The organism is Dysgonomonas termitidis, assembly GCF_042654545.1.
Taxonomy (GTDB): Bacteria; Bacteroidota; Bacteroidia; order Bacteroidales; family Dysgonomonadaceae; genus Dysgonomonas; species Dysgonomonas termitidis.
In genome coordinates this window covers 57672-115342 of the sequence record NZ_JBHSGN010000054.1, presented here as the reverse complement: position 1 = coordinate 115342, position 57671 = coordinate 57672, and the positions used below count along the sequence as shown (strand labels likewise).

At 42.5% G+C, this 57671-nt stretch carries 39 protein-coding genes (2 of these 39 cut by a window edge); 12 read left to right on the top strand and 27 right to left on the bottom strand.

Translation table 11 applies throughout. From position 1 onward, the window contains the following. The 16 genes from ACFO6W_RS06845 to ACFO6W_RS06770 form a co-directional block, all read right to left on the bottom strand. A protein-coding gene (locus ACFO6W_RS06845; protein WP_379994655.1) for an FtsW/RodA/SpoVE family cell cycle protein crosses the window boundary here: on the bottom strand, window positions 1–482 show its 5' end (the start). Its footprint begins 769 nt before the window's first position; only the first 482 of its 1251 coding nucleotides appear in the window; its start codon is at window positions 480–482; its stop codon lies beyond the left edge, outside the window. Window positions 483–531: 49 nt separating this feature from the next. Continuing rightward, window positions 532–1866 (bottom strand): UDP-N-acetylmuramoyl-L-alanine--D-glutamate ligase, encoded by a 1335-nt coding sequence (murD, locus tag ACFO6W_RS06840; RefSeq protein WP_379994654.1) that lies wholly within the window; start codon window positions 1864–1866, stop codon window positions 532–534. Window positions 1867–1964: 98 nt separating this feature from the next. Beyond that, window positions 1965–3227: a phospho-N-acetylmuramoyl-pentapeptide-transferase gene (mraY, locus tag ACFO6W_RS06835; protein ID WP_006799047.1), complete on the bottom strand. Its 1263-nt coding sequence runs from the start codon at window positions 3225–3227 to the stop codon at window positions 1965–1967. An 18-nt stretch (window positions 3228–3245) separates the two neighbouring features. Then, entirely contained in the window at window positions 3246–4697 is a 1452-nt protein-coding gene (locus ACFO6W_RS06830) for a UDP-N-acetylmuramoyl-L-alanyl-D-glutamate--2,6-diaminopimelate ligase (protein ID WP_379994653.1), read from the bottom strand. A gap of 15 nt (window positions 4698–4712) precedes the next feature. After that, window positions 4713–6920 (bottom strand): penicillin-binding protein, encoded by a 2208-nt coding sequence (locus ACFO6W_RS06825; protein WP_379994652.1) that lies wholly within the window; start codon window positions 6918–6920, stop codon window positions 4713–4715. Between the two features lie 24 nt (window positions 6921–6944). Continuing rightward, the gene (locus tag ACFO6W_RS06820; RefSeq protein WP_006799050.1) at window positions 6945–7271 is read right to left on the bottom strand and encodes an FtsL-like putative cell division protein; all 327 of its coding nucleotides are present in this window, start codon (window positions 7269–7271) and stop codon (window positions 6945–6947) included. Window positions 7272–7305: 34 nt separating this feature from the next. Beyond that, entirely contained in the window at window positions 7306–8217 is a 912-nt protein-coding gene (gene rsmH, locus ACFO6W_RS06815; RefSeq protein WP_379994650.1) for a 16S rRNA (cytosine(1402)-N(4))-methyltransferase RsmH, read from the bottom strand. A 2-nt stretch (window positions 8218–8219) separates the two neighbouring features. Continuing rightward, complete coding sequence (locus ACFO6W_RS06810) at window positions 8220–8681, bottom strand: division/cell wall cluster transcriptional repressor MraZ (protein WP_379994649.1); 462 nt, start codon at window positions 8679–8681, stop codon at window positions 8220–8222. Between the two features lie 571 nt (window positions 8682–9252). Then, on the bottom strand, window positions 9253–10761 hold the full coding sequence (gene hutH / locus ACFO6W_RS06805) for a histidine ammonia-lyase (protein WP_379994648.1): 1509 nt from the start codon (window positions 10759–10761) through the stop codon (window positions 9253–9255). Between the two features lie 3 nt (window positions 10762–10764). Then, the gene (locus tag ACFO6W_RS06800; RefSeq protein ID WP_379994647.1) at window positions 10765–11388 is read right to left on the bottom strand and encodes a cyclodeaminase/cyclohydrolase family protein; all 624 of its coding nucleotides are present in this window, start codon (window positions 11386–11388) and stop codon (window positions 10765–10767) included. Window positions 11389–11464: 76 nt separating this feature from the next. Beyond that, window positions 11465–11860 carry a four helix bundle protein gene (locus ACFO6W_RS06795; protein WP_379994646.1) on the bottom strand — a complete coding sequence of 132 codons (396 nt, stop codon included), beginning with the start codon at window positions 11858–11860 and terminating at the stop codon, window positions 11465–11467. 10 nt (window positions 11861–11870) lie between these two features. Continuing rightward, window positions 11871–13145, bottom strand: coding sequence for an imidazolonepropionase (gene hutI, locus ACFO6W_RS06790; RefSeq protein ID WP_379994645.1), 1275 nt, complete (start codon window positions 13143–13145; stop codon window positions 11871–11873). Window positions 13146–13189: 44 nt separating this feature from the next. Then, the gene (gene ftcD, locus ACFO6W_RS06785; RefSeq protein WP_379994644.1) at window positions 13190–14092 is read right to left on the bottom strand and encodes a glutamate formimidoyltransferase; all 903 of its coding nucleotides are present in this window, start codon (window positions 14090–14092) and stop codon (window positions 13190–13192) included. A gap of 12 nt (window positions 14093–14104) precedes the next feature. Next, a complete protein-coding gene (locus ACFO6W_RS06780; RefSeq protein WP_379994643.1) occupies window positions 14105–14926 on the bottom strand; it encodes a hypothetical protein in 822 nt (273 codons plus the stop codon). After that, window positions 14926–16908, bottom strand: coding sequence for a urocanate hydratase (locus tag ACFO6W_RS06775; protein ID WP_379994642.1), 1983 nt, complete (start codon window positions 16906–16908; stop codon window positions 14926–14928). The genes ACFO6W_RS06780 and ACFO6W_RS06775 overlap by 1 nt, the downstream gene beginning before the upstream one ends. Window positions 16909–17198: 290 nt before the next feature. After that, window positions 17199–20033 (bottom strand): helix-turn-helix and ligand-binding sensor domain-containing protein, encoded by a 2835-nt coding sequence (locus ACFO6W_RS06770; protein WP_379994641.1) that lies wholly within the window; start codon window positions 20031–20033, stop codon window positions 17199–17201. A gap of 580 nt (window positions 20034–20613) precedes the next feature. Between ACFO6W_RS06770 and ACFO6W_RS06765 the strand changes: the two genes are divergently transcribed. From ACFO6W_RS06765 to ACFO6W_RS06735, 7 genes are all read left to right on the top strand, one after another. Continuing rightward, a complete protein-coding gene (locus ACFO6W_RS06765) occupies window positions 20614–23781 on the top strand; it encodes a SusC/RagA family TonB-linked outer membrane protein (protein WP_379994640.1) in 3168 nt (1055 codons plus the stop codon). 27 nt (window positions 23782–23808) lie between these two features. Further along, the gene (locus ACFO6W_RS06760) at window positions 23809–25413 is read left to right on the top strand and encodes a RagB/SusD family nutrient uptake outer membrane protein (RefSeq protein ID WP_379994639.1); all 1605 of its coding nucleotides are present in this window, start codon (window positions 23809–23811) and stop codon (window positions 25411–25413) included. A 21-nt stretch (window positions 25414–25434) separates the two neighbouring features. Further along, complete coding sequence (locus ACFO6W_RS06755) at window positions 25435–27297, top strand: hypothetical protein (RefSeq protein ID WP_379994637.1); 1863 nt, start codon at window positions 25435–25437, stop codon at window positions 27295–27297. Between the two features lie 67 nt (window positions 27298–27364). After that, window positions 27365–28216, top strand: coding sequence for a glycoside hydrolase family 16 protein (locus ACFO6W_RS06750; RefSeq protein WP_379994636.1), 852 nt, complete (start codon window positions 27365–27367; stop codon window positions 28214–28216). Between the two features lie 14 nt (window positions 28217–28230). Further along, complete coding sequence (locus tag ACFO6W_RS06745; protein ID WP_379994635.1) at window positions 28231–29655, top strand: glycoside hydrolase family 30 protein; 1425 nt, start codon at window positions 28231–28233, stop codon at window positions 29653–29655. A gap of 52 nt (window positions 29656–29707) precedes the next feature. Further along, window positions 29708–32098 (top strand): beta-glucosidase BglX, encoded by a 2391-nt coding sequence (gene bglX / locus ACFO6W_RS06740; protein ID WP_379994634.1) that lies wholly within the window; start codon window positions 29708–29710, stop codon window positions 32096–32098. A gap of 285 nt (window positions 32099–32383) precedes the next feature. Continuing rightward, the gene (locus ACFO6W_RS06735) at window positions 32384–33631 is read left to right on the top strand and encodes a glycoside hydrolase family 5 protein (protein ID WP_379994633.1); all 1248 of its coding nucleotides are present in this window, start codon (window positions 32384–32386) and stop codon (window positions 33629–33631) included. A gap of 436 nt (window positions 33632–34067) precedes the next feature. Here the strand turns inward: ACFO6W_RS06735 and ACFO6W_RS06730 are convergent, their stop codons facing one another. Next, a complete protein-coding gene (locus ACFO6W_RS06730; RefSeq protein WP_379994632.1) occupies window positions 34068–34427 on the bottom strand; it encodes a hypothetical protein in 360 nt (119 codons plus the stop codon). 8 nt (window positions 34428–34435) lie between these two features. Beyond that, a complete protein-coding gene (locus ACFO6W_RS06725; RefSeq protein ID WP_379994631.1) occupies window positions 34436–34738 on the bottom strand; it encodes an FtsB family cell division protein in 303 nt (100 codons plus the stop codon). An 82-nt stretch (window positions 34739–34820) separates the two neighbouring features. On the opposite strand from ACFO6W_RS06725, the gene xerD reads away from it, so the two are divergent. Next, the gene (xerD, locus tag ACFO6W_RS06720) at window positions 34821–35720 is read left to right on the top strand and encodes a site-specific tyrosine recombinase XerD (RefSeq protein WP_379994630.1); all 900 of its coding nucleotides are present in this window, start codon (window positions 34821–34823) and stop codon (window positions 35718–35720) included. Between the two features lie 71 nt (window positions 35721–35791). Then, window positions 35792–36337, top strand: coding sequence for a DUF3332 domain-containing protein (locus ACFO6W_RS06715; protein ID WP_379994629.1), 546 nt, complete (start codon window positions 35792–35794; stop codon window positions 36335–36337). 84 nt (window positions 36338–36421) lie between these two features. Here the strand turns inward: ACFO6W_RS06715 and ACFO6W_RS06710 are convergent, their stop codons facing one another. Then, a complete protein-coding gene (locus ACFO6W_RS06710; RefSeq protein ID WP_379994628.1) occupies window positions 36422–38362 on the bottom strand; it encodes a sialate O-acetylesterase in 1941 nt (646 codons plus the stop codon). A 297-nt stretch (window positions 38363–38659) separates the two neighbouring features. Here ACFO6W_RS06710 and ACFO6W_RS06705 point away from each other — a divergent pair, with 297 nt between their 5' ends. Continuing rightward, the gene (locus tag ACFO6W_RS06705; RefSeq protein ID WP_379994627.1) at window positions 38660–40666 is read left to right on the top strand and encodes an Ig-like domain-containing protein; all 2007 of its coding nucleotides are present in this window, start codon (window positions 38660–38662) and stop codon (window positions 40664–40666) included. 27 nt (window positions 40667–40693) lie between these two features. After that, window positions 40694–41512: a DUF3108 domain-containing protein gene (locus ACFO6W_RS06700; RefSeq protein WP_379994626.1), complete on the top strand. Its 819-nt coding sequence runs from the start codon at window positions 40694–40696 to the stop codon at window positions 41510–41512. A gap of 65 nt (window positions 41513–41577) precedes the next feature. On the opposite strand, the gene ACFO6W_RS06695 is transcribed toward ACFO6W_RS06700, so the two are convergent. The 3 genes from ACFO6W_RS06695 to ACFO6W_RS06685 all read right to left on the bottom strand — a co-directional run bounded on the left by ACFO6W_RS06695 (window position 41578) and on the right by ACFO6W_RS06685 (window position 44481). Further along, the gene (locus ACFO6W_RS06695) at window positions 41578–42903 is read right to left on the bottom strand and encodes a KamA family radical SAM protein (RefSeq protein ID WP_379994625.1); all 1326 of its coding nucleotides are present in this window, start codon (window positions 42901–42903) and stop codon (window positions 41578–41580) included. 208 nt (window positions 42904–43111) lie between these two features. Next, window positions 43112–43867, bottom strand: coding sequence for an NYN domain-containing protein (locus ACFO6W_RS06690; RefSeq protein ID WP_379994624.1), 756 nt, complete (start codon window positions 43865–43867; stop codon window positions 43112–43114). Between the two features lie 119 nt (window positions 43868–43986). Next, entirely contained in the window at window positions 43987–44481 is a 495-nt protein-coding gene (locus ACFO6W_RS06685; protein WP_379994623.1) for a 3'-5' exonuclease, read from the bottom strand. 484 nt (window positions 44482–44965) lie between these two features. On the opposite strand from ACFO6W_RS06685, the gene ACFO6W_RS06680 reads away from it, so the two are divergent. Continuing rightward, window positions 44966–48556, top strand: coding sequence for a glycoside hydrolase family 2 TIM barrel-domain containing protein (locus ACFO6W_RS06680; RefSeq protein WP_379994622.1), 3591 nt, complete (start codon window positions 44966–44968; stop codon window positions 48554–48556). 58 nt (window positions 48557–48614) lie between these two features. Here the strand turns inward: ACFO6W_RS06680 and ACFO6W_RS06675 are convergent, their stop codons facing one another. From ACFO6W_RS06675 to ACFO6W_RS06655, 5 genes are all read right to left on the bottom strand, one after another. Further along, entirely contained in the window at window positions 48615–50834 is a 2220-nt protein-coding gene (locus tag ACFO6W_RS06675; RefSeq protein ID WP_379994621.1) for a S9 family peptidase, read from the bottom strand. Between the two features lie 586 nt (window positions 50835–51420). Next, window positions 51421–53856 (bottom strand): glycoside hydrolase family 127 protein, encoded by a 2436-nt coding sequence (locus ACFO6W_RS06670; RefSeq protein WP_379994620.1) that lies wholly within the window; start codon window positions 53854–53856, stop codon window positions 51421–51423. Between the two features lie 191 nt (window positions 53857–54047). Next, complete coding sequence (locus ACFO6W_RS06665; protein ID WP_379994619.1) at window positions 54048–54875, bottom strand: M90 metallopeptidase family protein; 828 nt, start codon at window positions 54873–54875, stop codon at window positions 54048–54050. An 11-nt stretch (window positions 54876–54886) separates the two neighbouring features. After that, window positions 54887–57355 carry a glycoside hydrolase family 127 protein gene (locus ACFO6W_RS06660; RefSeq protein ID WP_379994618.1) on the bottom strand — a complete coding sequence of 823 codons (2469 nt, stop codon included), beginning with the start codon at window positions 57353–57355 and terminating at the stop codon, window positions 54887–54889. A gap of 90 nt (window positions 57356–57445) precedes the next feature. After that, window positions 57446–57671: the final stretch of a RagB/SusD family nutrient uptake outer membrane protein gene (locus ACFO6W_RS06655; RefSeq protein WP_379994617.1), read on the bottom strand. The gene runs 1232 nt beyond the window's last position; only the last 226 of its 1458 coding nucleotides appear in the window; the start codon falls outside the window, past its right edge; it ends in the stop codon at window positions 57446–57448.

Genomic DNA, 57671 nt, shown 5'->3' with positions numbered 1-57671 from the left:
AGATTTTCAGGCGCAATGAGGGCGCAAATAATAATTATAGCGATTATTAGTGTCTTGAATACCCAACTTTCGTTTTCAGGCTTCATCTTACTCAGAAAAAAGGCGATAAAACCAATAGCCGATATCTTTGCAAATTCAGAAGGTTGTATTGTAAATGCTCCTACTCCCAGCCAGCGTTGCGCACCATTTACATCCTGCCCCATAAACATAGTGAAAATGAGTAGTATGGCCGAAATGGGCAGTCCCAGTAATAAGATGGAGAAGAAGCGGGTAGGTACCCTTTGCAGGAACATAACCACAGCAAACCCGATCAGCAAGAATGCTGCATGACGGAGTATAGGCGCCCAGTGACTCTGCTGACGGTAGGCAATTGTACTTGTAGCACTAAATACTTCAAGCAAAGAGATAATACACAATGCAATGAATATGCACCATATAACTTTATCTCCTTTAAACGCCCTTCCTAAAAAATTGAATTCCATAACATCATTATTTCAGATTTCAAAAATCGGCGTAAGCCAAATTTTGAAATTATAATCTTCTTACATATTCTTTAAATTGATCACCCCTGTCTTCATAATTTTTAAAGAGGTCGAAACTGGCACAGCATGGCGATAACAATACCGTATCTCCCTCCTCTGCCAATGCGTAAGCCTTTTCTACAGCATCTTTCATCGATGATGTATCTTCTATCTTTTCTATTTTATCGTCGAAGAACTTATGGAGTTTGCTATTATCCACACCAAGAAATACAAGAGCGCGGACTTTGTCCTTTACCAGCTGTTCTATCTCGGTATAATCATTTCCTTTGTCTGTACCCCCAAGTATCAGGATTACTTTTGTCTTCATGCTTTGCAAAGCATACCAGCATGAATTCACATTGGTAGCCTTGGAATCATTTATAAACTGGACACCCTTCACCTTAGCTACCTTTTCGAGACGATGCTCTACCCCCTGAAAGTCGCTGAGCGAATGACGAAGGTTCTCATCGGTTATATCCAGTAATTTAGCCGCAATACCCGATGCTAATGAGTTATACAGGTTGTGCGTACCTTCCAGAGCTAATAAATCCTGTTCCATAACAAATGCGGAATTAGGAGTGTTAATATCTATTTCATGGTTATTAAGGTAAGCGATTGCATTGCCGACCTTATGTTCGGCGAATGTATATTGTTTACCTTTAGATACCAGTTTCTTAATTTCTTTACTGACAATAGGATCTTCCTCCCAGAATATGAATGCATCGGCTTCAGTCTGGTTCTGTACGATACGCATCTTAGCGTCTATGTATTTCTGTATATCGTGGTCATACCTGTCCAGATGGTCCGGCGTGATATTCAGCAGGATGGCAATATCAGCTTTGAAAGAATACATATTTTCGAGTTGGAAGCTACTCAGTTCCAATACATAATAATCGTAGTTTTCTTCCGCGACCTGACGGGCGAAACTTCTTCCGATATTTCCTCCCAATCCTACATTCAGCCCCGCCGATTTCAGTATATGATATATCAGGCTGGTCGTGGTCGTTTTACCATTACTGCCTGTAATACAAATCATTTTAGCAGTCGTATAACGTTTGGCGAATTCCATTTCGGAAAGAACGGGAATACCTTTTTCTATGGCTTTGTGAACAAGAGGAGCATAATTAGGAATACCCGGACTTTTTATGATTTCGGTTGCGGCGAGTACCAGCTCTTCGGTGTGACCTTTTTCTTCGTAAGGAATACCGTATTGCTCCAGTTCTGCTTTATACTTGTCCTGCAAAGGGCCGTTATCCGACAAAAAAACATCGAATCCTTTCGCTTGCGCAAGTATGGCCGAACCAACTCCGCTTTCGCCCCCTCCCAATATGATAATTTTATTCATATGTTTTTTAATTTCAGGATTTCAAGATTTCAAGTTTCAAGATTTTTATTCAAGACTTAATCTTGAAATTTTGAAACCTGAAATTTTGAAATTGCATATTATCGCATTTTCAATGTTGCTAATGTAAGTACTGCAAGAATAATTCCTATAATCCAGAAACGTACCACAATTTTTGATTCCGGCACAGCTCCTATCGGTTTTTGGAATAAAGCCTGTATGCCTGAATTTCCGGCCTTCTGGAAGTGATGATGCAGGGGTGTCATTTTAAATACGCGGCGTCCTTCACCGTATTTCTTCTTGGTCAGTTTAAAATAAAACACCTGTATCATTACCGAAAGGCTCTCCACCATAAAGATACCGCATAATATAGGCAGCAATAATTCTTTATGGATAACCACAGCGAAAACCCCGATTATGCCCCCCAGCGTTAAGCTGCCCGTATCTCCCATAAATACTTGTGCGGGAAATGCATTGTACCATAAGAAACCAACTGTTGCACCGATAAATGCCGAAGCAAATATTACGAGCTCCTGACTGCCGGGAATAAACATGATATTCAGATAGGAGGCAAACTCAATGTGCCCGGATACATATGCAAGTATCCCCAATGTAACTCCTATAATAGCCGAACTGCCGGCCGCAAGCCCGTCCAGCCCGTCGGTCAGGTTAGCCCCGTTCGATACAGCCGTTACAATGAATATAACAATTGTAACAAACAGTATCCAGGCTGCCGGTTCCGCATAATCTCCCATGAAAGAGACAAGATCTTCATAGTCGAGGTTATTATTCTTCATGAAAGGGATAGTAGTCTGTGTCGACTTCGCTCCTTCGGCTGTATAGCTCACCCGTTCTATGACATTATCCTGGTTACGGAATTCTATATTTTCACGGATAATAACGTCAGGGCTCAGATAGAGTGTCATGCCGACAATCAGTCCCAAACCTATTTGGGCTATTATCTTAAACTTACCATGCAGTCCTTCTTTATCCTTTTTGAACACTTTGATATAGTCGTCCAGAAAGCCGAGCACTCCCAACCAGACGGTTGTAATAAGCATCAGGATAATATATATATTATCTAAACGGGCCAAAAGCAAAACAGGAACAAGTATGGAGATAATGATAATAATGCCACCCATTGTTGGCGTTCCTTTTTTACTCAATTGCCCTTCCAGTCCGAGATTGCGGACTATCTCCCCGATTTGCAGTTTTTGCAGCTTGTCGATGATACGGCGCCCTATGATAGTAGATATCAGCAGTGATAATACCAGTGCCATAGCTGCACGGAATGAGACATACCTGAACATACCCGCACCCGGGAAATCTAGCTGGTCTAAATAGTCGAATAGATAATATAACATTTGCTCCTTCTGATTTTATTATTCTCCAAAAATATTTCTTACTACTTCTCTGTCATCGAAGTGATGTTTCACTCCTTTCACATCCTGATAATCTTCATGGCCTTTTCCGGCAATGAGGATTACATCGCCCTCTTTGGCCAGTGTACAAGCTGTTTTAATCGCTTGTTCACGCTCGACGATCAATAGCGTTTTCTTCAGCTGCTGGTTGTTCAGCCCGTCAGCCATATCGTTGATAATGGCCTGTGGTTCTTCGAACCGCGGATTGTCAGATGTAAGTATCACCTGGTCGCTCAGGCGTACAGCTTCACGCGCCATAATCGGCCGTTTGGTCTTATCCCTGTTACCTCCGCAGCCTACTACAGTAATTACACGCCCGTTGCCTTCCAGTACTTCATGGATGGCTTCCAACACATTCGTTAAAGCATCCGGTGTATGAGCATAATCAACAATCGCTGTATAGCCCTCAGGAGAGCGTAATGTTTCAAAACGTCCCGATACAGGTTTTAATGTACTCAGTACGAGTAAGGCTTCATCCGGGTCCTGCCCCAATAATACGGTTGCCCCGTACACTGCTAATAAATTGTACACATTGAACACGCCAACAAACTGCACCTGCAATTCCTTATTATTGAATTCGACTGCTGTACCATCGAAATGTTTCTCAATGATCTTGGCTTTGAAGTCTGCCAGCGTTTTTACCGAATAAGTATATTTCTTCGCTTTTGTATTCTGGAGCATTACCGATCCGTTCTTATCGTCGACGTTGGTAAGGGCAAAAGCTGTTTCGGGTAGATTGTCGAAAAACATCTTTTTGGCTTTCAGGTACTCGGCCATCGTTTTGTGGTAATCGAGATGATCCTGTGTGATATTGGTAAAAATGCCTCCGTCAAATTTCAACCCGCTGATGCGCTTCTGATGTATAGCATGTGAGCTTACTTCCATGAAAGCATATTCGCAGCCAGCATTTACCATCTTTGCCAGCATCTCATTCAGCGACAGCGGATCAGGCGTAGTATGTGTGGCATGATATACCGTGCCATCGACATAATTAGCTACTGTGGACAGTAATCCGGCTTTATGCCCCAGCTTACGGAACATCTCATATAACAATGTGGCTGTGGTGGTTTTACCATTCGTTCCCGTAACTCCCACCAGTTTTAACTTGGCCGAAGGGTCTCCATACCAGAGGGTGGCTATTTTACCAGCCGCATCCGCGCTGTCTTTTACTTTTACATAAGTTATTTCCTCTTTTGACGTATCCACCTTCTCCTGATGAATAACAACTTTAGCCCCTAAATCAAGAGCATTGTTAATATATTGATGTCCGTCTACCTGTACCCCTTTTAGGGCAATAAAGGCCGAACCGGCGATTACTTTACGTGAGTCGGTCTGAATACCTGTTATTTCAAGGTTTTCATTTCCTTTTATTTCAACTACATCTATGCCTTTTAATAAATCCTTTAATTTCATATCTGTATCTTTATATTAATTCAATTCTATTGTAATGCCACCGCCTTTTACTATCCGGCTTCCGGCAGGGACAGATTGTCTCTTCACTTTTCCCTCTCCTGTCAGATTGACTCTAAGTCCGGCATTCTCCAATAAATATACGGCATCACGCGCCCCCATACCTATAACGTTAGGAACAAGGCCTTGTTTTACGGAAACATTATCTTCCAATATGATACCTCCTGACACAGAATCGTTCTTCGTTTTTATCCAATCGATATTACCGCCTGAGAATGTATAATTCTGGTCCAGTTTTTTCAATACAAATTCAGTATTCTTCAGTAATCCTCCCTTAACTACGGGAATCAATGAGTTTACTGTGTCTTTTGGTGCGGGCAGAGGTGTAGAAACCAAATGCTTAGTGTAGATACCTTCAGCTATAGACTTGAATACCGCTCCTGCCATAAGCCCTCCCGATGGAGACCCCTGCGGCCTGCGTATACCTACAAAACATGTGTATTTAGGATCTTCTGCGGGGAAATATCCGCAGAACGAAACATAGTAACCTTCATATCCTCCCCTGGATGCAATCATAGCTGTACCCGTCTTGCCTGCCGACTGGAAAAGAGGAGAACCGGCTGCTTTTCCCAGACCATCGGAAACTACTCCCCGAAGCATTTCCTTTATCTGGCCTAATGTTTTCTCGGAACATAATGCCGGATTGATGACTTCGGTTTCGAACTCTTCTTTCACTTTCCCGTCTTTCATGAAGGCCCTGGTAAGGAAAGGCTTTATCATCTTCCCATTATTGGCGATGCCATTGTAAAACATCAGCATGTAAATTGGCGGGATCTGTGTCTCATAACCGAACGACATCCATGCCAGAGTCGTTTTTGACCACGGATTTGCCTTATCATCAGGCATACGGACTATGGATGTTCCTTCTATACCCTTCAGAGGTACGTCCCATTCTATTTTCTTTGTAATACCTAAGTCACGGATATGTTGCGCATATTTCTGAGGATTATTTTCATAACCCTTCAGAATCATTTTAGTCATAACAACATTCGAAGAGATATACATACCTTCGGTAATAGTCATAAACTCTTTGCGTCCGCCTGTACGCCAGTAATGATCGCGGACAACCCGTCCTTTATATTCGAAAAGCCCGTTGCCGACACGCACGGAGTCATTCGGCGTAACGACCCCGTCTTCGAGGGCTACCATCACCGATACGGTCTTGAATGTGGAACCCGGTTCGGACATCCAGGAAAATGCGTTCGGGTTTCCTTCGGCGTACACTCCTTCCGATACCCTGTCGAGATTGGTTATCGCTTTTATTTCGCCGGTAGCTACTTCCATTACAATAGCTACACCTGATTCAGCCTTTGTTTCAGCCAATTTGCCGTAAAGGGCTTTTTCGGCCATATCCTGGATATCCACATTCAGAGTGGTCTTTATATCCCAACCATCAGTAGGTTCTTCCAACACTACATCTATCCATCGGCCCTGTACACGCTCACGTGTTTTCAACCCGGGCACACCTTTGAGTATCGAATCATATTTCAACTCCAAGCCACTGGCGCCCCCGTCTTCAAAATCTTTAAAGATGGAGCCTACGGTTCGTCCGGCCAATCGGCCGAAAGGTTTCAGGCGCATGGTTTTTTCTTCAGTGAAAAGGCCGCTCCTGTTACTACGCTGATTGAAGAACGGAAACGTTTTCAATTCTTTCAGGTCGACATAGTTTATATCGGGACGAATAATTCTTACATAACGGCTTCTTACTTTTACCTTCTTGTTGGAACCACTTTTCCGGTTGCGCTCCAGTTCGTCCAGTTCTTTGCGGCTAAGAGCCCAGCCATCTAATATTATCTTTTTATATTGGGCGGCATTTCTGTCCGGAAATTTTTTAGCTAACTCCTGAGAAAGAGGGGTTACGTACTTCATCAGCGTATCTTTCTTTATACCCTCCGACATGAAATCGACATATACGCCATATAAAGGTTCGCTGGTTGCAAGCAGGCGGCCGTCGTCAGCATATATATTTCCGCGGTTGGGACGTATCTCCCTGTCTTTCTTCACAGTTTCCTGCTTGCCTAGTTCGCGCCATTCGGGCCCTTCCGCATATTTGATTTTGAAAATGCAGACAATGATTGCTATAAACACGAAAGACATGAAAAAGACAATCCAACCGTAACGGCTGACTGCTACATTTTTCATTGTTCCTTCTGATTTCTTTGCCATATCCTTTTTCCGAGAAAGTCTCTTCTATTTCTTAATTTTATAAATCGGCTCCTTGGTTTGCTGCAAGTCTACTCCGTTCTGCTGAATCAAAGATTCGACTTTCGACTCCCGGCTCACCCCCATCAACTGCGCCGCAATAGTCAATGATTCGAATTTCGCATCTTTCAGTTCATGCTGCAACGACTCTATTTGTGACCTTTTCTCTATACAACTGTATCTGTTACTTATGTATAAGACCAGAATAACAAAAACAGTGATAATGAAACGTGCATTCTTCCAGAAGAAGTCCTCTGTGAGAACTGTCCCTCCCAGAATATACATCACTTTCTTTTTTATATCTTTCGCTTTCATTCCTATTACAAGTCCTATGTAATTTATTTACAACTTAAATTTTCTCTGCTATCCTTAGTTTAGCGCTTCTCGAACGCGGGTTCCTTTCCTCTTCTTCCCGTGAAGGCACAATTACTTTATTGTTTATCAGCCTGAATGGTGTTTCGAAGTTGCCGAAGAAATCTTTTTCCACCTTCCCTTCAAAGTTACCCGTCTTAAAGAAATTCTTCACAAGCCTGTCTTCCAGAGAATGATAAGTGATAACAACCAGACGGCCACCCGGCTTCAATATATCGAAAGCCTGTTCAAGCATTTCTTTCAGGGTTTCCATTTCCTCATTCACCTCTATCCGGAGTGCCTGAAAGGCCTGAGCCAATACTTTCTTTTCTTTTTCGCCTCTTCCCACAAAGGAATTCAGCGTATCCAGCAAATCACTTACTTTTCTGTAAGGTTTTTCTTTCCGGGTCTTTACAATCGCAGACGCAATGCGCCGCGACTGCTTAAGCTCACCATACAAGTAAAAAATGTCAGCCAGCTGCTCTTCCGGATATGTATTCAGGATCTGCGCTGCCGTTTTCCCTGCTTTTTGATTCATGCGCATATCCAGATCACTATCTTCGAAACGGAAAGAAAACCCACGGCCTTCGGCATCGAAATGATGTGATGACACACCCAAATCGGCGAGTATCGCATCCACTTCTTCTACGCCGTGATATTTAATAAAGTTTTTCAGAAAACGGAAATTACTTCGGATAAATGTGAATTTACTATCTTCCTGTATATTATTGATAGCGTCTTCATCCTGGTCGAAAGCATACAGATGCCCATTTTTATTAAGGCGGGAAAGAATTTCCTTTGAATGTCCGCCACCGCCGAATGTTACATCTACACAAATACTGTCGGTACGTATATTCATACCGTCCACACTTTCGTGGAGTAGTGCAGGTGTATGGTATATTTCAGTCATGATTAGCCGTTTTGAGAGTCGTTGTTCATTAATGCCTGAATGCGGGAACTGAAATCGTCTGCCGGAATAAGCGTCTTCTCCAGTCCTTCTTTTGCCCATATCTCAATTGTATTATCCACTCCCAGGAATCTTACATCGGATACGATACTTACCATCTGGCAATATCGCTTCGATATCAGGATGCGCCCGTTTGCATCTATATCGAGACGTTCGGCATCGACAACAAACTGTCTGAAAAGAGCCTGCTGCTCTCCGTCCCACCTGTTTAAGCGCGAACGTAATTTCGCCACTTCTGCTTCCCATACTTCCACGGGATAGAGTACGAGACAATCCTGAAACAGATCTTTTCTGAGTATCAATGTGTTCTGGGCAGAAGATTGAAGTATCTTCCTAAAAGCTGCCGGAACAAAGACCCTCCCCTTTGTATCGATTTTAGCCTCTATATTACCCAAAAACTGAATCATTAACACTTTGAATTTTAACAATATACAATATGTGACGTAAAGGTATGAAAATAATACACTTTTCCCCACTTTTCCCCACTTAAAATTGACTAAAAGTTTTCAACAGCCCTGTTTGTAAGTTATTAACATGTATATTGAATTGAGTATGTTCAACTTACAATATTTTATCAACAGGTTATCAACAGTTTGTAAACAGTTGTTTATCAGAGCTGTTTGAACATAATATTAATTTGTTGTTGAGCATAAATATTGGATTGTTTTTTGTTAGGTGCAATCAAAGATTGCTTGTATTCCTCCATAGAAGAGATATTCTATTGAAATGAAGTGAAGTTGATAAGAATCCAGCCTTAAAATATAACTACTAATTCACATAAGTAATAAGTTACATCTGTGCTAAGTGCTGATTATTAACTTTTTGAGATTCTTGTGGAGGTAATCCATATAGATCAACAGCACAAAAAGTAATAAAAGAAAAACCGGAAAGGTGTTACTTCTATTACTTTTTATATCAAGTTCTTTTTTATAATAGAGCAGAACTTATAGCTGCCCAGATATTCATATATAGAAAAGATTATTGCCAATCGATGAAGTCGAGTGAAACTCTGTTGAGGAACGCCACTGTTTTATGTATCTCTTTGTACATCACAATGTCGTCATTGATAAAAGCTACTTCTTTCCTGTATTCTTTAAGAAAATTCTCGAGTATCGGCGACGTTTTTGCAGGACGGCGGAAATCTATTCCCTGCGCTGCATTCATCAACTCTATTGCAAGAATATGGTTCAGGTTATCCATTATCTTGAATAATTTGACAGCTGCATTTGCTCCCATACTCACGTGGTCCTCCTGTCCGTTGGACGATACGATGGAATCGCTCGATGCCGCATAGCAGTACATCTTATTCTGGCTAACCATCGAAGCGGATGTATATTGCGGAATCATAAAGCCGGAGTTGACACCGGGGTTAGCGACAAGAAATTCAGGCAATCCGCGAAGGCCCATAATCAATTGAGCCACACGCCGCTCGGAAATATTTCCCAGCTCTGCTAATGCAATAGCAAGAAAGTCGTAAGAGAGAGCCAATGGCTGCCCGTGGAAGTTTCCACCCGATACGATCTTGTCCTCATCAGGGAAGATAGTGGGGTTGTCGGTCACCGAGTTTATCTCCGTCAACAGGACTGATGCCACATAGTTCATCGCATCCTTTGTGGCTCCGTGGACCTGCGGAATACAGCGGAAAGAGTAAGGGTCTTGTACGTGTGCCTTTTCCCGTGAAATAAGTTCACTGCCTTCAAGTAGTTTGCAGAAGTTGGCTGCTGTGTCGATCTGCCCCTGATGCGGACGCATCTTTTGTATTCCTTCATAGAACGGATCGAGGCAACCATCGAAGGCTTCCAGTGATAAGGCTGCTATCAAATCCGCTTTTTTTGATATGGCAAATGCGCGGAGCATGGCGAATACACCGTTAGCACTCATAAACTGTGTACCGTTGAGCAATGCCAGCCCTTCCTTACTCATCAGGCGGATAGGTTTCCAGCCGAATTCATCCAGTACGCTCATTGCTTCACGCTTTTTACCCTGGTAATAGACATCTCCCGCCCCAATCAGAGGGAGGAATAGATTAGCGAGTGGAGCCAGGTCTCCCGATGCACCAAGTGAGCCACGGTCGCAAACGATAGGAATAATATCATTGTTGAAAAAGTCGATGATACGCTGAACCGTTATTACCTGTACACCGCTATATCCAAGAGACAGGGCATGAGCTTTGAGCAACATCATGAGCTTAACAATGACCGGAGATATCTCTTCGCCTACACTGCAGGCATGCGATTTCACAAGATTCTCCTGCAAGCGGGTAAGTTCGTCGGGAGATATGTTCTTGTTGCAGAGCGAACCGAACCCTGTGGTAATACCGTACATAGGCGTTTTCTGCGACTTGATTTTTTCATCGAGGTAATCGCGGCATTTCTGGATACGATCTTTAGCTTCGGGAGCTAGTTCCAGTTTCAGATTCTTGTTTATGATTTGCTCCAGTATTCCGAAGGTTAGTTCACCTGAACCGACATAATAGACGTTCTTCATAGGTTATAGTGTTTTATTTACCTTTTCCAGCAAAGCTTGTTCTTTAGCCACGGCTGCCTTTTCCAACTGGCCGCATTCTTCTTTCATACGTGCGACATACTCTTCATCTTTTAATGCGGAGAGATTTATCTTCACGTTCAGTATCGCGCCTAATACAGCTGTACGTGCAGCCATCATACTTACGCAAGCATCTGTTATGGCATTCTGGTTACCATGTTCGGCGACTTCTTCTATGACCTCCATTATGGCAAAAGCTTTACGCGCGACATCCATAGGTACTTCGGCAGCGATTTTAGTAGTAGCCTGTATCTGTTTGCTGCGCTCGGTCTTTTCTTCGTCTGTTTCTTTCGGGAGTTTGAATGCTGCAAAGACTTTGTCATATGCATCCGAATCGGCATCTATATCATGGATAAAGAGTGCGCGATAGTTGTTTGCCGATGCTGCTATCTTCTTCATCATTTCTTCTTTATCTTCATATTTCTTCTTGCCAATGGTAAGGTTAGCAACCATTTCGGCAAGGGCTGCCGAAATTGCGGCATTCAATGCGGCAATACTACCTCCCCCGGGAACAGGATCATTGCCGGCTGTTTGGGATAGGAATTCTTTAACTGATAGATTTACAAGCATGGTATATTTGGTATTTCAAGATTTCAGGTTTCAAAATTTCAAGATTGGGATTTTTGAGTCTGAAATCTTATGGTTATTATAATTGTTTGTTTTTTAATCCGTTAATTTCTGATTGTTTCAAGTATTTTATGAAGTTGGATAGAGATTGGGAAATTATCATCGCTTTCTGGTAATGAATCTCAAAAAATTCCTTAGTTATATAATTTACATCTAACGCTCTATATAGTTGGCTTCTAGTTTCTCCGCACGAACCTTTGGCAACATATAAGAACTGAATAAACTCTTTACGTCCATCACGTTCAAATCCTTCAGCTATATTATCCATGATTGAACCGGTAGAACCTCTTATTTGGTCTCTCAATCGAAAATCTTTAGCAAACTCTCCTTCATTTGTCAATTGATAAATATCTTTTGCAAATTCCCGAGTCAGTTTCCAAACATCTAAGTCTTCAAATCGTTCTATCCTTGCCATTTTAATGCTTTTAATTTTGAAATCTTGAAACTTGAAATCTTGAAATAAGCTGTCCCTTTTTTATCACCTTTTCCACAATATTCATACCTATATGATATGGCAGAAATTTATATGACGGATATTCCAGAATAACCAGATCGCCCTGTTTTCCAATATCTATACTACCGATTTTATCTGCTTTTCCCACTGCTGCCGCTCCGTTTATGGTTAAAGCTGTCAAAGCTTCTTCGGGAGATAGCTGCATATAGATACAGGCCAGGGCAAACAGCAATGGAATAGAGTTCGTAAAGCTGCTCCCCGGATTCAGGTCAGTAGCCAAAGCCACTGCACAACCGGAGTCTATCATATAGCGTCCCCGCGCATAATGTTCTTTTAGAGAAAATGCGGTACATGGAAGCAATGTTGCCACTACTCCGCTCTCTGCCAAATCCCCGATTCCCTTATCCGAGGCTTGTAGCAGATGGTCGGCAGAAAGGGCTTTCAACTCGGCGCCGAGTTCCGCACCGCCCAGAGTGACAATCTCATCGGCATGTATTTTCAATTTGAAACCCAGATCACGGGCAGCGGTGAGATACCTGCGCGACTGTTCGATATCGAATACATTCTTCTCACAAAAGATATCACAGCATTCGGCAAGTTTTTTTTCCTTTACTTCGGGCATTACTTTTTCAATCATATAGTCAAGGAAGTCGTTCTCCCGCCCTTTATATTCCGTAGGGGTAGCGTGCGCACCCATAAACGTACTGACAATATCTACGGCGTGTTCTTCATTCAACGATTTCATAACCTCGAGTTGCTTCAACTCGGTTGCCTTATCCATGCCATATCCGCTCTTTCCTTCAACGGTAGTAACACCCATTGCCAGCATGCTGTTGAGACGTTTCCGGCCCGAATTTTTCAATTCGTCGAACGAAGCATTGCGTGTCGCGGTCATCGTGTTGTGAATACCACCTCCACGCTCCATGATAGACATATAACTATCGCCACGCATACGCCACGAGAATTCTTCTTCGCGGTATCCTCCGAATATGAAATGGGTATGGGAATCCACAAAGCCAGGAAGTACAGCCTTACCCGTAGCATCGATAATTTCATGGTTAGGAAAATCTGATAGCGGCGGGCAATTAGCATCCTTTCCCACATAGGTGATGATGCCACCGGAAACGATAACCGTTCCGTTCTCTATTACTGAAAGGTTGGACATCTCCCTTCCTTTCTTTGCTGAGAACCCGCTACAAGTAACCAGTTGCGCTGCGTTCTTTATGATGATATTCCCGTGTTTCATTCTGAATCTTTAAATTTTGAAATTTAAAATCTTTAAATCCTATTTTATTCCATCAGATGGGTTTCCAATACCTGCTTTGTAGAAAAGCCTTCCAGCCCGAGGTAATAGGCAGCCGTATCTATCAGCGCATCCATGGGAACAAGGCCGATAATTTCTGCTCCTACAATACTTACCCCGTAGCGGTTAGCCTCGACGCGTACCAACTCGTGGGCACGGTAGATAGCTGTCTTCGTAAAATCAGTCAGGTTCATCGATACCTGTACAATACCCCTGTCGGTAAGCTCCACACCCATAGCTTTACAAAAGCGAAGTCCACCGCCGAGGAAACGTACTTTCCTGGCAATAACATCGGCTATTTCGAGCTTATCAGTATTCAGGTTCACATTGTAAGCCACTAACGGCATGCGTGCGCCTATGACTGTAGCCCCTGCTGCCGGGTGCGGTTGTGCAGGACCAAAATCAGGTTTCCATTCGGGTAATTGCATTTTATCTTTCAAGCCTTCAAACTCTCCCTTGCGGATGGCCGCGAGGTTTTCGCGATGCGGGGCGGACGCGCTTTTTTCATATAGATAAACGGGCAGGTTGTATTTGTCTACTACTTCTTCAGCCACTTCTTTGGACAGATTGATCGCTTCTTCCATCGATACATTACGAATAGGAATAAACGGTATCACGTCTACCGCACCCATACGCGGATGCTGACCTTCATGATGGTTCAGGTCGATAATATCCACTGCAATGCTGATGGCTTCTATTACAGCTTTTTTTAGAGGCTCCGGTTCGCCTACTACTGTTACTACCATGCGGTTATGGTCTTTATCTGTACTGTAATCGAGTAGCTTTACGCCTTCTTTTGCACGGAAAGCATTCGCTATCTTTTCTACCTTTTCCAAGTCGCGCCCTTCGCTGAAATTAGGCACGCATTCTACGATTTTGTTTGAACTCATGGTATGTTGTTTTTATTCTTTAGATTCTTTCCCCAATTTCTCATAATCGTCCCTTGTCATTATAACAAGCGATTCATTCTCACAATCCCATATACTTATATAATTCTGCGACATTACAATATGCTGCTTCCAGCCGGCAAATTTTGCATAAAGCATCAACGTGCATATATCGGTCGCAGTAATGAATTCGTCTGTACCTGTGGCATGGGAATGTACAGATGCAACAGCGTCTTCATCTTCATCAAATTTTATAGGAATCAGATTGCGATGAAGCTTCTCCTTTTCTATCATATTATTGTCGTTGTCAAATGCCATCAGGTAATCATTACCAAAGAGGACAGTTCCCGTTAATTTTGGAGCAGTCAGGGCATATACTATCTTTTCTCCTCCTTTATTTGTCGGAATCAGGTTCAGACTGGTATTGTTATAAGCCTTAAATAATGTATCCCGCTGCACTTCTTCGAAAGCTTTTGTACGAATGGTGTATAGTTCTTTTTCAGAGGCCTTGAAATCCCTTTCTTTAAAATCTATTGTGGCCGTTTCCACTATACTGATATCACCAAAAGACACAACACCGAGAACTTTCGGATTATTCCCTTTGGAAAAGACCAGGCACTTGGGTTTATTACCATCCATAAAGGAAAAGTAGCCTCCTATCCGATGGGGTTCTTTATAACTTTTGGAGAATATATCCGTTCCGTTCCAAGCAGTTTTTTCCAGCTGATAAAGGTATTTTCCTTCTATAGTGATATCTATGGCCACTTTAGCCAAATCCAGTTGGGAAAAAGAGTTTAGTGAAAGGAACAATAATATAGGAACTATCAGTTTCTTCATTATTTACAAAGTTGTTTTATATATTCATCATCTGCCAGATAAGGCATCGTGATATGGTATCCTTCTTTATGGGATTGGTTGAATGATTCACAGGTCTCTATCGCATTTCCATTCCTTGCCCACGAACGACGGGCAACACCTCCCATCACATCCCACAACATAGATGAACGAATAATATCGTCGATTCGTTCACTTCCATCGCAAACTAATCCGAATCCTCCGTTTACCGATTTGCCGATTCCGACACCTCCTCCGTTGTGTAGGGCAATCAGACTCATGCCCCGGGCGGCATTTCCGGCAAAACATTGTACAGCCATATCAGCCATTACATTACTGCCGTCTTTTATATTTGCCGTTTCACGAAAAGGAGAATCGGTACCGCTTACATCGTGGTGATCGCGACCAAGCATGATCGGACCTACTTCTCCGTCGCGTACCAGCTTGTTGAATCGCAAAGCAATATTCATACGCCCCATAGCATCCTGATACAGTATGCGCGCCTGTGTGCCCACTACCAATTGGTTTTTTCCGGCATCACGAATCCAGTCGTAATTATCCTTATCCTGTCCTCTGCGTGCAGGGTTTATACATTCCATTGCCGTATAGTCGGTTTTAATCAGGTCTTCGTGTTTTCCACTCAAACATACCCAGCGAAACGGACCGTACCCGTAATCAAATAATTCAGGCCCCATAATATCCTCGACATACGACGGCCAGATAAATCCGTCTTTTTCATCTATCCCGTTTTTAGATATCTCCTTCACTCCGGCATCATATATAGCTTTCATAAATGAATTTCCATAGTCGAAGAAGTAAGTTCCCCGGTTTACAAGTTTGCGGATAACTTCGAAATGGCGTCTCAGTGAGGTATCTACCAGCTTCCGAAATGCAATCCTGTCTTCTTTCAATAAACGGGTACGCTTCTCAAATGTTATTCCGGCGGGGCAATATCCCCCTTCATATACTGCATGGCATGAAGTCTGATCTGACAATAAATCGATGTGTATCTGATTTGTGTACGCATATTCAAGCAGATCGACAATATTACCCAGATAGGCTATCGAGCAAGACTTTCTTTTTCTTTTGGCCGCTTTGGCTAATCTAAAGGCTTCGCCTGCATCCGGAACAATATGGTGTACCCAACCCTGATTATAACGGGTTTCTATTCTGGAATAATCTACTTCGGCAGTAATCGACACTGCACCTGCTATATCGGCGGCTTTAGGCTGAGCGCCGCTCATACCCCCGAGACCGGAAGAAACAAACAAGTAACCATTCAGGTTTTTGTTCTGTGAAATGCCCAGTTTCAACCGTCCGGCATTCAGCAGTGTATTGAATGTACCATGTACAATTCCCTGAGGACCTATGTACATCCATCCTCCGGCCGTCATCTGTCCATAATTGGCAACGCCCATCTGTGCGGCAATCTCCCAATCAGCCTGATTATCGAACATACCTACCATCATCGAATTGGTAATGATAACACGGGGTGCATCCGGTTTTGATCTGAACAAACCTAAAGGATGACCCGATTCAATGACGAGAGTTTGCTCTCTGGTCATTACTTCCAGATATTGTATTATCAGGCGGTACTGCATCCAGTTTTGGCAAACCTGTCCGGTTTCACCATATGTAACCAGTTCGTAAGGATAAAGAGCTATATCGAAGCACAGATTGTTATCTATCATTACCTGAAATGCCTTCCCCTCTATACAGTTTCCTTTATATTCATCTATCGGCTTCGGATAAATATCACCCTGTGGGCGGTAACGATAGCCATATATCCGGCCACGGGTTTTAAGTTCTTCCAGGAATTCGGGGGCCAGAGTTCCGTGAAGTTCGTTAGGTATATATCGCAAAGCATTTTTAAGAGCCAGTTCTGTTTGGGCAGGAGTCAGTTTATATCCCCGGTCGGGAGCGCGGCGTATTCCGTCAACGAAAGGCGGGTATGCAGGTAGCTGGTTATTGAGTCTGATTTCCATGATTATTGAGTTCTTAAGGTCGCAGACCGATTTATTACTTTGTTAAGTTTAAATGCAGCGGAGAGTTAGACTTAAATAGTATATCTATATCATTAAATTCTTTCTTCTTCTTAATTGCATTTTTCGAAGATAAGATTTATATTTTTTCCAATGAAAATATTTGATATATTTCTAAGCATGTTTAAAGACAAATTTCATTTTATAAAAGAATATACCAGAAGTTTTAACAATGAAAAAAGCCAACGATACAGATCATTGGCTTTTATTTCTATCAAAATGTCAGGATTCTTCTATTTCAGGTTTTGAAGGTATTCCGAGAGATTTATATCCCTGTCGAGATTCATTTTCTTTCGTAATCTGTATCTGTTCACCTCTACCCCACGTGTAGATATATTTAATAAAGGAGCGATCTCTTTAGTTGAAAGGTTCATATACAGGTAAGCACACAATATTTTATCATTCCTGCTCAATCCCGGAAACCGTTCATCCAGTAGTCTGAAGAAATCCTGATGTACAAGGTCGAAATTGGACTTGAACACTTCAAAATCAGTATCATGTTCTATATTGCTATTGATCTGGCTTATAAGCCTTACTACTCTTTGTTTTATTATATTTACTTCTTTTTCTTCGTCAATAGATTTTGAGATACTCAACGCATTCTTTTTAACATCTTCCAGTATTTCATTCTTGCGGATTACATTTAGCATATATCCGCTGAGTTCCTGTGTCTTATAACGCAATTCAGACTTCAGGTTCTCATTCTGAAGTTCATAAATTTCCTGATCCTTCAGCTTGGTTTCTTCTTTATGGCGCTTGGTTTGCGCAATTAATTCTTCACCTTTCTGGTATATTATCTTCTTTTGTTTACTGATTGTCTTTTTATATAGAACAAATAAGAAAATAATAATTATCAGGAAATACAATATATATGCCAATGAAGATCTATACCATGGGGGCAAAATCATAAAGCTGATAGAGGCCGTATTTGTCGAATCCGCATTCCCGTTTACAAACGCTTTTACTTCAAATACATACCTGCCTTCTGACAGGTTTGTATATTCTTTCGATGCGATAGGTGAGGGCAGGCTCCATTCGTCATCTACGCCTTTGAGCCTGTATACATAAAGGATATCGGATGTTTGAGTGAAATCCGTTGCAGCAAAATTTATTTTTATGGAATTTAAAGAATAGGGCAGAGAGACAAGCGCCGTGGCTTTACCTGTGCTGATAACGCTATCATTCCGGCTACTGGAAAGACTCTTTATATACGTCTTTATATTCTTCAACTTGTGAATATCTTTGGTTAAGTCTATTTTTATGAAAGCATTGTCTACAGATATAATTGCGGATTTCGTATCGGGTAAATATACATTTTCATGATTTATTATCAATTCGTTGGATAATCCCCAATTGTATATAGAAGCAGTATAGCCGCCTGGGGTATATTGTCTGAATTTCAATTTGCTATCCGATACAAACCAGATATTCTTGAGTTTATCTATATAAAGAAATTCATAATACCGGGAACCTTCAAGCATGGATTCGAGTTGTGTATATTTGTCGAAACTATCGGTGATACGGCTATATTGGTAAATACCGTCCAGCCCGCAAATAATAAGATTATTATCAACTTTCCGGAAAAACAGGTTTTCACTGGTTCTGGAATTTCCAAGTGTATATTCTTTCCTGCTGGTTATAGCGTTGAATACAGAATCAAAAGTTATCTTTTCTACCCTTTGTTTATCATTTACCAACCAAAAGCTATAAGGATTTTCGTCATCTTCGATAAATCCCCGGCTCGAATTGTTAAAATTTTCTACTCTGTGCGAAGGTATCCACCTGCCGTCTTTTTTCTTTATAATATCCAGTCCGAAATAACTTCCCGCTATCAGTTTATCCTTATCCGGTATCAGGGGGTGGGTTTCCCAAATACCCGGAATATTTATTTTATATGTCCTGTCTGTGCTTATAACCATAATACCATTATCACCCGAGCAAAAGAGTGAATTATCATACTCCATTATTGACCAGATTTGACCCTCCGATCCCTTTATCAACCCGCAACTACCATCCGGAGCTAATTTATATAATCCCTGATTAGTTCCCAGATAAAATTCATTCTTATAAAGAGCCGAACAATATCCGGTTCCAATGGGAGATACAGTAGCATAAAGATGGCTTACAGGAGTGTTCAGGTCTATGAGTCCGATACCCTTGTCGAGTCCCAGCCAGAGATTATTGTCTTTATCAAAAAACGAACTTAGTATTGTGTTGTTTTTTAATCCGTTATCGAGATTGTATATTTCTTTGAATCGTGGATTCTTTAAATCGAAAAGCAGCATTCCGCTCTGTACCGAGCCCAGAGCAATGACCGAGCCCAGAATAGAAGTACTGAACAACTGGTTCGTGGCGATGAAGTCATCGGCGACAGAATGTACCTTTTGTATATCGTTGTTGTCGAGCAGATACAATCCGAACTGGGCGGTTGTTACCAATAATCGTTTCTCATACGGAAGGATGCTGACAAGCTTATGTGACTGCAATGGAGATGATGTGGAGAGAAACTCCATTTTATTGTCTTTATCAAGGAAATAGACTCCGGCTGTGGTGCCTACATATAGCTTTCCGTCTACTATACCCGAACAGTCTATTTTTTTATCTATAGCTATAGTTCTTATCCCCAATCCGTCCTTGTACATATGTATATGCATGTCGCTGACAAAATATATAATATTGTCGTTCTGCAATATTCTCCATACTTCTCCGGTCCAACCGGTGATTTTCTCGGACAGTGATCTGTATTCCAGAAACCCCATATCATTGGGGGAGAAGTAACCGAATTCCGAACTTCCTCCTACAAATATTCTGTTATTGACAATTTTTAACGAACGTAAAATTCTGTTTCTGATTGAATATAAGGACCAGTTAACCCCGTCAAATTCCAGTAATCCGTTATTATTCGCACAATATATCCACCCGTTTTCAGACTGGTCTATCATCCAGTTCTGAGGTCCTGCCTCATACTGGGTCCGTTCGTAATTAATGACTTTTCTTTTCCATATAGGGTTTGAGTAACTATATGCCGGTATAAGAAAAGCTATGATCAGAATATATATATATTTCATATTGACTTAAGATATATGCACAAAAACCTTATTCCAAATAATTTTTTCAACTATTTGGAATAAGGTTTCCTATTTTCGGATAATACGTATTTATTCTCTCTCTCTCTCTCTCTCAAAAAGTGCCTAATAACCAAATTATCAGCAAGTAAAATGGTAAAATAAAATGATGTATTATCCAATTTTTGTCTCATTAATATATAAATCGTTATCTATAATACCTGGTTACACATCTTATTCTTATGACTGCCAACGACTGGCCGAAGTGTCTAAAATAGTCATAATCTGAATTATTCGCTATTCAAACAAATTTACTTAAACGACTATCTGAATAGTAGCGAATTCAAATATACAATATTAATTGTTAAAAAAACACATGAGAAGAATTTATTTACATAAATGTCTATTTATCAGTCATAAATGAAAACTATGTAGTAGTGTTGTAGTATTCATTTATACTCATTTTTGAGTTTTTGATGTATTAAAAAATTATAAAAAAAAATAGAACAGGAGTATGTTTGCAACAGATTCTTTTAAAAGGCTCTAAAAACCATAAATTAAACCAAACCTTAAATTAACAATCATGAAGAGAGAACCCATCTTTTGGAAAATGTTATTTATTCTTCCTTTATTTCTTTTTTCTTCCCTGGCTGTATTCGGACAGACGTCTGAAATAAAAGGAACTGTAACAGATGCAGCTACAGGAGAAACGTTAATCGGTGTATCAGTCTCCGAGAAGGGGACCATAAACGGCACTATGACCGACCTCGACGGTCAGTATTCTATTAAAGTTCCATCCGGAGCTACTTTGGTATTTACATATGTCGGATATGTAACTCAGGAAAGACCTGCTACGGGAGGTACAATAAATGTCGCTTTGAGCCTGACACAACAAATGCTCGATGAAGTAGTGGTTATCGGCTATGGTGTCCAGAAAAAGAGTGTGGTTACTGCCGCAATCAGTAGTGTGAAATCTTCTGATATAGAAAAACTGACGCCTTCCCGCATAGAGAATGTCCTGAAAGGACAAGTATCCGGAGTACAGGTTACACAAGGCTCGGGACAGCCGGGCAGCGGCTCCACTGTCCGCATACGTGGTATAGGTACTACAGGCAACAGTGATCCTCTGTATATTATAGACGGAATGGCCGTAGATGGAGGTATTACTAACCTCAATCCTTCCGATATCGCATCAGTGGAAATATTGAAAGACGGTGCTTCGGCTGCCGTATATGGTTCACGTGCCGCCAATGGTGTTGTTCTGGTAACAACCAAAAGCGGAGTAGCCGGAAAACCTAAAATCAGCTACGACATGAGTTATGGATTCCAAAATCCATGGAAGAAAAAAGCTGTCCTCAACTCGGAACAGTACATGGTATTGGTTAATGAATTGTATTTAAACAACGGGGAAGCTCTACTCTACTCATCTAAGGACATTGCCGATGCACGGGCAGGGTTGACTCCGAATACCGACTGGCAGGAAGAGGTGTTCAATAAAGACGCTCCGGTACAAAATCATCAGATCAGTATCTCTGGCGGAAATGATAAACTTTCATATTATCTGTCTTTCGGTTACTTCGATCAGGAGGGTATTATCGGCGGCAACTATAATGCTTCAAATTACAAACGCTGGAGTGTCCGCAGCAACAATACCTACGAAGTATACAACGCGGAAAAAGAGCGCAGCTTCCTTAATAAATTGAAAATAGGTTCAAACGTGACTTATTCCCGAGGCAAAAAAATAGGGATAGGTACAAACGATGTATTCGGTACAGTATTGGGTAGTGCAACGACTCTGCCCCCTAACCTGAGCGTATATCTGTCGGAAGATGATGGAAAAGCATTACTCGAGAAACATCCGTATGCAGTTAAAGCAAAAGACGGACGTGTATTAACTCCGGCTCCCGCTTATTTCCAGGAGATCCGGAATCCGATTGGTTTGATGTTACGTCCCGACAAGAGCTACGATAATGAAGACAAATTCATCGGAACGTTCTGGGGCGAATTAAATCTGTATAAAGGCTTGACATTCAAAAGCAGCTACGGATTCGACCTTGCGTTCTGGGGCAATGATGGCTACAGATTCCCTTATTATCTGTCGGATAACTCGGCTGCATCGAATGAAGATCCTGCAAAATCGGAAATCTGGTCCAGTATGAACCGTGGGGCTGCATGGCAGATCGAAAATACATTGAACTATAATTTCAAAATAGGCGAAGACCATTTTTTTACACTCCTTGCAGGACAATCGGCACGTGAATATTCCGTACGCGGACTTAGCGGCAGCGGATACGAGCATATTTCTTACGACCCTTCTATGATGGTGATCGATGCCACCCGTGGCGATGCTACAAAAGGTGGCCGCCGCAGTGGAGGTAGTGCATCCAGCACAACTCTGGCCTCTTATTTCGGGCGTTTAGATTATAACTTTGCCGAGCGTTATATGCTTCAGGCAACAGTACGCCGCGATGGCTCCGACAAATTTGGTAGTAACAACAAATGGGGAACATTCCCATCTTTTTCGGTAGGTTGGAATGTACTTAACGAACCGTTTATGAAAGATATTACTCCTGACTGGTTCCACAATATGAAGCTGAGAGGCAGCTGGGGTGTCAATGGTAACCAGAGGATCGATGCCTATGCATACATGAGTCTTATGGATGGTGGGCAAAACTACTATTTCGGAGACAATATGTACTATGGTATAAGCAGCGGCCGCCTTCCAAATCCCGACTTAAAATGGGAAGAAAGCAAACAAACCGATATAGGACTCGATCTAGGCTTCCTGAGAAATTCCCTTACACTGACAGTAGACTATTACAAGAAACGCACTGTGGGTATGCTTCGCGAAAAGCCAACTCCCAGCTACGTAGGATTGAAACCTCCTTTCGCCAATTCAGGTACAATGGATAATTCCGGTTGGGAATTTGACGTGAGTTACCGTGGCGAAATACAAGACGTAAACTTTGGTGTAAAAGCGAATGCATCTTATATGAAAAATACATTGGTGGATTACGGTAATGCCAGCGGAGAGAATTCATGGGGAAATGTTGGCGCAGCCGGTGTTGAAAACTTCATCTATCAAAAGAACGGAATGCCTAGCCCGTATTTCTACGGATATCGTACCGATGGAATATTACAGACCCAGGAAGAAGCCGATGAATATAACTTCAAATACGGAGGGAATGCCAAACCGGGTGATGTACGCTTTAAAAACCTCAATGGAGATGATAAAATCGACGATGAAGACAGAGATATGATCGGTAAGCCAAATCCGGACTGGACATTTGGTCTTACTCTCAATGCAGAATGGAAAGGACTCGACTTCTATGCGTTCTTCCAAGGAGTTACTGGAAATGAAATTTTCGATATATCAAAACGTTCGGATATTCCGCGACAAAATCTACCGGCATGGATGCTCGACAGATGGACCGGACCGGGTACATCAAACAAGATCCCTCGCCTTGTTGCAGGTGAAGACAATCGCAACTGGCGCGCATCCGACCTGTATATCAAAAACGGTGCATATTGCCGTTTGAAAAATATACAGTTGGGATATACAATTCCGGCATTCATTACACGAAAAGCCAGCATTGACCGCCTTCGTATATATGTAGCGGCCGAGAACCTGCTCACCTTTACCAAGTATGATGGTTTTGACCCTGAAATCGGAGATGGAGATATGGGGGTTGACAAAGGCATCTACCCACAAGCACGTACTATAACATTAGGCGCCAGCATTTCCTTCTAATTAAGAACCATGAAAACAATTACAAATATGAAACATATATTTTCGAAAAAAGGCAAATATACAATGCAACGCATTTGTACATGGGGACTAGGTGCTCTCCTTCTGGCGTTGCCCTCTTGTGGCGAAGACTTCCTTACTGTCTATCCTACAAATCAGGTTGCAGCAGGTGCTCCTGCTACAAAAGACGTGATTGAACAAATGCTTACTTCTTCTTATCAGATTCTTTTGATGGATAACTATGCAAATGGGTCCATTGCCAGCGTGACTATTTTCGGAGATTTCCGTTCCGATGACATCTACAAAGGAGGAGGTGATGCTACCGACCAGCCGGCTTACTATTATATGTCACAATATAAAAGCAACTCTGTAGATATACCTACAGGATGGTGGAGCATCTATTATACAGGGCTACAACGTTGCAACAGTACACTGCAAGCCTGTGACAATGCAATAAGCGGATCAGCCGCAGAAATAAGCCGGCTTAGAGCAGAAGCACATACGCTGCGGGCATACTATGTACACCTACTTTGGAAAGCATGGGGTAATATCCCTTATTATGATGTCCCGTTGGCGCCCCCTTATCTGGCTCCTCAACTTTCTGCCGACGACGTGTATCAGAAGATCATCGCAGACCTGGATGCCGCCATTAATACAGAAGAGTTGCCAATGAATACTACAGGGGCAAATGCATCACGTGTCAACAAAGCAATGGCTATGATGACCAAAGCCCGTGTGGTTATGTACCAGAAAGACCAGACGAAATATGCTCAGGTGCTTGAAGATATGAAAAAGATCATTGGTAGCGGAGAATTTGATCTGATCAAAAAAAGTCCTGATACAAAACTCACTGATAATCCGATAGAATGGATGTTTCTCCGTGAAGGCGAATTCTGCAAAGAATCTATTTTTGAAAGTAACCAGATTTCGGAAGGTAAGACATGGGGCAACTCCTGGGTTGGATATGGAAGTTATCTGCCCAGGGTAATTTCCGCACGCTCTCTTAAAGATTCGAAAGGCATGTTTGCCTTTGGCTGGGGCTGGTGTCCAGTACAACCGGATGCCTATGCCATTTTCAACGAATCTGGAGATTATCGTAAAGATGCAAGCGTTATCCAGTGGCCGAGTGGTACATACGAACCTGGTTACCAAAATACCGGCCTGTTCTTACGCAAATATACTGCCCGTGTGGGATATAACCAAAATACGACCGGAGATGCAGACCTCAATTTCGAGAATAATACCCGTATATACCGTTTGGCAGAAACCTACCTGAATGCAGCAGAACTTAGTTTCTATGCAGGAGGAGAAGGAGCGGCAAAACCTTATCTGGATGCCATCCGCGACCGTGCCTTCGGAGATGTGAATCATCGCATACCTGCTACCCTTAATAATATCAAACTGGAACGCCGCCGCGAACTATTCGGTGAGGGCAACCGCTTCTGGGATCTTGTACGTTGGGGAAGCGATGAAAAAGGACGTGATATAAATACTGTACTTTCTGTAACCGACGATACATACAAGATGAACCGTACATGGGATGATACAAAAAAATATCTGCCATTGCCTAAAAACGAAATTGATGTTACCAAGGGTACAGAATTTGAAATAAAACAAAATCCCGGATGGGAATAATTATTCAAAATGAGAATCATTATGAAAACATTAAATAATTTCCACATTAAATATAAAGATATGGTACGCAATATTACCACCGGGATCATAGCCTTGTGCTTCCTGCTTACGGCCTGTTCTCCCCAGGAGGATGACAGCTATAAACTCGGAGGCTCACAGGTGGAGATACCTCAAAACGTAAAGATAACCGCAGTTGACAATGATAATGAAGTAGTTATCACTTTCGATCCTATGACCATAATAGATGGAGATGATGTGCTGGCTGTGCAATTCTCTTCTGCCGAAGCAGGAATTAATTTTACTGTAAAAGATGCCAGTACAACCGTTCTGAAAAAGAAGGTATACCGCAGCGGCGAATATACCCTCTATGTAGCTGCAATAACACGGGCAGGAACAGGCACGCCTCGCGAGATACCATTCACTGTTGCTAAAAACCTGTTGTTGGAAACGTTGAGCGAAAGTGTACTGCCGGAAGTCGTAAAATATGGTATTGACGCTACACATCAGGAAACATTCTACAAGAATGAACTTTACATTGAGGAGAACAGTATTATTACACTTGCCGGCGCAATTGGCAATGATGATGCAATTGTGAATCTCGACTTCTTTGTAAGGGAAAGTACAACTACAGCTAAGTTTGTTGGTAAAAGCGGAGTATATTCTATCTATTGGAACCCTGTGCGCAAAAATGTTATTGTTGAACCTATTACTGCAATAGAAGCTCCTGATTATTATGTATTCACTGGTGTTGGCATTGGCTATCCAACTACTGTATCGTCGGAGGATATTAAAGCTGCTTATGGTGCGGGAGACGGACGTTATACGACAGAATGGGACCCGGGTAAGAATATTCGCAGCCGCGTTGTAATGCGTAGTACCGGAGAAAATACATATCAGGCAACTATCTGTATTAATGAAGGTGCTGCATTTAAACCGTTCTCCAATACAGGATGGGCAGGCGAAATCAAAACCGCAGCGGCCACATTCACAGGGTCTGACATAATTGATAAGACGAAAGAAAACGACTGGGTTCCTAATGGCAATCTTGATAAAAACGCTTATTATCGTATAACAGTGAACTCTTCAACGAAGGCCGTAGATATCAAGAAAGTGAGTGCAACGGGTGAAGTGTTGGAAGATGTAGAGATAGACCCGGATGCTCCTGTCGAATCCAGCATATTTAGTATAGCAAATGCTAAAAGCCAGGAAATAGCAGGTGAAGCGATCTTATCTATGTACTACACATTGAAAAAAGGAGATGAATATACACCTAACGGAGGATTGGCGAAGGCTCTATTTAATGTTGATTTCTTTGAAAAGGTAGCCGGGGGCAAATTGAAGTTCTTAGGAGAAGATGGTGATTATCGACTACTCTACAATCCTATCCGTAACAATGTGATTGTAAGTGTAGATGAACCTCAGCCTAATGATTACATATTCATCGCCGGAGTAGGACTAGGCTATCCTACAAAAGTATCTGCTGCTATCATCAGTTCGGTTTATTCCGATAAAGGAATAGCAACCCTTGAAAATTGGGGATTCTCGAATGTGATGGAATATATATTATTCCGTAAAGTAAATAACAACATCTACCAGGCAACTGTAATGATACCTTTCGAGAAAAAATATTGGGGAGAAGGACCGTATGCTTCATTCAAAGTTTATACCGCCACATCTACTGAAGCCGCAAATGAAAAAGGTGCGAAATTCTTCTCCGAAGCAGGAGGTATTACAGGAACTGCTACCGGTATAGTTACAGAAATCCTTGACATTCCGGAAGACAACAATATGGATATTTTTGCAAAATTACCGGCTGCCACATTGCGTATCACAGTTGATATGAATGCAAAATCGATGAAAGTAGATAATATCGTATTACCATAAGTACAAAACTAAATCATTCTTCAGTAAGGCATTCAATGCCTTACTGAAGAACTTTAACCCAATAATAATGAAACATATCCTTATATTCCTATCAGCCCTCCTGCTATGTTCTTTATCCGCTTGCGCTAAAGATAATTTCAATGGAGAAGAAGAACCGGAGAAACCCGATGGATATGCTCCTGAAGGCTACAGCCTGGTATGGAGCGATGAGTTCGATAATACTTCCAACGGGTTACCGGATAATAAGTGGTGGTTCGAGACCGGCAATAACGGCTGGGGAAACAACGAACCCCAATACTATATCGACAGGGTATTGGGAAATGATACCGTAGCTAAAGTACGCAACGGAATGCTGACCATCACAGCTCATAAACTGACTACACCACACGAAGGGGCCGATATCATCTCGGCACGTATGAATACAGTAGAATCATGGAAATACGGCTACTTCGAAATGAGGGCTAAAGTCCCCGGAGGAAAAGGTACATGGGCAGCCTTCTGGATGATGCCGAAAAACTTTCAAAGCTGGCCTCTGGACGGAGAAATCGACATTATGGAATATGTAGGCTATCGTCCGGATGTGACACAGGCCTCGGTACACACCAGGGATTACAACCACGTAGCAGGTACAGAAAAGACAGCTACACGCACAGCTCCGGGAGCCGAGCGCAAATTTTATACTTACGGGCTGCTCTGGACAGAAGATAAGATAACAGCCTATATCGACGGTGTCGAATATTTTTCATTTGCCAATGATCATGCGAACAATAAGAACACATGGCCGTTCAATGAACCATTTTACCTGAAATTAAATCTGGCAATAGGCGGCAACTGGGGAGGGTTGGAAGGAATCGACCCTGATATATTCCCTGCCCGCTACGAAGTAGAATATGTCAGAGTATATCAAAAAGCAAAATAAATTATATGAAATGTATGATCAATATATCAATCCTGTCTCTTACCATCGCCTCCTTATTTGCATGTAGCGACAGTTCCGAGAATCCGCCGGCTGAAGATCCGAAAGGCGACGTTTTAATGTATGTAACTACCGGCAACCGCTCGCAGGATTTCAAGAAACAGGCTGTGGATTTCAGCAATGAGCAGTCCGCGATGTCTATCACATTGAAACCCGTGGAACGTTTTCAGACAATGGACGGATTCGGGGCCGCCGTGACAGGTTCCAGCGCATTCAACCTATTGAAAATGACGGCTGAGGACCGTAAAAAGTTTCTGACAGAGACATTTTCACCTACGGAGGGAATGGGATACAGTTATATCCGTGTTGCCATCGGTTGTTCCGATTTTTCACTGAGTGAATACACCTGCTGGGACGATGAGGAGGCCGGATTCGGGCTGACCACGGAAGAAAACGATTATGTCATTCCTGTATTGAAGGAAATAATCGCTATCAACCCCACCATAAAGATACTGGCATCTCCCTGGACTTGCCCCATATGGATGAAAGAGCGGGTAGACGATAATCCATGGACAGGCGGACACCTGAAAAAAGAGTATTACGGAGACTATGCAGATTATTTCATCAAATGGATACAGGCGTTCAAGGCTCAGGGAATAAATATTACATCAGTTACTCCGCAGAACGAACCTTTGAATGATGGCAATTCGGCATCTCTCCATATGGATTGGGAAGAAATGGGTGAGTTTGTCAACCTGCATCTGGCTCCCAAGATCAAGGCGTCGGGATTAGGCACAAAAGTCTATCTGTACGATCACAATTATGATGTAGCCGATTATCCGCTCAATATTTACAAAAGCGGAATAGACAATGACGTTGTGGCGGGAGCGGCGTTCCACGATTACGGAGGGCAGATAGATGCGCTTAATTACGTTCACGAGCAAGCCCCCGACAAGGAACTTATTTTTACGGAAACATCTATCGGAACATGGAACAACGGGCAGGATCTCTCCGTACGCCTGATGGCAGATATGGAATATGTGGCTCTGGGTACAGTGAACCGCTGGTGCAAAGCCGTGATTGTATGGAACCTGATGCTCGACAGCGATAAAGGTCCTAATCGTCCCGGAGGTTGCCAGACCTGCTATGGCGCGGTAGACATTTTCAGGGGTAACTTCAAAGATATTAAAAGGAATTCACATTATTATATCATCGGGCATCTGGCTTCAGTAGTGAAACCGGGAGCTACCCGGATAGGTTCGGAAGGTAATACCGAATCGGGCATTATCTATTCGGCTTTCGAAAATACCGATGGTACATATGCCTTGGTACTGATGAACAATACCAGCGGAAACAAAAAGATTACGGTAAACAGTGGGGCTAAAAAGTTTACTTACGAAGTTCCTTCGAGAGGTGTAGTCTCTTATCGTTGGGCAAAATAGAGCCTCTTGCGGGCTATCCCGAATAATAAATTGCAGTAAAAAATAATAAGTTATGAAAGTAAGGAAACTAGGATTATTAGGCGTATTTATCCTGTCCGGAATATTCCCGGCGGGCTATGCCCAGAATAATGTTGAAAAACGGGTCGAGGATCTGTTATCCAAGATGACGCTGGAGGAAAAAATAGGGCAAATGAATCAGGTCAGCTTCTTCGCTGTCGATGATAAAGCAATCGCTCAATACAGTGACGATGATATGGATACATTCCTCGTCAGGATGGGTATTGCCGGAGGGCAAGGACAGAAGAAGCCTTCCGAAATGACCAAAGCAGAGAAAATAGCCCTTATCAAGGCCGAAGCAGCCAAGATGCTGGACAACAATATCACCCAGCCGATCAGGGACGGGAAAATAGGCTCATTACTGAATATTACCGATCCGGTGATGGTGAATAGACTGCAAAAGGCAGCGATGGACGAGAGCCGCCTGGGGATACCTATGATTATCGGGCGTGATGTCATACATGGATTCAAGACAATATTCCCTATACCATTAGGACAAGCTGCTTCATTCAATCCGCAACTGGTAGAAGACGGCGCGCGCATAGCAGCCATAGAAGCCCGTTCGACAGGTGTAAACTGGACTTTTGCCCCTATGCTCGACATCTCGCGTGATGCCCGTTGGGGACGTATTGCCGAGAGTCTGGGAGAAGACCCTTATCTGGGGGGACAACTGGGAGCAGCTATGGTAAGAGGCTTTCAGGGTAACGGTAATCTGGGTGATCCTAACGCTATCGCAGCCTGCGTAAAGCATTTTATCGGTTACGGTGCAGCCGAAGGCGGACGTGACTACAATAGTACGAATATACCTCCGCACCTGATGCGCAATATATATCTGCCTCCTTTCCACAATTCCATCAAGGCGGGTGCGGCCACATTAATGACCTCGTTCAACGACAATGACGGAATCCCGGCATCAGGGAACGATTATATTCTGAAAAGCATCCTTCGTGACGAATGGAAATTCGATGGTTTCGTTGTATCGGACTGGGCTTCGATAGGCGAAATGATCGCTCACGGGTTTGCCAAGAACGATAAACAGGCTGCCGAAATATCGGCTAATGCCGGTCTGGATATGGAAATGGTAACGGGTGCTTATCTCAAATACCTGCCCGAACTGATAAAAGAAGGTAAAGTGGCGGTAGCGACGGTCGATAATGCAGTCCGCAACATTTTACGCATCAAGTTCAGGATGGGATTATTCGAAAATCCATATGTAGACACCAACAAGGCTTCTGTAATGTATGCTGATGCCCATATGAAAGCCGCAAGACAGGCTGCTGTAGAATCTGCCATATTGCTGAAGAACGATAATAATACATTACCGTTGGCTGAAAGCAAGAAAATAGCGATTATCGGCCCTATGGCAAATGCTCCGCACGACCAACTCGGAACATGGATATTCGATGGAGACAAGAATCATACAGTAACACCGATAGGTGCCCTCAAAGGGGATTACAAGCATATCAGGTATGTGTATGAGCCGGCTCTGGATTTTTCGAGAGAGAAGAATACTGCTAATTTTGAGAAAGCAAAGCAGGCTGCGGCTTCTGCCGATGTAGCTGTTGTCTTTCTGGGTGAAGAATCCATCTTGTCAGGAGAGGCTCATTCTCTTTCAAATATAAACCTCATAGGAGTGCAATCAGAACTATTAAAAGCGGTAAAAAGTACTGGAAAACCGGTTGTTTTGGTTATCATGGCAGGTCGCCCTTTGACTATCGAACGCGATCTGCCTTTCGCCGATGCCGTGCTGTTTAATTTCCATCCCGGAACAATGGGTGGTCCTGCCATCTTCGATCTTTTGTTTGGAAAGGCAAATCCCAGCGGCAAACTTCCTGCTACATTTGTCCGAGAAGTAGGACAGATACCGATGTATTATAATCACAACAGTACAGGACGACCTGCTCCCGAAAAAGTAATGGGTTTGGACGAAATAGAACTGGAAGCAGGACAGACTTCTCTGGGAAACACCTCTTTCTATCTGGATTCGGGTAAAGATCCCCTTTATCCGTTCGGATTCGGACTCTCTTACAGTACGTTCGAATATTCGGGACTCACGCTGTCTTCGGCTTCTATCCCGATGAACGGAACACTAACGGCCAGAGTGACATTGAAAAATACAAGCAATGTAGACGGTACGGAAGTTGCCCAACTTTACGTTCAGGATATTGTAGGCTCTGTGGTGCGCCCGGTAAGAGAACTGAAAGGATTCCGGCGTGTCGCCCTAAAGGCAGGGGAAAGCAAAATAATAGAATTTAAATTATCGGCAGACGACCTGTCGTTCTATGGACGCGATTTGATCAAAAGAACGGAAGCGGGCGATTTTAATATTTGGATTGGTGGTGACAGTAACGCCCCGCTTAAGAGTACTTTTTCTGTGACAGAATAAAGTGGATTAACAAAAGGCATAGGAACACACATATATTTTTTCATAGTCATTTATCCTATGCCTTTTCTTTCATTAAAACCGGAAAAGTTTATCTATAAGATATAAAAAGCTCTGTCCTTAGTGAAGATTACAGAGCGGGCAAAAGTAACAGGTGTAGAAAAATGAAAAATGTGTTACATATGTCACTTTTTTTTAACAATTTAGAGCCTGTTTAAATTTTATTCGTTCATTTTCAGAACGAATAAAGAGATATAACAAAATATTAAAGCAAAAGACCTTTACTTTATGAAAAGACTAATTTACATACTATTACTGCCACTTATACTGGCAGCTTGTCAACCAAAAGAAGCCACGCCGGACAATGCAGGACGATTTCTCCGTGTAAAGGGGCCTGACCTGGTAAAGCCAAATGGAGAGAAATTTCTTATACAGGGGATTAATCTGGGTAACTGGCTCAATCCTGAAGGGTATATGTTTTTCTTCGGGTCGGAGGCAGCCTCTTACAGGACGATCAACGAGGCTTTCTGCGAAATGGTTGGTCCGGATTTTACAAGCCGCTTCTGGAGAGAGTTTAAAAAGAACTATATCACGGAAGATGATATAAAATACATCAAACAGACAGGAATGAACTCCATAAGGATACCGTTCCACTACAAGCTGTTTACCAACGAGGACTATATGGGACTGGATTCTTCACACGACGGATTCGAACTTATCGACCAGGTGGTAGAATGGTGCCGCCGGCAAAACCTGTATGTCATACTGGATATGCACGACGCTCCGGGCGGACAAACCGGGGATAATATAGACGACAGTTATGGCTTCCCATGGCTAATGACCGACGAAGGCAGCAAGGCCCAATTTTGCAATATATGGAAGGATGTGGCTTCCCACTATGCAAACGACACAATAATTTTAGGCTACGACTTGTTGAACGAGCCTATTGCACACTACTTTATGGAAGGTAATGCACACCTGAACGATTCACTTGAACCGCTTTACAAAAGATGTGTGGAAGCAATCCGTACGGTTGACAAAAACCATATCGTCCTTCTTGGCGGTGCGCAATGGAATGGCAATTTCAGTATGTTTAAAGACTCTAAGTTCGATGACAAGCTGATGTATACCTGCCACCGTTACTGGTGCGACACATTACAGGCCAATATTCAGGACTTTGTACAATTCAGGGACAGTGTCAACCTGCCTATATATATGGGCGAAACAGGCGAGAATACACACGAGTGGATAGCCGGATGGACCCGCCTGATGGAACGTAACAACATAGGGTGGCACTACTGGCCATATAAGAAAATGGTACCTAACAGCTGTATGGTAACCATCCCTAAACCCGAAAACTGGGATCTTATATCGGAATATACCAAACAAGACAGAAGCACTTTCGAGAAGATACGCAGAGTAAGGCCAGACCAGGAACTGGTAAAGAAAGCAATGACAGACTTGCTGGAAAATATGAAGTTCAAGAACTGTACCAAGAATGAAGGATATACCCTTGCAATGGGTATGAAACCATAAGATAAAATGAGGTTCTTCACTTACGGTGATGGGTTCATGTTAGATGAAGATTGGGAAGGGACTGTCTATAACGTAGGCAATCCCTTTTCTTATGAATATTATTGGGAAAACTTTATCTATACATAGCTTTTAGCCGTTAGCTATTAGCTTATAGCTCTTTGAAGTATTGATTAAAGCGGTTACGAGTTTGCCTCGCCTTCGCTTCGGCGAATGTTATTTCTTCGCCCTTCGGGCAGTTACGAGTTACAAGTAAACAAGATACGACATACAAGTTGTTAACTGATGACTGTTTACTGCTAACTGATATATTTGTTACCTTTACATACGCTACGCTCCTGTGACCGTTGGTTGTTGTCTTTTTGCACCTTAGCCTCTCTGCATGAAATACTGTTTACTGCTAACTGTTGACTGTTGACTGATATTCCTGTTACTTTTGTTACTTTTTATTGTCCTCCTGCTCTTTCTTATGTGCCATCGACATGGCTATAGCAGCATATAATGTAAGAAGAGCGGCAATAAGCATCGTGACTACCCACCCGTTTATGTTCATAAACAAAAGGACCGTGGACGCAACCATAAGCAATACGGCGAATATCTGGATGTTGAAAAGCCGTTTTCCGCGAAGGCTCTTGCCGGGATATGGAGTGGTAACAGTAGTAGCCGCAAAGCCAATTACACCTATAACCATTATATATTTGGCAATAGTGGCATCGAAGTAATAGATGACAGCAGCAAGAAGAATGAGAAGGGCTGATATCTGGAAAATGGAGTTATTTAGTTTTGGATTTATTTTCATCAGTTGATTTATTCTACAAGGAAAACGTCCTCATCAGGTTTCTTCATCAGGTAATTTTCCCTGGCAAACTTTTCAATGCGGTCTTTATCCGATTGAAGTTCCTGTAATTTTTGTTTATCTTCGATCGTTTTATTACGGTAATGCTCGATCTGGCTGTTAAGTTCCATTATCTTGGCATCGTAACTAAAGCGGGCAAAGATACTGCTCTCGCTTATAAAGAAGCCGAACACAATGATCGCCAGAATTATAAGCAATTGTACTTTTGTATATCTGGTGATAAGATAATTGAATGCTGATTTTAGAATAGCCATAAGTTGAAAAGAGATTAAGTCAATACTGTTTGATTAAACTCACATTGCAAAGATATATATTTGTACTTATATTCAGGTATCGATGGAAACAAAAGATAACATAATAAAGAAATACAGGAACTATTTATTGCTGGAAAAGTCTCTTTCCCCCAATTCGATAGATGCATATATGACCGACTTGGATAAGCTTTCCGGTTTTCTGGGAGACGAAGGACTGAAAGCAGAAGACGTGAAGCTCGACGATCTGCAGCAGTTCATCGCCCAGCTTTACGATTTGGGCATCAATGCCCGGTCTGTAGCCCGCATTATCTCCGGCATAAAATCGTTCTATAATTTTCTGGTACTGGATGGTTATATGCAGGCAGATCCCACAGAACTGCTGGAAACGCCGAAGATAGGATTAAAGCTACCGACTGTGCTTTCGCTCGACGAAATAGAAAAGCTGATGTCCGTAATCGACCTTTCCACAAAAGAAGGACAACGCAACAGGGCTATACTGGAGGTCCTCTATAGCTGTGGTTTGCGTATATCGGAACTTACGAAGCTGAAATTTTCGGATCTGTTTTTTGATGAAGGCTTTATAAAGGTGGAGGGGAAAGGAAGCAAGCAACGGCTCGTACCCGTCTCCCATACCGCAATAAACGAAATCGAGAAATATCTGTACTATCGCAGGGAAATGGATATAAAGAAAGGGTCGGAAGATGTACTATTCCTAAGTAATAGAGGTACAGCGATTTCCCGTATCATGGTGTTCCATTTCGTAAAGCAATATGCAGATCAGGCCGGAATAAAAAAGACGATTAGTCCCCATACTTTCCGGCATTCATTTGCCACACATTTGCTCGAAGGGGGAGCCAATATACGGGCCATCCAGCTGATGCTGGGCCATGAGAAAATCACGACAACCGAGATATATACCCATATGGACCGGGAGTATCTTCGTCAGGAAATAATAGAGCACCATCCTCGTAACAAAAAATGATGCTTCGGGCTTGTTAATGCATTTTTATTATATCTTTGTTCAGATATTTAATTAATCACAAACACGATTTTATGAAAAAGAGATTCTTTTCAGTGGCTGCAATAGCTCTTGCAGGAACACTACTATTCAGTTCATGTATTGGTTCATTCAATCTTTCGAAGAAAGTATTGGCGTGGAATCAGACCATAGACAATAAGTTCGTTAACGAGGTTGTATTCGTTGCATTATGGATCGTACCTGTGTATGAGGTTTGTATGATGGCCGATATCCTTGTTATCAACTCTATTGAATTCTGGTCGGGGGAAAATCCTGTTGAAGCGGGAATTGTGAAAAAGGTTCAGGGTGAAAACGGGGTTTATACTGTTGAAACATTGGATAACGGATACAATATCAAGAATGAAGAAGGACAGGAAATGGAACTTGTTTATGACAAGGCCACCAATACCTGGAGTGCAGTCGCTAATGGCGAATCGACCAAGGTGCTTAAATTCGAGGACGAAAAGAATGCTGTCGTTTATCTTCCAAACGGAAAAGAACAAAAGGTGGAGCTTTCCAGGGATGGAGTTCTTGCTTTCCGTCAATCTATTGAAAATGCAGTATTTGTTGCAGCAAAATAAGGTCGGATAACTATTCTTAAATTATAACCGCCCCATACTAAGCTGTAGTTGGGGCGGGTTCTTTATCCTTTACAATCCGAATCTTCAATCCCTTTGTGTAATTCCTTTCAGGCTGTCTGTCCTGAACGGGGCTGCCGGCAATCCTTCCGAATTGAACAAGTTCACATCCGGATTATTCGACCAGCTGTAGCGAACAGATACAGGCCTGGATACATTCTCGGAATAGACAATAACCTTATCTCCCTCAATATAAGCCTTAGCCCACACAAACTTGTTATCAGCCCTGGCAATGGCAAACCCTTCTATGTAGCCGTATTTGTTTGTGGATTTCAGTCCTTTTCCTATATTATTAAAGCTGATAATTGCCTTATCTCCAGTTATTTCCATAGACTTAAATGTCGGGCCGGAATAGATTATGTCCGTTTTGCCATAATCTTTATTCAAAGCATTTAAGGCCAGTCGAAGTCCTACATCCTGCTTATTACGGGGATGGATGTCGTTAGCTTCCCCTATATCTGTAATTACCGCCTGACCTGTCTTCGGCAGAGATAAAGTCATACTTTGAGCTTCTCGTAATTCAGCCCAGTTACTATCTTGAGGTAAATCGTCTTTTGCCATGAAGTTGGCCAGTTGCACCCAATAGAATGGAAATTCGTAACCCCATTTTGTTCGCCAGTCTGTAATCATATTCGGGAAGAGCGTACGGTAATTATAAGCCTGTCCTGCGTTATTCTCTCCCTGATACCAGATAGCACCCTTAATACCATATTGAATAATCGGATTTATCATGGCGTTATAAAGTAGGGATGAATACGTATTGGGAGAAAACTCTACATAGTTGAAGGCCTTGTTGCTTACCGCTACTTTGTACAACCAGTCTCCGGCCAAAGGATATGATTTTCCCCCAGCATCCAGGGTAAGGGCTTCGGGTTTCCCATATAGGCCACCGCCGCTGGCATTGTCCACGATTTTCACCGTTATGATATTTTGCCCCGCTTTAAGGATATTTGCCGGAACTGTGTACAAACGATTGATATTATATCCGTTTGTTTCACCAATCTTAATCCCGTTTATCCATGTTATATCATTATCGTCGATAGGACCCAACTGTATTGTTCCGGATTTTCCTTCAACATTATCCGGAAGTGTAAGAGTATATCTGAACCATAAAATGCCATCTACAGAGGACAGTTCTCCATCCCAAAGTTTTGGTACCTGTATTTTCTTCCATGTGCTTGTATTGAGAGACGGATTGAACCATGATTCCGCTATTCCGGGATCATTGAGCATAGCCTGAGTAAAAGCTTTTTTCCCTTCTTCGCTTTCTTTAGCAAATTTATCAAAATCTGTGATATTAAGAGCTTTATATCGTTCTTTAAAGGTATCGCCCAGCTTGCTGAAAGATTCCGGACTAGTCCATGTTTCTATATCTGTACCTCCCCACGATGAATTGATTATTCCAACCGGAACGTTCAGTTCCTGATACAATTTGCGTGCAAAGAAGTATGCAACAGCAGAAAAATCACCAGCAGTTTCAGGTGAACATACTTCCCATGAACCCTTGATATCTGATTTCGGTTTCATATTCAAATCTTTCACAACATTGAAAGACCGGATTCGGGGATAGTCTGCGCTGCTGACCTCAGCTTTCGCGTTCATTGAGTTTTTTAACTGCCATTCCATATTCGACTGTCCGGAACAAAGCCAAACTTCTCCGATAAGGATATTTTTAAGAGTTATGGTGTTATTCTTCCCTTTTACCTGCATAGTGTATGGCCCGCCGTAAGGCATAGATGTCAACTCGATACTCCAGGTCCCATTTTTATCGGCTTTTACTTTTTTAAGCTGATTGAGGAAGCTTACCTCTACCGTTTCATTCTTATCAGCCCAGCCCCATACTTTTATAACCTTATCGCGTTGAAGTACCATATTATCCGAAAATATGCGGGGCAACTTCACTTCTGCATGCAAAACAGAAATAGCAACGCTAAAAAAACAAATGAGAAAAGTCAGATTTTTTGTCATAATGTAAATTGATATTAGATAACGTAAAATAAGTACTAAATAATTATTTGACCAAATAGATAGTGAGCATATTTAAAGTAAATGTATGAAAATATTTGATTTTTGTACATACCGGAAATCATCAAAAGGCAACACTTTGTAACCTTATCCTCAAGGAAGATTACGTAGATTATAGAGATTTTCTCATTCCGGCGGCCAGGGAGTTTCTGATTAGAAACTGATTTAAGCTATTTTATGTACTTCATGGCAAATTTATGTATAAAACGTTGTATTTTTGCGTAAAACTTAGAAAAACAGATGTTACATTTTTTGAAAAGGCATATCTTATTTTCGCTCATTTTAGGTGTAATCTCCTTAGTTGCAGCCGCTTGTGCTAATATGGCATCACCAACGGGAGGTGCCTATGATCTGGAAGGGCCTAAAGTGGTAAGAAGTAATCCCGGGTTTAATGCGACTCAGATAAAAAAAGGGAAGATAGTTATCGAGTTTGATGAAAATGTTACAATAGAAAGGCCTTCGGAAAATGTAATCATTACCCCGCCTCAGAAGTCGTTTCCGATTATCAATACTGTGAACAGGAAAGTAAATGTGGAACTTAGGGACACTTTATTGCCGAATACGACATATACGATTGACTTTACGAATTCTATAGTAGATAATAATGAGAAGAATCCGATAGAGAATTTCTCCTTTTCTTTCTCTACAGGCGATGTGGTGGACTCTATGGCCGTGTCTGGAAAAGTACTTACGTCGGACAATCTGGAGCCTGTAAAGGGTATCTATGTCGGCCTTCATTCCAATCTGAACGATACAGCTTTTACCAAGACAAAGTTTGAACGCATCTCGCGTACAAACGAGTCCGGTGACTTTACCATCCGGGGTGTGGCTCCCGGCAAGTATAGGTTGTACGCACTGGATGACTCTAACCGCGATTATATGTACGATAATCCGTCAGAAGCCATTGCTTTTATGGAAACTATTGTAGAGCCTGCATCCGAAAGGGCTTCACGCTTCGATACCACTTATGTGGACAAGGAAAAAAAAGTGATAGATACTGTTGTAGCGGTACAATATACTCGCTTTTTACCGGATAATATAGTATTGCGCACTTTCAAATCCGGCTTTCAGCGCCAGTTTTTACAAAAACATGAGCGTACTCAGAATAAACTGTCGCTCTTCTTTGGAGCACCCACAGAGATGCCTCGGATAGAGCCGTTGAACTTCGATGGAAGCAAAGACTGGTTTATAATGGAACGAACTCCTAAAAACGATACTATAACATATTGGATCAAGGATAAAGAGGTGGCCGCAATAGATACATTGTCTATCAGGCTTACTTACCTGAAAACAGACACACTGAACCAATCCCTGCCGGTAACTGATACCCTGACTTTTATGGACAGAACCCGGAAGCCGGTAAAAGACGATAAGAAGAAAAAGAAGAAGGATGGCGAAAGTGACGAACCTGAAATTACTTTCCTGAACATAATAAATAATCTTTCTTCTACATGGGATACTCATAAAAGTATTTCGTTGTTGTTTGAGGAACCTATTACAGATACTTTATCCAACAAAATAAAGTTGCAGCAGCTGAGAGATACTGTGTATTATGATATCCCGTTCCAGTTGGAAGTGGATAGTGTGAATCCGAGAAAATATACTATCCGGAATAAATGGGGCTATAATAATGAATACCGTATACAAATAGACTCAGCTTCTATATATAGTATATATGGGCTATGGAATAATAAGATCGACCAGAAATTCAAAGTAAAGGCTGAAGATCAGTACGGACAGCTTGCCATCAGGGTTGCAGGTATAGATAGTATTCCCTCTTTTATGGAACTTTTAGATAAGTCGGATAAACCAATTCGCAAAACTCGGGTCATAGATAATATTGCAGTCTTTAAAGATTTGGACCCGGGGTCATATTATGTACGCATTGTACTGGACAGCAATAATAACGGAATATGGGATACAGGCGATTTCCAGAAAGGTTTACAGCCGGAAATGGTTTGTTATTCACCTAAGGAATATAAAATAAGGGCTTATTCGGAGGTTTATGACGATGAAGCCTGGCTAATAGACCCGGCTACATTGGCCAAGCAGAAACCTTTGGAAATTACAAAACAGAAACCTCAGGAAAAAGAATCGAGGAGAAAGCAATTAGAAGAAAAAGAAGAAAAAGAGAATCAGCAAAACAGAGAAAGATCGAGGAATTCAACCGATCCGAACTCGAACAGAAATAACAATTCCCAATATGGGGCGAGAAGCAATAGTCAAAATATGAATAGTGGATACTAATGCCGATCGGATAAAAATTATAAGAGTATGATTAAAAGAATTACAGGAATAGCGCTGGTGTTATTGGTTTTAGTCAGTATGCAAACACAGGCGCAGGGTAAATGTAAAATAAATAACATCTACTTTCAGGCAGGTGAGGAAATGACTTACGATTTGTATTTCAAATACGGACTCATCCATACCAAAGCCGGAATATCTACATTAAAGACTGTGGCTGAGAGGTATAATAATACTGACGCTCTTAAAATGACCCTGATGGCTCAGTCGACAGGTACTGCAAGGAAGATATTCAGCCTGAATGATACTTTGTCGTGTTATCTTACAAAAGATTTAGTGCCTCTTGCCTATATTAAGAACGCGGCGGAAGGTAAAGATTATACAAAGGAAAGAGTAACATATACCTATACGGGAGATAAGATAAGCATAAATACAATAAGACATAAAAACGGCGATTTTAAATTTAACGAAACACTAACGTCTCATTCTTGTATGTATGATATGATGAGTGTTGTATATTATGCCCGCACCCTCAATTATTCCGGGATGAAAAAAGGGGAGACTGTTAAAGTCGACTTTATTTCGGGAAAGAAGAAAGTGAATATGGTGATAGAATATGAGGGAATAGAGATCGTGGAAGCGAACGATGATAAAGAATATAGCTGTATGAAGCTGACGCTAAGTATTATGGATGATGCCTTCAGTGATAGAAAAGAAGCTATGAAGGTATATATAACCAACGATAATAACCGTATGCCGGTACGACTCGACTCGAAGCTGAATATCGGCTCCACACGTGCTATGCTCAAAAGCTATAAAGGAAACAGGTATCCTGTAAGAACAAAATAAAAGAAAGCAGTTTCCGGAATCGTCACCGGAAGCTGCTCCCTTATATTGTAGAAAAAGGACGGCCGCTATTCGAATAAGAATGGTTTAGTGGCATCCAATTTGGTACGTTGTTCCTCAAAGAAGAATTTCTCTTCACCAAAAGCAGGCTTTAGCTGATTGAACCATGTTGCTTTAGGATCGTATTCGGCAAAGAAAGGAATATCCACCCATTTTGGGTTCCGTCCTTGTATGAAACGGAGAACGAATATCTTCTCTCCTTTTACTTCCTGCACACCCAACACTTGTATCTTTCCTGCATGGTCACTCATGCTGGGCCCCCTGACGGTACGGCACAGGCCGCTGACCTGCCGGTAAGCACGCCGGAATATTTTCCAGCATTTTTCCAGCGGTAATTCGAAGTAATGCTTCGAGCCTGTATCGCGGGCAATGAACATATAATACGGGATGCATCCCAGATCGACCTGTTTGCGCCACATTTTGGCCCATAGCTCGGGTTTGTCATTGATATTGCGCAGGAGAGGGGATTGGGTGCGTATCTGCGAACCTGTCGAACGAATACGGGCGATGGCTTGCTTAACGGCCTCGGTAGACAATTCTCTCGGATGATTGAAGTGAGCCTGGAGAGAAAGATTCTTACCCGAACGGTTTACGAGTTCAAACAGGCGGATAATGTCATCGCTGTCTTTATCGCTCAGATACCTGTATGGCCAGTATGCCAGAGACTTTGTTCCGATACGGATAGTGCGGATATGGTCGAATTCCGGTTCCAACAGAGGCTTTATATAGGCTTCCAGTGTAGAGGCGTTCATTATCATGGGATCACCGCCTGTAAACAGTATATCGGTGACTTCTGTGTGCAGACACAGGTATTTGAAGAGCAGGTCGGCTTCTTTCATCGCAAATTTCAGTCCGCTCATCCCTGAAAACTGCGGCCACCGGAAACAGAATGTGCAGTATGCATGGCAGGTTTGTCCCTGACTGGGGAAGAATAAGACTGTCTCGGGATATTTGTGCTGAATACCTTTCAGCTTTATTTCTCCCAGATAGGGAACATTATGTTCCTGCCCGGCCGGATGAGGGTTGAGGGATAATCGTATTTGCTGTATTTTCTCATTTAGTTCTTTTCCATCAGAGTGCTCGTTCAGAAGCCTTTCTACTGCTGCGTAGTGCTTCTTCTCCAACATACCCCGTCTCGGGAAGTTCAATGTAAAAATAGGGTCGGTGTCAAGATTATCCCAATCTATCAGTTCATCCACCACATAGTTGTTTGTTTTAAATGGTAATACTCTTCCTACAACTTCGATATCCTTTACCATTTCTTTCGATAATGACGTTATCTGAGGAATAGTCAGGAAATTGTGGAGAGTATATGATTTTAATACTCTGTCCATCTTAATGTTAAAAATTTGATATATTTTGTTGATTCTTTACAATATACGGAAAATATTGCCGTAAGGAGGCCTGACTGAAGATCCTGTTACATATTTTATAGTATTATAACATTTGAGAGACAAAGAAAGAGGAATGACCATAGGCATTCATATACCTATAGTCAGAGAAATATTACCGTTTATTGAATTAAAAAAATTATAGGAATATCTATTCCTTCACTTTCACATAAATGAGCTTTGTCCGGCTCTTGTCAATATCCCGTTCGTCTATTTCAAAAACCTTTTTCTGTGATTTTATCAGAGGGGTTAGTTTGGGAAAACCATAGTTGCGTGAATCAAAATCGGGACGCTTCTTAATGATCAGGTTACCAACCTCACCGAGATATGCCCAGCCATCATCATCGGCCACATCGCGGATGGTACTTTTGAGTAACTGGATAAGTTTTTTGTTTACAGGTTCAATATTAGGGCTCTTGGTTTCTGTGGATGCTCCGGGCGATTGTGCGCTCTGCTGATTATCCGAATTCTCAAGTATCTCTATGTAAATGAATTTGTCACAGGCTACAATAAAAGGATTAGGGGTCTTCTTCTCCCCCAGTCCGAGCACAAACATTCCGGATTCCCTCAACCGCACGGCCAGGCGGGTGAAGTCGCTGTCGCTGGATACAAGGCAAAAACCGTCTACTTTGTCGCTATGCAATATATCCATCGCATCGATGATCATGGCGGAGTCTGTTGCATTCTTTCCTGTAGTGTAGCTGTATTGTTGTACCGGGGTTATGGCATGTTCGAGCAAGGGCTGTTTCCATCCCGATACCGAGGGTTTAGTCCAATCTCCATAAATGCGTTTGATAGTTGGTATTCCGAATTTGGTTATTTCATCAAGCATACCTTTTATGTTGGAGTAGGGTATATTATCGGCATCGATAAGGACTGCCAGCTTCATATCTGATTTTGGTACCATACATTCAATTGTTAGTTATTATCAAATATACGGTTTTTTAAAAAATATTGCTTGCCTTTCTATGAAAAACATTTACAGGCTTTCACTTTGAGGTATAGTCGTGCACAGAAAGCATGGTTTTATAATAACTGTAACGCGATCTCTGCGCAGGCTTCCGCGTCGGCAAGTGCATTATGATGGTTGGTAAGTATATATCCGCAATCTTCAGCTACAGTGTGTAATTGATGATTGGGCAGATGGCGTAACTGACGCCTCGACGCGGCCAGCGTACAATAGAATCTGTAATCAGGATAGTCCATCCGGTAAGTCTTAAATACAGCTTTCAGGCAGGCTTCATCAAAGCCTTTATTATGAGCAACCAGAGGCAGTTCTCCAACCAGAGGTTCTATCTGCATCCATACTTTTGAGAAAACTTCGGCATTTAGAGTATCTTCATATGTAAGGCCATGCACATTGCTGTTTCCGTAAGTATAATAGTTTGGCTCCGGCTGTATAAGGCTATAGAAGCGGTCACAGATAATTCCGTCCCGCACGATGACGATACCCACACTGCAAACACTCGACAGTTGTTCGTTGGCTGTTTCAAAATCTATTGCTGCAAAATCCCGTAACATACTGTTTTATTATGAGGAATAAAATTAGAAAGAATTTATCAGACCGGGAAATTACAGCCCCGGGATGATTATATAAAACAGGTTTATTTTTCTTAAATATCTTTATTTATAACATATAGCTTCTGGCTTCTAACCCTTTTAAATTTTTAGGATTTAGAAATTTAATGTTTAAGGAAGGAACACTATATAAAAGGTAACTTTTCAGTTAACAGTAAACAGTCATCAGTCAGCATGTAATTCGTAACTGCTTTAATCAATACGTCAAAGAACGATAAGCGAGTAATCTGTATGCTGCTTATACCTATAGATAAAATTTCTGATGAAAATAACACCTGTACCACTCTTTATTTTACAATCTGCTTAATTCATAATCAATTGATAAGAATAAGTGAGAAGTTTTTGAATTTCAATTGTTAAAGAATTATCTTTGTTTTTCCAACAGAGAATGAACCTTATAAACCCAGAACCATCAAAAATTAATTGCATGCAAAAACGAACAATCTATCACCTTTTATTTGTGATAAGTCTGCTGTTTATCAGCACGAAAGTTTCCCCGCAGGAAATCAATCCTGATATTTTATACAAATTGGTAAGTCCTTCGGGTCTGGTTATCGATAACCGTGATGCCCCTGACAATTCGGCAAATATGTATCTGGCAAAAGATGCCAGGAACAATCGTGGACAGGTATGGAAAATAGTTAAACTGTCCAGCGGTTATTATACTATTACCAATCCGTTTATCAATAAGAGCATTGATAACGATAATGAGCCGGCAGGCAACGGAAACCCTGTTATCCAATGGGATGCCAATCCGACCAACAGAAACCAGCAATGGAAATTTACGGTTACCGGAACCGGAGCATACAGTATCTCGCACAGGAGCAGCGGAATGACAATAGCTTATAACGGGGATGATGCTGTAGGTGCACGTGTATTTCAGATGCCTGCATCGTCTCAGGTGTGGCGATTAGTACCAACCAACATAAAAGCGCCGAAAGAAGTGAAACAGAAACCAAGTATATACGATTGGGAAAATGAGACCATTTTCGCCATCAATAAAGAGCCCGGACATGTCACTTATTATACTTTCCCTTCCTTAGAGAGCCTCAAAGCGGATAAGACTTTTGACAAACCTTGGGAAGAGCCGGCTTCTTCTTTATATAAGTCTTTGAACGGTAACTGGAAGTTCCATTGGGTAAAAAAGCCTTCGGAGCGTCCTTCCGATTTCTATAAGATGAGCTATGATGTTTCTTCATGGAAAGAGATACCTGTCCCTTCCAACTGGGAAATGCACGGTTACGGGACGCCTATTTATACTAATATAACATATCCTTTCAGAAATAATCCACCTTTTATACAACCGCAGAAAGGATATACGAACGAGATAGAAGTAAATCCTGTTGGATCGTATCGCCGCGATTTCTCAATCCCTGCCGATTGGGACGGAAAGGAGATATTCCTCCATTTCGATGGAGTATATAGCGGGCTTTATGTATGGATAAATGGGAAAAAGGTGGGTTATAGCCAGGGCGCGAACAACGTGGCCGAGTTTAATATCACAAGCTATGTAAAAACCGGAGACAATACAATTGCTGCGGAAGTATATCGCTGGACGGACGGTAGCTATATCGAAGACCAGGACATGTTCCGCCTGAGTGGTATCCACCGGAGTGTATTCCTGTTCGCTACTCCTAAAGTGCATGTGCGTGACTACTTCCTCCAGTCTGAGTTTAAGGGGGATGACTACAGTAGCGCCGCGTTTAAAGTCAATGCATCTGTAAAGAACTATGATAAAAAAGCATCTCAGCCTGCAACCATGAATATATCATTGCTGGATATGGCGGGTAAAGAGGTGGCCAACCTTTCTCAACCGGTAGAGGCTCTGAAGGGCGGGCAGGAACAGGTTTATGATCTGCAGGCTACAATAAGCAAACCTGCTCTATGGTCGGCAGAAAAGCCGAACCTTTATACGGCTGTTGTCACCCTGAAAGATAATAACGGGAATGTAGTGGAAGCGATGTCGTCCAAATTCGGCTTCCGCAAGGTAGAGATAAAGAACAAGCGTGTATATGTAAATAATGAGCAGGTGTTCTTCAAAGGAGCAAACCGTCACGACATTCATCCTCAGTTCGGTAAGGCCGTTCCTGTAGAATCTATGATACAGGATATCCTGCTGATGAAGCAGCACAACCTGAATACAATCCGCACAAGCCATTACCCGAACGACCCGCGTATGTATGCCCTGCATGATTATTACGGGTTGTATGTGATGGATGAGGCCGATTGTGAAAATCATGGTAATCATTCGATCAGCGGTATGCCAAGTTGGGCTCCTGCATATAAGGACAGAATGGACCGGATGGTGAAACGCGACAGGAATCACCCGTCTGTAATCTTCTGGTCGTTAGGTAATGAAGGAGGAAGTGGCGATAACTTCGATGAAATGTATAAAGTGGCTAAGGCTCTCGACCCTTCACGTCCGGTACACTATGAAGGAAAGAATGAACTGGCAGACATCGATTCGCACATGTATCCGGATATGGCCCGGATGGCAGCTTTTGACCAGCAAGATTCCGACAAGCCGTATTTCCTTTGCGAGTATGCCCACTCTATGGGGAATGCTCCGGGCAATCTCGCCGAATACTGGGATTATATCGAGAATCAGTCGCAGCGTATGATTGGCGGATGTGTATGGGACTGGGTAGACCAGGGGCTGAATATGTACGGAAAGCCTGCCAACCAGTACTATCTGGGTGGAGACTTCGGGGATAAACCGAATGACTTCGACTTTGTAAACAACGGGCTCACTACCCCTGACCGCCGGGTTACTGCCAAGCTGTTGGAGGTAAAGAAGGTTTACCAGTACATTAAGTTCAAAGCCCTCTCGTTGGGTGCAGGAAAGGTAGAGATTGAGAACAAGTACGACTTTACCGACCTGAACGGGTTTGATATCGCATGGGAAGTTATCAAAGACGGAGTAAAAGTGGAGTCGGGCAAAATGGCCCCTGTCGACTTGGCTCCTAACCAAAAGACAGTGATAACAATCCCTTACAGCAAGAACCTGGATGCAGGCAGTGAATATTTCCTCAATCTGTCTTTCTCTTTGGGAAAGGATGCAAGCTGGGCGAAAGCCGGACATACAGTTGCGGCTGAACAATTTGCCCTGAACAGAAGGCTCCCGTTGGCGGCAGTGAATACTTCGGTGATGCCGGATATCGCTGCTAATGCGCAGGGAGACAACCTTACTATCGATGGCACAGGTTTCAAGGCTGTATTCAACATTCAGACCGGAATTATGACCTCATTGCAGTATAGCGGCAAAGAGATGATATTCAATAACAACGGCTTTAACCTGAACTGGTATCGCAGTGTGAACAACGACAAATATGCCGACCAGAAATACTATCCGGCAACAAACGATAAGCCGATATTTACTTATCAAACGGCTACTGACGGTAAGTCGGTTACGGTAATATCGAGCACTACGGCCACCATCAACAGCGAGAAACCGGTTCGTGTACCGTATCTGGTGAAATATGTAATCTACGCCGATGGTACAATAGATGTGGACGCCAGTTTCACTTCTCCGCAAGACGGACGGATCATACACCGTCTGGGACTACAGGTTGTACTGCCTGAAGATATGGAAAATGTCCGCTACTATGGCCGTGGCCCACATGAGAATTACTGGGACAGAAAACACTCTGCATCCTTCGGTCAGTATGCTACTACTGTAAAAGGCATGGAGGAAGAGCATTATGTCCGTGCCCAGAGTATGGGTAACCGTGATGATGTAAGATGGGTCAGCATTACAAACCAAAGTGGCCAGGGATTGAAGATATCATCCAAAGACAGACTGGGATTCACGGCTTTGCATTTTACCGATCAGGCTTTATGGGAAGCTATACATGACTTCAAGCTGGATGAGATCCGTAAACCGGAGACTTATCTCAGTCTGGATTGCATCCAACAGGGACTTGGTAATGCAAGCTGCGGGCCTCTGCCTCTGCCTGAATATATGATCCCTGCTAATCAGAATCTAAGCTATTCGTTCAGGATACAACCTGCAAAATAAATAGTTAAAGCTTTAAGAAATCCGTCTGTATTCTGAAAATACAGACGGATTTCTGCTTTTATTTGTTCCATTTCGGGGTTTCAATTCCAAGCAGGTGCTTTACAAAGAAGTCACGACGCTTACGTTCTCCATAGTTTTCTCCCAGTGTATGCCTAACTCCCGGCAGCATCACAAATTCAAATTCTTTATTCTGCTTTATCAGTTCATCTACCACCTGTAATGTGCTCGACGGATCTACATTATTATCCAGTTCGCCGAGTATCAACATCAGATTGCCTTGCAGCAATTTGGCATTCACCACATTCGAACATTCTTCGTACTCTTTGCCTACAGGATAGCCCATCCATTGTTCGTTCCACCATATTTTATCCATCCTGTTGTCATGGCAACCGCAGGCAGCTACGCCCACTTTATAAAATTCGGGATGGAACAGCAATGCACCCATTGCATTCTGTCCTCCTGCCGAAGCTCCGTAAATGCCGACACGCTCTATATCCATTTCGGGATATTTGGCTGCCACGGCTTTCATCCATGCGATGCGGTCGGGGAAACCTGCATCTTTCAGGTTTTTCCAGCACACATCGTGGAATGCTTTCGAACGGTTGGCTGTGCCCATACCGTCTATCATCACCGTTATAAAGCCCAGTTCGGACAGTTCGCTGCACCGTTGGCTGATGGCAAACGATTTTGGTACATGCGAATCGTGCGGCCCTGCATAGATATATTCGATGACGGGATATTTTTTTGTCGGGTCGAAGTCTGACGGGCGCACAATTACTCCCCAGATGTCTGTTTGCCCATCCCGACCTTTTGCCGAGAATACTTCCGGCATACGCCATCCTGCTTCTACAGCTTTTGATATATCTGGTTGTTGCTGAGGTTTCAGTATAACCTTTCCGTCTGTGGCAGACCGTACGACAAGGGTAGGAGGCAGATCGACGCGCGAATAACTGTCGACAAAGTAAGTATAATCGGAGGAGAAAGTAACGTTATGGTTGGCATTCTCCGGTGTAAGCGGCTGTATCCTGCCATTGTCTATGTTTAATGAATAATACTTTTCCAGATATGGGTCTTCTCCTTTATCCATGCCACATGCTTTGAATATCAGCGTCCGTTTCTTTTCATCCACATTGACAACGGATTTTACAACCCACTCGCCTTTTGTCAATTGTTTCTTCACCATTCCTGTAAATACATCATAGAGATAGATATGCCGCCAGCCGTCACGTTCGGATATCCATAGCAGTTCTTTCCCGTTTTCGAACCAATGTTGGTACAGTGCATTGTAATAAACGAAGGTCTTGCTTTTTTCATCTACAACGGGGCGCACTTTACCTGTCGAGATATCTCCTGCATAAATAACATACTGTTGATGTCCCCGCTTATTGAAATTGAATGTAAAGTAGCGACTCTCTTTATCCCATTTTATATTATCCAGACTGAATTGCGCTTCCACGTCAGGGACTTTATATTCAATGGCTTTTCCTTCATCTATAAGGAATGCTACAGGTCGCCTGATCGGAAGTGCATCACCGGGCTTCGGGTAATCATACTCTTCTGTTCTTGGCTGTAGCTGGTCTTTTGGAGAAGAAGAAATGAGTAATAATTTGCGTGTTTCGGCAGGACGGTACTTGCAGCAGGCAATCTTTTTCGAATCGGGCGACCAGTAGATATTGGACGAATAGTATTCAGAAACAGAGCCGTCAATACTTATCTTCTTATTTTCTTTTGTAGCCAAATCAGTCACCCAGAGATTGCCTTCCGAAATGTAAGCTTCTTTCTTTCCGTCAGGTGATTTAACCTTATCTTTCCTGTCTTCCTTAAAGATACCACCCCAATAATAATCATTACGGGGAGTTTGATCTTTATCTTTGATAAGTGTATAATCGGCCAGCAAACAGATATATCTCGTATCATCTACAGAGAAATAGATAGAATCCATATTCTTACTGTATTGTAATGTCCTGAACGGTAGCTTATACGGGTCTGTTTCCTTGTTGATGACCTTGGCCAGCGATGCAGCCAGCTTTTGCTGATCGAAGGCCGGACTTACCTCTTTTTTATCTGCATTTATCAGGAAAAATTCATTTCCTTTTGGTGTCCGGGTCAGATACCAGAAGCTATGTGATTCGTTTACAGGCTTAATATCTGACAAGCCGTAATAATATTTGTCAGTATATTTATCTCTGAACCTGTCAGCTTGTTTGTACAGGCTGTCGATAGTTTGCCCGTAGGCAAAAGAAGAAATAAGTAAAGTAAAAATAAGTAATTTTTTCATTGTATATTTATTTACATATATTAACGATATATAGTTAAAAAGTAACAAAAGTAACAGGAATATCGGTGAACAGTTAACAGTCATCAGTTAACAGTGCTGTGTCTTGTCATGCTGAGCAGAGCGAAGCATCCCGTTTATTAAAAACTCTGTGTTACTCTTTTTTTGCTCCGCCGACCGTTGGTTCTCCGTGGTAAAAAAGTGACAAAGGTAACACCTTTTGCATTCTGTGTAGAGCAACTCTACGATTTCAAAACTTGACAAACCTGACACTTTTTCCAAGTTTTTTTTACTGCCACTTTTTTTATACTTGTAGGGGCAGACCTGTGTGTCTGTCCGGTATTACGATTAACAGGTACCCACAAGGGGCACCCCTGCGAATTCCAAAAAGTAACAAACGTAATACATTTTTCCACTTTTTAAATTATTAAACATTGAATCTTTAAATCCTTCCCATTTCTTCAAAGAGCTATAAGCTAAAGGCTAATAGCTTTACCATATAGATAAACTTTTATCAAAAAACAGAAGGATATGCATACTAAAACTTTACAAATCATTTCTGCATATCCTCTATCCTAATCTACATGTGCTATTTCACTTCGAATTCATAAACACCTGCCGATTCTTGTACCGGCAACTGGAATAGCAGGCGTACGCTCTGGCTTGTTACAGGTTCGAAATCCATTGTATTCAATGCATTCTTTTCCGGTTTGGCCGGCGTTTTGGCTCTCACATCTACCCATTCTCCCTTATCGTTTTTGTATTGTACTCCCCACGACAGAGGAATGCGGCAACCGCCCCAAGGCCCGTCGTCGTACCAGAATACCGAGGCAGTAGAAAATGTTTCAGGTTTGTCGAAATCGTAAACAATCCATTCCTGTGAATTATTTTTCGGCCACAAGGTGAAGAACGGTACATGCCTGTCGTTAGAGTCCTTCGGCCAGTAACCGTCGTTAACGCTGCTCATTGATTTGTTAGGAGAAGAAGCGGATACTTTCGCATTCGTACAGAAAGTCGGAGGAGGCAATGGGCGTGTCGATTCCACAGTACGCGGTATCCATACAGCCATTTCTCCCGAACCACGGTTCGACCATGCGTAATACGGAATGGCGGTCAGGCGCTTGTCTTCTATAATTACATTATTGTCTTTATCCCGCGATGCGCTTTTGGCATTTGCTTCCAGTTGCATGATGCCGCTTAGTTTGTCGGATAGGAAAACTTCTGTAAATACGACATTATCTTCGAGCACGGCATTCAGTACACGGTCTTTGTTGTCGACCCATTCGAGGCAATATACGACAGGGCCGCGCTCGATAGCTACTTTTCCCCTGTCGTCTTCTACTTTTTCGTTTGCGATATCTTTATGAACGTCCATAGGGAACGATAAATCTATCTTATCTCCCTTTTTCCATTTTTGAGAAAGGGTTACGTAACCGTTACTTCCTATTGTGTAATCTACATCTTTTCCGTTCACTTTTATCTTAACAGCTTCCTTTTTCGGATTCAGGTAAGTGTAAAGGTCGCTTGGTACAGGTTTATTCAATGCCCATCCCGGTATTCTTACCAGTACATCGAATTTTTCTGATTTTGCAGGATCTACATTGATAGTTACATTACCATCCCACGGATAGCCGGTCTTTTGTGACAGGTTGATTTTATTCTTACCCAATTCTATTTCACCTTCGCTTTCTACAAACAAGCTCACATATATCTTATCATCCTTCTTTGCATATACATATCCCGGTATCGAGGGCATAAAGCGGCATACATTGCTCGGACAGCATGCACAGCCGAACCATTCGCTGCGTCCGTGCTGTCCCACCGATTCCAGCGGATTAGGATAGAAGAAGTGGTTGCCGTCGAGGTTGATACCCGAAATCAATCCATTGTATAAAGTACGTTCCAGCACATCATAATATTTCGAATCGCCGTGAAGCAGGAACAATCTGTGATTCCAGTACACATTGGCGATAGCGGCGCAGGTTTCGCAGTAGGCCGACATATTCGGCAGTTCGTAATTCTTGCCGAAAGCCTCGCCGTGTCCTGTTGCTCCGATGCCCCCCGTGATATACAGTTTCTTGGTAACTACATTGTCCCAAATCTTGTCTATGGCATGCAGGTAAGCCTCATTTCCTGTCAAAGCAGCCACATCGGCCATTCCCGAATACATATAGGCAGCACGTACGGCATGCCCTACGGCTTCGTCCTGTTCGATGACAGGTTTGTGTGTCTGGCTGTATTCGCCGCTGTGTCCGTAGCCTTTGAGATCGAGGAAATATTTGGCGAGGTCGAGATATTCTTTTTTACCCGTTACACGGTACATCTTTGCCAGTCCCATTTCTACGATCTGGTGTCCGGGTTCGTAAGCCAGTTTACCCGGCCCGAAATCTTTTACCAGCAGGTCGGCATTTTTGATAGCCACATCGAGCAGGGAGCGTTTTCCTGTCGCCTGATAATGAGCGACTGCCGCTTCGTAAAGATGTCCACAGTTATAAAGCTCGTGGCTGAGGTCGGGGTCTTTTTCCCAACGTTTTTCACCTACCCACTCATGCAGTTTTCCCGGTTCTCCGGCAGTACGTGCTGTATATAGATATCCGTCGGGTTCCTGAGCCTTTTGGATGTAATAGATCAATGTATCCATGCGGGCTTCCAGTTCTTTATTCGGGAACATCTGGATAGAGTAGGCCGCGCCTTCGATAATCTTGTAGATATCCGTATCGTCGAAAGTCAGTTGAGTAGCAAAATAACCCGGCATCAGTTTGCCCGCTTTCTTGAAATTATCTACCCGTCCTGTATTGTAGCAATGACCGAGGGCAATCGGTATTGTTACATCCTGATTGATGCGGATGCGTGGCGCCCAGAACTTGTCCGAGAATTTGACCGAAGTAAAGGCTACCGGCTGGATAGGGTAGTCCTTGTTGTCTCCTTTCTGCTGATGGGCATGATGATGCCCCGGATTGTTGCATCCCCGGGCTGCCAGCCAGTAGCAGGTAAGTAAAAGGATAACTAAGCTTAATTTTTTCATAATTATATCTGTTTGTTGTTTTCATCCTGAGTTAACGGTGTATCGAAGAATTTGAGCGAATGCAGGTATCCGGTAGAACGTGGCCTCTGTTTGACTCGGTTTACATAGTCACCTATGTTTGACTTCCTGTCCGTACAATGAGCTTAAAAGTAGCGTAAATTATATGGAAAATATGCTTTTCTTCATATTTGTTACTGATTTGTTCTGTTATCAGAGCATAAATCCAATTCTATTTCGGGAAAATATTGCAATAACAGATTATACATATCAGGGTCATATTCTTTTAGTTTTACTCTGGTATTGATAGAGTTATGCACCCCGTTTGGTTCGGCGGAATATTTGTTACAGTCGAAAAATGATTGTACCGTTTCGGCAAAATATTCCTCTTTGTTGCTGATGGCATAGGTATCTTTCCATAAGCCCTTTCCGATGGCTTTCAGGCGCAGAGCCTCCAGTTCGTTGTCGAAATCCGGGTTTATACCCAGAATACCAATCATGTGGATAATGTGAGCAAACTCATGTACAAGGATACTTTCTCCTTTATACCTGTCCCCCGGAAGGCAAATTACATTCTCTTCGCCGCAACTGGCACTGAAATCGTGTTCAGGAGCTCCACCGAAACCACGGGCACGTTTGTTCCAATAAGCAGTATTTTCGGGTGTATCGCATATTCTCTTGTATTCGGGAATGTCGCATACTTCCTCCTTTTCACCTATAATCATCACCTTGCACCCTTTGGCTATCATTGCTTTCTTTACATCTTCCCGTTTGGATAAGATTTGTGAAATCACTTTGCTTGCCCTGATTAATGCGCTGTCATTGACATTGGCGGACGATACCACGGGAATCCCTTCAGCATCCGTATATTTCTTATAGAATGGGTCGAGACCTAAAGTATCGGGTACAGCAGTTACCGTCACTTCATGCAGAGAAAGCTGCCCCTTTTTGTCGGAGCAGCTATAAATTGAGATTATAAATAGTATAGAAAAGAATGAATATAGTAATCTTATTTTCATCATCGCTTATTATTCTATGGGTTAACCTTCCATTCTATAACCCCGCCGGAATATCCCTTCCGGCCGGCATCTACTACCTGAGGCCCGTTTTCATCCGAAGCTTTTTCAGGTTCCGGCCTTTGCAGTTGTACAACCATCTTCAGTTCCGTTGTGGTTACCGGTTCGAATGTTACTTTATTATATTTATCCAGTTCGGTTCCATATGGAGATGTGTTTTTCACTTCTTTCCACGAATTGCCGTCTTTGTATAATAGTTTCCATGATTCGGGCGCTTTGTAGATTACATCATAGTGTTCGAATGCCAGCCAGTAAACTTCAGTGCTTGATATTTTTTCCGGCTTTTTGAATTTGTAGCCGATAGACTCTTCTGTTCCGGCTTTTAGCCACCAGTAATGATACGGAGTGTTGATATCTGCCGAGGATTTCGGTTCGAACTGGTCATTATAGCCCCATCCCCCTATTTGCCATGCCTGTGATGCAAGAGTAGGTTCGGGCTTTGGAATAGCGTATTGAGAAGTTTCGGGTGTCCATACTATAAGTTGTCCCTGCCCGCGATTGTTCCATGTACTGTAAGGGATAGCCTTGAACGTAAACGGTTTTTCTACCGTGCTGCCACTTACAGAATCTTTTTCTACCGAATAGGCATTTCCTTCGAGTACTATAACACCGTTCAGCAGGCTTTTTTCGAAATGCGGTTCTATTTTCGAATCGCGTGGAATCACCACATCAAAGAGATAATCTTTCTTCTGGTCTATACTCTCCAATGCATAAACGATAGGCCCACGCTCCATGGATAAGAGTCCTTCGTCGTATTTCACATCTTTATGTGCCTGTACTCTTCTTACCGGCATATCCATATGTATTGAGATTTTATCTCCGGTCTTCCATTCACGTTCAATAACGGCATATCCTCCCCTGATTCTCTTTTTTGCATCGTGTCCGTTTACCAGTATCTTAACATCAGCATTTGCTCCGTCTACATAGTGGTATAAGTCGGAAGGTACGGGCTTGTTTTTTGCCCAGCCGGGGATTCGGACTAACATGGAGAATTTTTCGGGTGAGGAGGGGTTAACTTCTATTTCAACATGGCCTTCCCACGGATATTTGGTTTTTTGTACCAATTCCACTTCATTATTGTCCAGCATTACTTGAGAATTACCTTCAACAAACAGATTTACGAAGATATCTTTTTTATTCACGGCATATGCATATCCCGGGACAGAAGCCATGAAGCGGGTTACATTTCCCGGACAGCATGCACAGCCGAACCATGGTGCACGCTCAAATCCTCCATCCGACGCCAGCGGATTTCCATAGAAGAATTTGTCACCACTCAGGGAAACTCCTGCTATAAGCCCGTTGTAGAGCGCTCTTTCCAGTACATCTATATATTTGGATTCACCCGTAGCGAGAAACATGCGCTGATTCCAGTACACATTGGCAATGGATGCACATGTTTCACAGTAGTTATTGAAATTGTTCAGCTCGTAGTCCGGGCCGAAGCCTTCGCCCTGTGCACGGGAACCAATACCTCCGATGATATACAGTTTCTTGCTTGCCATATTGTTCCATACACGGTCTACGGCATCGAACAGCTTGTGGTCGTGCTGCATAGATGCTACGTCCGTAACACCCGAATAAAGATATCCGGCACGTACGGCATGTCCCACAATCTCGTTTTGTTCGAGTATCGGCATGTGATCCTGACTGTATGGGCTGAGCCTGTGTCCGTCCGTACCGCGTCCTGTTTCGTCGACAAAGTAACGTGCCATATCCAGATACTTTTTATTATTGGTTACATTGTATAACTTTACTAGTGCCATTTCTACAATCGGATGACCGGATGGTACATGTTTCTGTCCCTCATTTGGACCGAACACCTGACATACAAGGTCGGCATTCTTGATGGCCACATCAAGTAATGTCCTTTTTTGGGTTGCCTGATAATGGGCAACAGCTGCTTCGTAAAGGTGGCCGCTGTTGTATAATTCATGGCTGTTGATTTTCTCCCAGCGGGAGTTGCCCCACCAGCCCGAAAGACGCGTGCACTTGTTGGTAACGCAGGTTGTAAGATAGCCGTCGGGCTCCTGGGCCGCTGCAATCAGAGTGATTACACTATCGAGGTATGCGTCCAGCTTGGGATCGTATTTTACCGCAAGGGAATAGGATGCCCCTTCGATAATTTTATAAGGGTCGGTGTCGTCGAAGGAGAAATCTCCTTTGTGTTCACCTTTTATCAAACCTGCTGCCAGAGCAAAGTTGTCGAACCTCCCGTTGATTTCGCATTGGTGGAAGGCAGACGGAATGGATACTGTTCTGTTGATCTCCATCCGTGGCAGCCAGAACTCATCTGTAAAGTGGACATCCGTGAACGGAACTTCTTTGATCTCGCCCAGCTGTATATTTGCCGGTTCTTCTTTAATACCTTTGCAGCCTGAAAACAGAAGGGCTGACAGGAGCAAAAGGAGGGTCATTTTTTTCATTTCAGATATATTTGCATGATTAAATATTATACAAGGTTATATTTGCCGTGCAATGGCTATTAAGCTTGACTGCACGGCGGATTTGTACAATTAAGGGGTGAATACGGGTACTTTTTCCGGGTCCGGGTTTTGTTCTATATTAGGATTGTTTGTCATTTCATACTTTGGTATTTGTAAGATAAGCTTGTTAGAATTGACTGGGATATCCGCTGAATAGTAATGTCCGCCATGCGCCTTGTCTTCATCTCTCTTGATAGCTTTCTGTAGCCGCTTGACATCCCAGAGGTCAATACCTTCCCCATACAATTCCTTTCTT

Coding starts and splice junctions, on each gene's coding strand:
- murD (WP_379994654.1), bottom strand. CDS start 1,866: ATGAATAAAATTATCATATTGGGAGGGGGCGAAAGCGGAGTTGGTTCG.
- mraY (WP_006799047.1), bottom strand. CDS start 3,227: ATGTTATATTATCTATTCGACTATTTAGACCAGCTAGATTTCCCGGGT.
- ACFO6W_RS06830 (WP_379994653.1), bottom strand. CDS start 4,697: ATGAAATTAAAGGATTTATTAAAAGGCATAGATGTAGTTGAAATAAAA.
- ACFO6W_RS06825 (WP_379994652.1), bottom strand. CDS start 6,920: ATGGCAAAGAAATCAGAAGGAACAATGAAAAATGTAGCAGTCAGCCGT.
- ACFO6W_RS06820 (WP_006799050.1), bottom strand. CDS start 7,271: ATGAAAGCGAAAGATATAAAAAAGAAAGTGATGTATATTCTGGGAGGG.
- rsmH (WP_379994650.1), bottom strand. CDS start 8,217: ATGACTGAAATATACCATACACCTGCACTACTCCACGAAAGTGTGGAC.
- ACFO6W_RS06810 (WP_379994649.1), bottom strand. CDS start 8,681: ATGATTCAGTTTTTGGGTAATATAGAGGCTAAAATCGATACAAAGGGG.
- hutH (WP_379994648.1), bottom strand. CDS start 10,761: ATGAAGAACGTCTATTATGTCGGTTCAGGTGAACTAACCTTCGGAATA.
- ACFO6W_RS06800 (WP_379994647.1), bottom strand. CDS start 11,388: ATGCTTGTAAATCTATCAGTTAAAGAATTCCTATCCCAAACAGCCGGC.
- ACFO6W_RS06795 (WP_379994646.1), bottom strand. CDS start 11,860: ATGGCAAGGATAGAACGATTTGAAGACTTAGATGTTTGGAAACTGACT.
- hutI (WP_379994645.1), bottom strand. CDS start 13,145: ATGAAACACGGGAATATCATCATAAAGAACGCAGCGCAACTGGTTACT.
- ftcD (WP_379994644.1), bottom strand. CDS start 14,092: ATGAGTTCAAACAAAATCGTAGAATGCGTGCCTAATTTCAGCGAAGGG.
- ACFO6W_RS06780 (WP_379994643.1), bottom strand. CDS start 14,926: ATGAAGAAACTGATAGTTCCTATATTATTGTTCCTTTCACTAAACTCT.
- ACFO6W_RS06775 (WP_379994642.1), bottom strand. CDS start 16,908: ATGGAAATCAGACTCAATAACCAGCTACCTGCATACCCGCCTTTCGTT.
- ACFO6W_RS06770 (WP_379994641.1), bottom strand. CDS start 20,033: ATGAAATATATATATATTCTGATCATAGCTTTTCTTATACCGGCATAT.
- ACFO6W_RS06765 (WP_379994640.1), top strand. CDS start 20,614: ATGAAGAGAGAACCCATCTTTTGGAAAATGTTATTTATTCTTCCTTTA.
- ACFO6W_RS06760 (WP_379994639.1), top strand. CDS start 23,809: ATGAAACATATATTTTCGAAAAAAGGCAAATATACAATGCAACGCATT.
- ACFO6W_RS06755 (WP_379994637.1), top strand. CDS start 25,435: ATGAAAACATTAAATAATTTCCACATTAAATATAAAGATATGGTACGC.
- ACFO6W_RS06750 (WP_379994636.1), top strand. CDS start 27,365: ATGAAACATATCCTTATATTCCTATCAGCCCTCCTGCTATGTTCTTTA.
- ACFO6W_RS06745 (WP_379994635.1), top strand. CDS start 28,231: ATGATCAATATATCAATCCTGTCTCTTACCATCGCCTCCTTATTTGCA.
- bglX (WP_379994634.1), top strand. CDS start 29,708: ATGAAAGTAAGGAAACTAGGATTATTAGGCGTATTTATCCTGTCCGGA.
- ACFO6W_RS06735 (WP_379994633.1), top strand. CDS start 32,384: ATGAAAAGACTAATTTACATACTATTACTGCCACTTATACTGGCAGCT.
- ACFO6W_RS06730 (WP_379994632.1), bottom strand. CDS start 34,427: ATGAAAATAAATCCAAAACTAAATAACTCCATTTTCCAGATATCAGCC.
- ACFO6W_RS06725 (WP_379994631.1), bottom strand. CDS start 34,738: ATGGCTATTCTAAAATCAGCATTCAATTATCTTATCACCAGATATACA.
- xerD (WP_379994630.1), top strand. CDS start 34,821: ATGGAAACAAAAGATAACATAATAAAGAAATACAGGAACTATTTATTG.
- ACFO6W_RS06715 (WP_379994629.1), top strand. CDS start 35,792: ATGAAAAAGAGATTCTTTTCAGTGGCTGCAATAGCTCTTGCAGGAACA.
- ACFO6W_RS06710 (WP_379994628.1), bottom strand. CDS start 38,362: ATGACAAAAAATCTGACTTTTCTCATTTGTTTTTTTAGCGTTGCTATT.
- ACFO6W_RS06705 (WP_379994627.1), top strand. CDS start 38,660: ATGTTACATTTTTTGAAAAGGCATATCTTATTTTCGCTCATTTTAGGT.
- ACFO6W_RS06700 (WP_379994626.1), top strand. CDS start 40,694: ATGATTAAAAGAATTACAGGAATAGCGCTGGTGTTATTGGTTTTAGTC.
- ACFO6W_RS06695 (WP_379994625.1), bottom strand. CDS start 42,903: ATGGACAGAGTATTAAAATCATATACTCTCCACAATTTCCTGACTATT.
- ACFO6W_RS06690 (WP_379994624.1), bottom strand. CDS start 43,867: ATGGTACCAAAATCAGATATGAAGCTGGCAGTCCTTATCGATGCCGAT.
- ACFO6W_RS06685 (WP_379994623.1), bottom strand. CDS start 44,481: ATGTTACGGGATTTTGCAGCAATAGATTTTGAAACAGCCAACGAACAA.
- ACFO6W_RS06680 (WP_379994622.1), top strand. CDS start 44,966: ATGCAAAAACGAACAATCTATCACCTTTTATTTGTGATAAGTCTGCTG.
- ACFO6W_RS06675 (WP_379994621.1), bottom strand. CDS start 50,834: ATGAAAAAATTACTTATTTTTACTTTACTTATTTCTTCTTTTGCCTAC.
- ACFO6W_RS06670 (WP_379994620.1), bottom strand. CDS start 53,856: ATGAAAAAATTAAGCTTAGTTATCCTTTTACTTACCTGCTACTGGCTG.
- ACFO6W_RS06665 (WP_379994619.1), bottom strand. CDS start 54,875: ATGATGAAAATAAGATTACTATATTCATTCTTTTCTATACTATTTATA.
- ACFO6W_RS06660 (WP_379994618.1), bottom strand. CDS start 57,355: ATGAAAAAAATGACCCTCCTTTTGCTCCTGTCAGCCCTTCTGTTTTCA.